The 57,671-nt window shown below is 41.4% G+C and carries 53 protein-coding genes (1 of these 53 running past the window's edge); 36 read left to right on the forward strand and 17 right to left on the reverse strand.

Annotation, left to right across the window (positions count from 1 at the left end):
- The 8 genes from EYR97_RS15730 to rmf form a co-directional block, all read left to right on the forward strand.
- The coding region (locus EYR97_RS15730) for an RND family transporter (RefSeq protein ID WP_131094619.1) at positions 1-2,111 on the forward strand (2,111 nt) is incomplete at its 5' end.
- A 175-nt stretch (positions 2,112-2,286) separates the two neighbouring features.
- Positions 2,287-7,125 carry an NAD-glutamate dehydrogenase gene (locus EYR97_RS15735; RefSeq protein WP_131094620.1) on the forward strand — a complete coding sequence of 1,613 codons (4,839 nt, stop codon included), beginning with the start codon at positions 2,287-2,289 and terminating at the stop codon, positions 7,123-7,125.
- Positions 7,126-7,197: 72 nt separating this feature from the next.
- Positions 7,198-8,205, forward strand: a complete 1,008-nt coding sequence (pyrD, locus tag EYR97_RS15740; protein WP_131094621.1) for a quinone-dependent dihydroorotate dehydrogenase — start codon at positions 7,198-7,200, stop codon at positions 8,203-8,205.
- Positions 8,206-8,268: 63 nt separating this feature from the next.
- Positions 8,269-10,365, forward strand: a complete 2,097-nt coding sequence (gene rlmKL / locus EYR97_RS15745; RefSeq protein WP_131094622.1) for a bifunctional 23S rRNA (guanine(2069)-N(7))-methyltransferase RlmK/23S rRNA (guanine(2445)-N(2))-methyltransferase RlmL — start codon at positions 8,269-8,271, stop codon at positions 10,363-10,365.
- Positions 10,362-10,595: a glutaredoxin family protein gene (locus EYR97_RS15750; RefSeq protein WP_131094623.1), complete on the forward strand. Its 234-nt coding sequence runs from the start codon at positions 10,362-10,364 to the stop codon at positions 10,593-10,595. Before rlmKL ends, EYR97_RS15750 begins: the two co-directional genes overlap by 4 nt.
- Positions 10,592-12,532, forward strand: a complete 1,941-nt coding sequence (locus EYR97_RS15755) for an ABC transporter ATP-binding protein (RefSeq protein WP_131094624.1) — start codon at positions 10,592-10,594, stop codon at positions 12,530-12,532. The genes EYR97_RS15750 and EYR97_RS15755 overlap by 4 nt, the downstream gene beginning before the upstream one ends.
- Positions 12,533-12,544: 12 nt before the next feature.
- Positions 12,545-14,302 (forward strand): DUF3466 family protein, encoded by a 1,758-nt coding sequence (locus tag EYR97_RS15760; protein WP_131094625.1) that lies wholly within the window; start codon positions 12,545-12,547, stop codon positions 14,300-14,302.
- A gap of 301 nt (positions 14,303-14,603) precedes the next feature.
- Positions 14,604-14,780, forward strand: coding sequence for a ribosome modulation factor (gene rmf, locus EYR97_RS15765; protein ID WP_131094626.1), 177 nt, complete (start codon positions 14,604-14,606; stop codon positions 14,778-14,780).
- A gap of 88 nt (positions 14,781-14,868) precedes the next feature.
- On the opposite strand, the gene fabA is transcribed toward rmf, so the two are convergent.
- The gene (gene fabA / locus EYR97_RS15770; protein ID WP_131094627.1) at positions 14,869-15,387 is read right to left on the reverse strand and encodes a bifunctional 3-hydroxydecanoyl-ACP dehydratase/trans-2-decenoyl-ACP isomerase; all 519 of its coding nucleotides are present in this window, start codon (positions 15,385-15,387) and stop codon (positions 14,869-14,871) included.
- A 133-nt stretch (positions 15,388-15,520) separates the two neighbouring features.
- Here fabA and EYR97_RS15775 point away from each other — a divergent pair, with 133 nt between their 5' ends.
- Positions 15,521-15,808, forward strand: a complete 288-nt coding sequence (locus EYR97_RS15775) for a hypothetical protein (protein WP_131094628.1) — start codon at positions 15,521-15,523, stop codon at positions 15,806-15,808.
- On the opposite strand, the gene EYR97_RS15780 is transcribed toward EYR97_RS15775, so the two are convergent.
- Entirely contained in the window at positions 15,805-17,352 is a 1,548-nt protein-coding gene (locus EYR97_RS15780) for a cryptochrome/deoxyribodipyrimidine photo-lyase family protein (RefSeq protein ID WP_131094629.1), read from the reverse strand. The genes EYR97_RS15775 and EYR97_RS15780 overlap by 4 nt on opposite strands.
- A 22-nt stretch (positions 17,353-17,374) precedes the next feature.
- Entirely contained in the window at positions 17,375-18,811 is a 1,437-nt protein-coding gene (locus tag EYR97_RS15785) for a DASH family cryptochrome (RefSeq protein WP_131094630.1), read from the reverse strand.
- A 110-nt stretch (positions 18,812-18,921) separates the two neighbouring features.
- Between EYR97_RS15785 and EYR97_RS15790 the strand changes: the two genes are divergently transcribed.
- The 7 genes from EYR97_RS15790 to EYR97_RS15820 all read left to right on the forward strand — a co-directional run bounded on the left by EYR97_RS15790 (position 18,922) and on the right by EYR97_RS15820 (position 26,876).
- Entirely contained in the window at positions 18,922-20,346 is a 1,425-nt protein-coding gene (locus tag EYR97_RS15790; RefSeq protein WP_131094631.1) for a deoxyribodipyrimidine photo-lyase, read from the forward strand.
- Between the two features lie 2 nt (positions 20,347-20,348).
- Entirely contained in the window at positions 20,349-21,887 is a 1,539-nt protein-coding gene (locus tag EYR97_RS15795) for a cryptochrome/photolyase family protein (RefSeq protein ID WP_131094632.1), read from the forward strand.
- Entirely contained in the window at positions 21,874-22,023 is a 150-nt protein-coding gene (locus tag EYR97_RS15800) for a DUF2256 domain-containing protein (RefSeq protein WP_131094633.1), read from the forward strand. Before EYR97_RS15795 ends, EYR97_RS15800 begins: the two co-directional genes overlap by 14 nt.
- Positions 22,024-22,367: 344 nt before the next feature.
- Entirely contained in the window at positions 22,368-23,342 is a 975-nt protein-coding gene (locus tag EYR97_RS15805; protein ID WP_131094634.1) for a DUF1852 domain-containing protein, read from the forward strand.
- A gap of 24 nt (positions 23,343-23,366) precedes the next feature.
- Complete coding sequence (locus tag EYR97_RS15810; RefSeq protein ID WP_131094635.1) at positions 23,367-24,461, forward strand: methionine synthase; 1,095 nt, start codon at positions 23,367-23,369, stop codon at positions 24,459-24,461.
- Between the two features lie 274 nt (positions 24,462-24,735).
- A complete protein-coding gene (locus tag EYR97_RS15815; protein WP_131094636.1) occupies positions 24,736-26,034 on the forward strand; it encodes a DUF2254 domain-containing protein in 1,299 nt (432 codons plus the stop codon).
- An 80-nt stretch (positions 26,035-26,114) separates the two neighbouring features.
- Positions 26,115-26,876 (forward strand): sporulation protein, encoded by a 762-nt coding sequence (locus EYR97_RS15820; protein WP_131094637.1) that lies wholly within the window; start codon positions 26,115-26,117, stop codon positions 26,874-26,876.
- On the opposite strand, the gene EYR97_RS15825 is transcribed toward EYR97_RS15820, so the two are convergent.
- Together EYR97_RS15825 and EYR97_RS15830 are read right to left on the reverse strand one after the other, a co-directional pair.
- Positions 26,859-27,491 carry a hypothetical protein gene (locus tag EYR97_RS15825; RefSeq protein WP_131094638.1) on the reverse strand — a complete coding sequence of 211 codons (633 nt, stop codon included), beginning with the start codon at positions 27,489-27,491 and terminating at the stop codon, positions 26,859-26,861. The genes EYR97_RS15820 and EYR97_RS15825 overlap by 18 nt on opposite strands.
- A 367-nt stretch (positions 27,492-27,858) precedes the next feature.
- The gene (locus EYR97_RS15830) at positions 27,859-28,788 is read right to left on the reverse strand and encodes a LysR family transcriptional regulator (RefSeq protein WP_242635061.1); all 930 of its coding nucleotides are present in this window, start codon (positions 28,786-28,788) and stop codon (positions 27,859-27,861) included.
- Between the two features lie 103 nt (positions 28,789-28,891).
- Here EYR97_RS15830 and EYR97_RS15835 point away from each other — a divergent pair, with 103 nt between their 5' ends.
- From EYR97_RS15835 to EYR97_RS15845, 3 genes are all read left to right on the forward strand, one after another.
- Entirely contained in the window at positions 28,892-29,803 is a 912-nt protein-coding gene (locus EYR97_RS15835; RefSeq protein WP_131094639.1) for a DMT family transporter, read from the forward strand.
- 9 nt (positions 29,804-29,812) lie between these two features.
- Positions 29,813-30,136 (forward strand): gamma-glutamylcyclotransferase, encoded by a 324-nt coding sequence (locus EYR97_RS15840; RefSeq protein ID WP_131094640.1) that lies wholly within the window; start codon positions 29,813-29,815, stop codon positions 30,134-30,136.
- Positions 30,137-31,648: 1,512 nt separating this feature from the next.
- Positions 31,649-32,728 (forward strand): tyrosine-type recombinase/integrase, encoded by a 1,080-nt coding sequence (locus tag EYR97_RS15845; protein ID WP_131094641.1) that lies wholly within the window; start codon positions 31,649-31,651, stop codon positions 32,726-32,728.
- 68 nt (positions 32,729-32,796) lie between these two features.
- On the opposite strand, the gene EYR97_RS15850 is transcribed toward EYR97_RS15845, so the two are convergent.
- Both EYR97_RS15850 and EYR97_RS15855 read right to left on the reverse strand, forming a co-directional pair.
- Entirely contained in the window at positions 32,797-33,318 is a 522-nt protein-coding gene (locus EYR97_RS15850; RefSeq protein ID WP_131094642.1) for a hypothetical protein, read from the reverse strand.
- A gap of 122 nt (positions 33,319-33,440) precedes the next feature.
- Positions 33,441-33,863: a universal stress protein gene (locus EYR97_RS15855; RefSeq protein WP_131094643.1), complete on the reverse strand. Its 423-nt coding sequence runs from the start codon at positions 33,861-33,863 to the stop codon at positions 33,441-33,443.
- Between the two features lie 211 nt (positions 33,864-34,074).
- On the opposite strand from EYR97_RS15855, the gene EYR97_RS15860 reads away from it, so the two are divergent.
- Positions 34,075-34,557: a c-type cytochrome gene (locus EYR97_RS15860; protein WP_131094644.1), complete on the forward strand. Its 483-nt coding sequence runs from the start codon at positions 34,075-34,077 to the stop codon at positions 34,555-34,557.
- 29 nt (positions 34,558-34,586) lie between these two features.
- Here the strand turns inward: EYR97_RS15860 and EYR97_RS15865 are convergent, their stop codons facing one another.
- Positions 34,587-36,215, reverse strand: a complete 1,629-nt coding sequence (locus tag EYR97_RS15865; protein ID WP_131094645.1) for an FMN-binding glutamate synthase family protein — start codon at positions 36,213-36,215, stop codon at positions 34,587-34,589.
- 336 nt (positions 36,216-36,551) lie between these two features.
- Between EYR97_RS15865 and EYR97_RS15870 the strand changes: the two genes are divergently transcribed.
- The 3 genes from EYR97_RS15870 to bfr (EYR97_RS15880) all read left to right on the forward strand — a co-directional run bounded on the left by EYR97_RS15870 (position 36,552) and on the right by bfr (EYR97_RS15880) (position 39,200).
- On the forward strand, positions 36,552-38,123 hold the full coding sequence (locus EYR97_RS15870; protein ID WP_131094646.1) for a cation:proton antiporter family protein: 1,572 nt from the start codon (positions 36,552-36,554) through the stop codon (positions 38,121-38,123).
- A gap of 133 nt (positions 38,124-38,256) precedes the next feature.
- Positions 38,257-38,733: a bacterioferritin gene (gene bfr / locus EYR97_RS15875; protein ID WP_131094647.1), complete on the forward strand. Its 477-nt coding sequence runs from the start codon at positions 38,257-38,259 to the stop codon at positions 38,731-38,733.
- Positions 38,733-39,200: a bacterioferritin gene (gene bfr / locus EYR97_RS15880; protein WP_131094648.1), complete on the forward strand. Its 468-nt coding sequence runs from the start codon at positions 38,733-38,735 to the stop codon at positions 39,198-39,200. Before bfr (EYR97_RS15875) ends, bfr (EYR97_RS15880) begins: the two co-directional genes overlap by 1 nt.
- A gap of 86 nt (positions 39,201-39,286) precedes the next feature.
- Here the strand turns inward: bfr (EYR97_RS15880) and EYR97_RS15885 are convergent, their stop codons facing one another.
- Positions 39,287-39,763, reverse strand: a complete 477-nt coding sequence (locus EYR97_RS15885) for a hypothetical protein (RefSeq protein WP_131094649.1) — start codon at positions 39,761-39,763, stop codon at positions 39,287-39,289.
- A gap of 229 nt (positions 39,764-39,992) precedes the next feature.
- Here EYR97_RS15885 and ccoN point away from each other — a divergent pair, with 229 nt between their 5' ends.
- The 12 genes from ccoN to EYR97_RS15945 all read left to right on the forward strand — a co-directional run bounded on the left by ccoN (position 39,993) and on the right by EYR97_RS15945 (position 51,434).
- Entirely contained in the window at positions 39,993-41,426 is a 1,434-nt protein-coding gene (gene ccoN / locus EYR97_RS15890) for a cytochrome-c oxidase, cbb3-type subunit I (protein ID WP_131094650.1), read from the forward strand.
- 15 nt (positions 41,427-41,441) lie between these two features.
- Positions 41,442-42,047 carry a cytochrome-c oxidase, cbb3-type subunit II gene (gene ccoO / locus EYR97_RS15895; RefSeq protein ID WP_131094651.1) on the forward strand — a complete coding sequence of 202 codons (606 nt, stop codon included), beginning with the start codon at positions 41,442-41,444 and terminating at the stop codon, positions 42,045-42,047.
- A 1-nt stretch (position 42,048) separates the two neighbouring features.
- Complete coding sequence (locus EYR97_RS15900) at positions 42,049-42,210, forward strand: CcoQ/FixQ family Cbb3-type cytochrome c oxidase assembly chaperone (protein ID WP_131094652.1); 162 nt, start codon at positions 42,049-42,051, stop codon at positions 42,208-42,210.
- A 16-nt stretch (positions 42,211-42,226) separates the two neighbouring features.
- The gene (gene ccoP, locus EYR97_RS15905; RefSeq protein ID WP_131094653.1) at positions 42,227-43,180 is read left to right on the forward strand and encodes a cytochrome-c oxidase, cbb3-type subunit III; all 954 of its coding nucleotides are present in this window, start codon (positions 42,227-42,229) and stop codon (positions 43,178-43,180) included.
- Positions 43,181-43,697: 517 nt separating this feature from the next.
- Positions 43,698-44,177 carry a FixH family protein gene (locus EYR97_RS15910; RefSeq protein WP_131094654.1) on the forward strand — a complete coding sequence of 160 codons (480 nt, stop codon included), beginning with the start codon at positions 43,698-43,700 and terminating at the stop codon, positions 44,175-44,177.
- Positions 44,177-46,573 (forward strand): heavy metal translocating P-type ATPase, encoded by a 2,397-nt coding sequence (locus EYR97_RS15915; protein ID WP_131094655.1) that lies wholly within the window; start codon positions 44,177-44,179, stop codon positions 46,571-46,573. Before EYR97_RS15910 ends, EYR97_RS15915 begins: the two co-directional genes overlap by 1 nt.
- A gap of 1 nt (position 46,574) precedes the next feature.
- The gene (ccoS, locus tag EYR97_RS15920; protein WP_131094656.1) at positions 46,575-46,847 is read left to right on the forward strand and encodes a cbb3-type cytochrome oxidase assembly protein CcoS; all 273 of its coding nucleotides are present in this window, start codon (positions 46,575-46,577) and stop codon (positions 46,845-46,847) included.
- Positions 46,834-47,493 carry a sulfite exporter TauE/SafE family protein gene (locus EYR97_RS15925; protein ID WP_131094750.1) on the forward strand — a complete coding sequence of 220 codons (660 nt, stop codon included), beginning with the start codon at positions 46,834-46,836 and terminating at the stop codon, positions 47,491-47,493. The genes ccoS and EYR97_RS15925 overlap by 14 nt, the downstream gene beginning before the upstream one ends.
- Before the next feature lie 47 nt (positions 47,494-47,540).
- Positions 47,541-48,281 (forward strand): fumarate/nitrate reduction transcriptional regulator Fnr, encoded by a 741-nt coding sequence (fnr, locus tag EYR97_RS15930; RefSeq protein ID WP_131094657.1) that lies wholly within the window; start codon positions 47,541-47,543, stop codon positions 48,279-48,281.
- Positions 48,282-48,451: 170 nt separating this feature from the next.
- The gene (uspE, locus tag EYR97_RS15935) at positions 48,452-49,372 is read left to right on the forward strand and encodes a universal stress protein UspE (protein WP_131094658.1); all 921 of its coding nucleotides are present in this window, start codon (positions 48,452-48,454) and stop codon (positions 49,370-49,372) included.
- A gap of 73 nt (positions 49,373-49,445) precedes the next feature.
- The gene (gene ttcA, locus EYR97_RS15940) at positions 49,446-50,396 is read left to right on the forward strand and encodes a tRNA 2-thiocytidine(32) synthetase TtcA (protein ID WP_131094659.1); all 951 of its coding nucleotides are present in this window, start codon (positions 49,446-49,448) and stop codon (positions 50,394-50,396) included.
- On the forward strand, positions 50,397-51,434 hold the full coding sequence (locus EYR97_RS15945) for a patatin-like phospholipase family protein (protein WP_131094660.1): 1,038 nt from the start codon (positions 50,397-50,399) through the stop codon (positions 51,432-51,434).
- On the opposite strand, the gene EYR97_RS15950 is transcribed toward EYR97_RS15945, so the two are convergent.
- The 8 genes from EYR97_RS15950 to EYR97_RS15985 form a co-directional block, all read right to left on the reverse strand.
- Positions 51,426-52,061 carry a DUF2987 domain-containing protein gene (locus tag EYR97_RS15950; protein WP_131094661.1) on the reverse strand — a complete coding sequence of 212 codons (636 nt, stop codon included), beginning with the start codon at positions 52,059-52,061 and terminating at the stop codon, positions 51,426-51,428. The genes EYR97_RS15945 and EYR97_RS15950 overlap by 9 nt on opposite strands.
- Positions 52,058-52,849, reverse strand: coding sequence for a glucosaminidase domain-containing protein (locus tag EYR97_RS15955; protein WP_131094662.1), 792 nt, complete (start codon positions 52,847-52,849; stop codon positions 52,058-52,060). Before EYR97_RS15955 ends, EYR97_RS15950 begins: the two co-directional genes overlap by 4 nt.
- Positions 52,842-53,573 carry a stress protein gene (locus EYR97_RS15960; protein WP_131094663.1) on the reverse strand — a complete coding sequence of 244 codons (732 nt, stop codon included), beginning with the start codon at positions 53,571-53,573 and terminating at the stop codon, positions 52,842-52,844. The genes EYR97_RS15955 and EYR97_RS15960 overlap by 8 nt, the downstream gene beginning before the upstream one ends.
- Positions 53,574-53,667: 94 nt before the next feature.
- Positions 53,668-54,294, reverse strand: a complete 627-nt coding sequence (locus EYR97_RS15965) for a LysE family translocator (protein ID WP_131094664.1) — start codon at positions 54,292-54,294, stop codon at positions 53,668-53,670.
- A gap of 12 nt (positions 54,295-54,306) precedes the next feature.
- Positions 54,307-55,023, reverse strand: a complete 717-nt coding sequence (gene cobB / locus EYR97_RS15970) for a Sir2 family NAD+-dependent deacetylase (protein WP_131094665.1) — start codon at positions 55,021-55,023, stop codon at positions 54,307-54,309.
- A gap of 23 nt (positions 55,024-55,046) precedes the next feature.
- The gene (locus EYR97_RS15975) at positions 55,047-55,874 is read right to left on the reverse strand and encodes a sulfurtransferase (protein ID WP_131094666.1); all 828 of its coding nucleotides are present in this window, start codon (positions 55,872-55,874) and stop codon (positions 55,047-55,049) included.
- 71 nt (positions 55,875-55,945) lie between these two features.
- A complete protein-coding gene (gene tpx, locus EYR97_RS15980) occupies positions 55,946-56,440 on the reverse strand; it encodes a thiol peroxidase (protein WP_131094667.1) in 495 nt (164 codons plus the stop codon).
- 98 nt (positions 56,441-56,538) lie between these two features.
- Positions 56,539-57,228 carry a tRNA-uridine aminocarboxypropyltransferase gene (locus EYR97_RS15985; protein WP_131094668.1) on the reverse strand — a complete coding sequence of 230 codons (690 nt, stop codon included), beginning with the start codon at positions 57,226-57,228 and terminating at the stop codon, positions 56,539-56,541.
- Between the two features lie 189 nt (positions 57,229-57,417).
- On the opposite strand from EYR97_RS15985, the gene EYR97_RS15990 reads away from it, so the two are divergent.
- A protein-coding gene (locus tag EYR97_RS15990) for a cytochrome C (protein ID WP_181409153.1) crosses the window boundary here: on the forward strand, positions 57,418-57,671 show its start. Its footprint extends 1,174 nt past the window's final position; the window shows 254 of its 1,428 coding nt (coding positions 1-254); it begins with the start codon at positions 57,418-57,420; its stop codon lies beyond the right edge, outside the window.

Below are 57,671 nucleotides of genomic sequence, written 5' to 3' on the forward strand. Positions count from 1 at the left end.
CGGTATGTGACAAAAACGGAAATATTTATAATCAGAATTTCTTCGATACACTTAAAAACGTACACGACCAGTTATTTTTCATCAATGGTGTAAACCGTTCATTGGTCGTGTCTTTGTTTTCGCCTTCGACCCGTTTCACTGAAATAGTGGAAGGTGGCTTTGCTGGCGGCCCTGTTATTCCAGCCGACTTTAATTCAGCGAACCCGGAAGCGTTAGATTTAGTAGCTGCTAATGTAGAAAAAGCGAACATTGTAGGTCGTCAAGTAGCAAGTGATTACAGTTGTGCAATGGTGACGGCCCAGTTACTTGATATTGACCCGCAAACCGGTGAACCGCTTAATACACTTGCACTTGCTGCTGAGCTAGAGAGTCAGTTGCGCGGTCAGTATGAAAATGACCAAACATCTATACACATTATTGGTTTTGCCAAAATGATTGGTGATGTTGCAGATGGTGCAAAAGATGTGCTTCTGTTTTTTGCGATAGCCATCGCGATAACTGCAGTAATGGTGTACTTCTTCTCGCGTAGCATTATGTTAACGCTACTACCTTTGGTGTGCTCAATTATTGCGGTTATATGGCAACTAGGTTTATTGACGTCTATCGGCTTTGGTATGGACCCTATGTCTATCTTAGTACCGTTCTTGGTCTTCGCTATAGGCGTAAGCCATGGTGTTCAAATGATCAATGCGGTAGAAAAGCAAGCGGTAACCGGTGTTGGTGCTAAACGCGCGTCAATGGCAGCCTTTAGAAACCTTTTGGTACCAGGCGGTATTGCACTGTTATCTGATACCGTTGGGTTTATGACCTTACTCGTTATCGATATCGGTATTATTCGTGAGCTTGCCATCACAGCAAGTATGGGTGTTGCAGTTATTATTTTAACTAACCTGCTGTTATTACCAGTACTAATGAGCTTCTTGAAGCTTGATGAAAAGTACGTTGAAAAGTTCGCAGGTAAAGAAAACGCCAATTCCAAGTTTTGGGAAGTTATTTCATCATGTTCACATAAAAAACCTGCTGCCATTATTTTAATTGTTACAGCAGTATTATTTGTGTTCGGTCACTTCCAAGCACAAAACATGAAGATAGGGGACTTACATGCGGGAGCACCAGCACTTCACGAAACTTCACGCTACAACGAAGACACGTTTCTTATAACCGATAAGTATGAAGTTACTGTAGATTATATTTCTATCTTAGTTGAGACCACGCCAGAAGCTTGTACATCTCATAGTGTGATGAAGGCTATGGATGATTTTCAATGGAAGATGGAAAATGTACAAGGAGTACAGTCAGCAGTCTCGCTAGCTTCTGTCGCAAAAATAGTAAATGCAGGTTATAACGAAGGAAATGTGAAATGGCAGGTATTACCTCGTAACCAGCAAACCTTGGTTCAGGCCATCTCACGCGTACCAACATCATCAGGTTTGTTAAACGGTGATTGCTCAGTAATGCCAATCATTCTGTTTATGGAAGATCACAAAGCGGAAACCATATCGCGCGTTGTAGATGCGGTTAAAGAATATCGTAGTGAATATCAAACTGATGATATGACCTTTAGCTTAGCCTCTGGTCCTGTTGGTGTTATGGCTGCGACAAATGAAGCAGTAAGTGCCGCTCAAGATCCAATGATGATATACGTATTTGGTGCCGTAATTGCACTTTGCTTAATAAGTTTCCGCTCTTTACGCGCAACACTTGTAGTGGTTATTCCACTGTATGTTGTATCGGTATTAGCACAAGCCTTAATGACTTACTTGCAAATAGGATTGACCGTTTCTACATTGCCAGTTATCGCACTTGGTGTGGGTATTGGTGTAGATTATGGTATTTATATCTTATCGACTAAGAGTCTTATGCTAAAACAAGGTTGTACGGTTCAAGAAGCCTACTTTGCGGCGCTTAAAGAACGCGGAAGTGCAGTATTGTTTACGGGCATAACGTTAGCTATTGGTGTAAGTACCTGGGTGTTCTCATCGCTTAAATTCCAGATGGATATGGGTATTTTGCTTACGTTTATGTTTGTGGTAAACATGCTTGGTGCAATTATTGTACTACCAGCATTGGCAAGATTCCTTTGGTGGAACAAGAATGACCCTAATGCATAAAATATTTTTGCATAGCTAAGCATTAAAAAGGGCCTTTTGGCCCTTTTTTTTGGGTGTTTTTTGCATAGTTATCTATGCTGTTAATATAAGGTTAAAAATAGGCTTTCATTAGTGTCATTTATTAGAGAAAATAGTTAGGTACTCGGCACTTACGACATTCAAAAAAGGTTAACAAATGACAGTCACCTCACAGCGACACTCTGTACTGCTAGACAACGTATTTGCACTTATCGAAAAGAAAGTAGATACCAAGCAGAAGTCTCTTGTGCAGCAATTTGGACGTCTGTTGTATAAAAATATCTCAAGCGATGATTTAGAAAATCGCAACGACAGCGACCTCTATGGTGCAACATTGAGTTTATGGAACGGCTTGGCTAAGTTCGATAATACATCTCCCTACATTCGCGTCTTCAACCCTGAAATAGCAAAACACGGTTGGCACTCTAGTCATACTATTGTGGAAATCATCGTTTCTGACATGCCGTTTTTGGTAGATTCAGTACGCATGCTACTCAATAGACTAAATATCACTTCGCACTTATTTCTTCACAGTCCCATCGGCATAAAACGCGACGAAAGCAATAAAGTACAAGCGTTTGCAGAGCCTGGGCAGCCTATTGACGGTGCGAAAAAAGAAACAGTTATATTCATCGAAATAGACACGCAGACATCTAAGAAAGATATTGAAGGCCTTACTAAAGAGCTTCACTCTGTGGTGGACGAGGTGTCTCTTGCAGTAGCAGATTGGCAAGGTATGACAGACACCCTGCAAGCCGTTATCAAAGACAGTGCGTCTTATAACTGGCCGGTTTCAGGTGACGATCAAAGTCAAACGAAAGCTTACCTCGAGTGGTTGGGCGATCATAACTTCACCATGATGGGTTATCGTTATTACGAAGTGAAAGCCATTGAGGGGGATCACCGTTGGATCCCACAAAATGATACAAGTTTGGGGCTTTTAAAGAATTCAGTTAACGATAGAGAACGTTTATTGTCTAAACTTCCAGCATCTGCACGTGCGGAAGCGCTAAGTAAAAATCCGTTAATACTTACCAAAACAAACTCGCGCGCTCGAGTTCATCGTCCTGCATATATGGACTACGTTGGCGTCAAAGTATTCAATAAAGATGGGCAAGTTGTCGGTGAGCACCGTTTTCTGGGTTTATATTCCGCATCTTTCTACAATAATAGCGTCACGCAACTTCCAATTTTGCGTGAAAAGATTAAGCGCATTTGCGCATTATCTGGCTATGAGCCAGGCACACATGCGTTTAAAGCGTTCACCAATATTATTGAAACTTATCCACGCGACGAGCTTTTACAAACACCTGCTGAAGAATTGGCGCAAATCGTCATGGGCATTTTTCAAATGCAAGAGCGCGGTATTTCACGTTTGTTTATTCGCAAAGATGTTTTTGGACGTTTCTTCTCATGCATGGTGTTTGTGCCAAGAGAGCGCTACAACACCCAATTGCGTAAAGAGACCCAAGCGCTATTAAAGGCGTCTTTAGGTGCAACAGAAGAAGTAGAGTTTACTACTTTCTTCTCTGAGTCTGTGTATGCACGCACGCATTACATCGCCCGAGTCAACGACAACAACGCGGAATTTGACGTGAAGGAAATAGAACAAAATATTATTGAGTTGACCAAAACCTGGAATGACAGACTTGCTTCTGCTATTTCAGCTGCCCATGGTGAAGCTTCAGGAAAAGCACTAGAGCGCAAATATAACAACGCATTCTCGCGCAGTTATATGGAACACAACCTGCCATCTGCTGCATTGGTAGATATTGGTAAGTTGGAAACGCTTGATGATGATCACACCCTCGACATGTTGTTCTATCGTCCTCAAGAAGAAGATGCAGATAGCCAGATCGTTAAGTTAAAGCTTTTCCACCGCGCCGAGCCAATTCACTTATCTGATGTTCTTCCGATGTTAGAAAACTTCGGCTTGCGCGTGATTGACGAAAGTCCGTACAAAATTACCTGTGCAGAGGGCGAGCGCAATTGGGTAATGGATTTCACCATGTTGCATAAGAGTGGGCAACATTTTGACATGGAAAACGCCCAAGTGCTTTTCCAAGATGCCTTTGCCAAAGTGTGGTACAAAACACTAGAAGACGATGCATTTAACCGCCTTATCTTAGGTGCGAATATGACAGGGCGTAAAGTGACTATTTTACGCGCTTATGCCAAGTACATGCGTCAGACTGGTAGTTCATTTAGCCGCGATTACATCGCTAATACGCTAGCCAATTATCCAGACATTGCACGCCTATTAGTCGACTTCTTCGATCAGCGTTTTAACCCTAAGAAAAAGCGCAACGAGAAAAAAGAAGAAACTATTCTTGAGACGATTAAGGCGCAGTTAGATAACGTGAGTAACCTTGATGACGACCGTATTATTCGTCGTTACCTAGACATGATGTCAGCTACGTTGCGTACTAACTTCTACCAAGCTGATGACGCGGGTAATGAGAAGTCATACGTGTCATTTAAAATGATGCCCGAACTCATTCCTGAAATGCCACTTCCTCTGCCGAAGTTTGAAATTTTCGTATACAGCCCTCGCGTAGAAGGTGTGCATTTACGCGGTGGTAAAGTAGCGCGTGGTGGATTGCGTTGGTCTGACCGACAAGAAGACTTCCGCACAGAAGTACTTGGTCTAGTGAAAGCACAGCAGGTTAAAAATACCGTTATCGTTCCTGTGGGAGCAAAAGGTGGCTTCGTTTGTAAGAACCTGCCTGTTGGTCAAGGTCGCGACGCCATTCAAGCTGAAGGTCAAGCTTGTTACCGCATCTTTATAACCAGTTTGCTCGACATTACTGATAATATCGTAAACGGTGAAATCGTGCCGCCTAAAGACGTGGTACGCCTTGACGATGATGACCCTTACTTAGTGGTTGCAGCAGATAAAGGCACAGCGACCTTCTCTGACATTGCAAACGGTATTGCTGAGGAATTCGGTTTCTGGTTAGGCGACGCGTTTGCCTCTGGTGGCAGTATCGGTTACGACCACAAGAAAATGGGTATTACTGCCCGTGGTGGTTGGGAGTCAGTTAAACGCCATTTCCGTGAAATCGGTATTGATTGTCAAACCACAGACTTCACCTGTGTGGGTGTGGGCGATATGGCAGGTGATGTGTTTGGTAACGGTATGTTGCTGTCTAAACACACGCGCTTAATTGCTGCGTTTAACCATTTACATATATTTTTCGATCCAAACCCAGATGCGGCATCTAGCTATGAAGAACGCAAGCGTTTATTCGAAAACCCAAGCCTAAGTTGGGAAGATTACGACAGCAAGCTGATATCGAAAGGCGGTGGTATTTTCAATCGCTCGTCGAAGTCAATTAAGCTTACGCCTGAAATGAAAAAGTGGTTAGGTACCCGTCAGTTAACCATGACGCCTAATGAGCTTATTCACAATATATTGAAAATGCCGGTAGACCTATTATGGAACGGCGGTATAGGGACATATATTAAGAGCAAGAAAGAATCACACTCTGAAGTTGGCGATCGCGCCAATGACGATTTACGTGTGAATGGTCGCGATGTTCAAGCAAAAATTGTGGGCGAGGGTGGTAACTTAGGTTTAACGCAACTCGGTCGTATTGAATACGCGTCAAGCGGTGGCCGCGTTAATACTGACTTCATTGATAATGTAGGCGGCGTAGATTGTTCAGATAACGAAGTGAACATCAAGATCCTTCTAAACACGCTAGTGAATGACGGCGAACTGACGCTTAAACAGCGAAATAAATTGCTGTACGACATGACTGATGATGTTTCGCGCATTGTTATCAAAGATTGTTATCGCCAAACTCAGTCAATCTCAATTACTGAACTTGCGGGTGTTAAGCAATTAAAAGAGCAATTGCGTTTTATTCACGGCTTAGAGCGTGAAGGACAACTAAACCGCGAACTTGAATTTATCCCAAGTGACGATGAAATATCAGACCGTGTTGCTACCGATCAAGGTTTTACACGTCCTGAACTGAGCGTACTCATCGCTTATGGAAAAATGGTATTAAAGGATGCGTTAAACATTCCTGAAATTACCGATAATCCGTATCATGGTAAGTTACTTGTTGAAGCCTTCCCAGAGGTATTGCGTAAAAAGTTTGCAACACACATGCAGCAACATCCACTACGCAGTGAGATCATTGCCACTAAATTAACCAATAACATGGTTAATGACATGGGCCTTAACTTTGTATTTAGAATGCAAGAAGAGACAGGCGCGAGTGTTAGTGAAATAGCTGATGCGTATGCAATTGTGCATGGCATTTTCAATATGAAAACATTGTGGGAACGCATTGAAGAACTCGACAATGTCATTCCTGCAAAGCTACAGCTTAGAATGCTTGATGAAGCAAGACGTATTATGCGCCGCGCATCACGTTGGTATATTCGCCATGGTAATAAAACGCAGTCTATTGAAGAGGCTATCGCTAGTTATCGCGGTACGTTCGACATCTTGTCGAAGAACCTTCAACATTATCTTGTTGAAAGTGAATATGCACAACTTGAAAAAGCGACACAAAAATATATTTCTGAAGGCGTACCACAAGATATTGCTTATCAAGTGGCCAGTTTCTCAAATATGTTCTCAAGCTTCGATTTAGCGCAGGTTGTGGAAGCAGATAAACACGATACCGATGTTGTTGCTAAGCTTTATTATCAACTTGGTTCGAAACTAGAGCTTCACTGGTTCTTGGATCAAATTAATAATCAGACTGTGTCTAACCATTGGCAAGCGCTAGCACGCGCGTCATATCGCGAAGAGTTAGATTGGCAGCAACGCTCAATTGCCGCTAATTTGTTAGCTTCTCGTGAAGACGTAAACGATCCAGACCAAATTTTGAATGAATGGATTGAAAGTAATCAGGTGTTATTGAAGCGTTGGTACCACATGATGTCCGAATTTAAGACCAGCAATACACACGAATTTGCGAAGTTTTCTGTCGCTTTACGTGAATTGATGCTTTTAAGCGTGAAGTCTAACCATTAGAATACACGCACCTTAATGATTTAAGCCCTGTTAATCAGGGCTTTTTTATATTAGCGAGCGTTTAAACTACCCATGCAATCTCTAGTGCAAAAAATCTTGCTTCAGTGCGAACCTGAAAAAAGTCACGATTTCACCATCAACTGGTTAAATAAGACCCAACATACACCGCTGAAATGGATGTACAGCACTCCGACAATTAAAAAACCGGTAAAAGTTGCTGGTTTGACCTTTGATAACCCCGTGGGTTTAGCCGCAGGTTTAGATAAGAATGGCGATTGTATTGACGCGTTTGCAAGCATGGGCTTTGGTTTTGTAGAAATTGGTACCGTAACGCCTCGTCCTCAAGCCGGTAACCCAAAACCTCGCTTATTTAGGCTTCCAGAGAAACATGCCATTATTAACCGCATGGGTTTTAATAACAAAGGTGTTGATCATCTTGTTGAGCAAGTAAAGCAAGCGCAATTTAATGGGCCAATTGGTATCAACATTGGCAAGAACAAAGACACAGAAGAAGCAAACGCGTTAGACGACTATCTTATTTGTTTAAATAAGGTGTATCCCTATGCCAGTTACGTTACGATCAATATCTCTTCACCCAACACGCCGGGGTTGAGAAATTTACAGTACGGTGAAGCGCTAGATAGCCTTCTAGCGGGTTTGAAAGCGGCTCAAGAAACGCTCACGCAAACACATGGCAAATATGTACCCCTATTTATCAAAATTGCACCAGATTTGAGCGATGTTGAAATTGAAAGTATTGCAAAATCTCTGATCAATTCAAAAATGGATGGCGTTATTGCGACAAACACCACGCTATCAAGAGACGCAGTGCAAGGGCTTAACCATGCAGACGAGATGGGAGGCTTAAGCGGCTCTGTTATGACCGAAATGAGCTTAGAGGTTACGCGCAAACTCGCTAAAGCACTAGATAGATCAATACCAATAATTGGGGTTGGCGGTATAGACTCCCCCGAGGCTGCACAAGCTCGGTTAGATGCAGGCGCATCCTTGGTACAAGTTTACTCTGCTTTCATTTACCAAGGCCCATCTCTCGTAAAACGTATTGTTAAGGCTTTATAAGTTAGCGCAATTTTATTGATGTGTGCTCATGCATACACGCACACACAAACTACAGGTATATGAATGAATACAATTCTGGTTACGACCAGTCGCGGTCTCGACGAACTATTAAAACAAGAAGTGTTAAACCTTTGCCCACAAGCTCAAATAAAGCAGGGCCCAGGTACACTACAGTTTGAAGGTACAAAAGAAGATGCTTATAAAATCTGTCTTTGGTCGCGACTTGCAAACCGTGTTATCTGGGTTCTTGCGACAGGTAAAGCAAATGATGCAGATGCACTCTACAACACAGCAATGGGTATAGATTGGCAAATGCAAATGGACTCACGGCATACACTGTCAGTGCAGTTTATAGGAACTAACTTTGCCATTAAAAACACCCAATTTGGCGCCGTTCGTGTCAAAGATGCTATTGTTGATTCATTCGTTGAACAAGGCCTTGCGAGACCGTCTGTAGAGCGCAAAATACCTGACATTTCAGTTTATGCTCGGCTACATCGTGACAATGTCATTATAGGTATCGATTTAGCTGGTGCTAGTCTTCATCAACGCGCCTACCGCCAACAAACAGGGGACGCGCCACTTAAAGAGCACATTGCAAGTGCTATGCTAATGCGAAGTGGTTGGACGGAAAATACCGACGCGCCACTTGTTGATTTAATGTGTGGTTCAGGAACCATTGCTATTGAGGCTGCATACATTGCAAGGAATATTGCACCTGGTATTAAGCGTAGTTACTGGGGATTTAACAAATGGTTCGGTCATGAACCTAGCATTTGGGAAGAATTGCTCGATAATGCCATTGCGCAGCAAAAACCGTCTTGTGGCGGGATCTATGCCGGTGACTTCAGCCGTAAAATGGTAGCAATTGCAAAAGCTAACGCCGATTTCGCTGGTGTTTTCAATGACATCGCTTTTAGTCAGCAAGACGCAACAAAGTCTTCACCGCCTGTTGCAATACCGGGTTACGTTGTTTCGAATCCACCTTACGGGGAACGCTTAGGTGAATTGACTTCACTTATTCCTTTGTTTAGTGATTGGGGTAAGCGTTTTAAAGAAGCCTGGAAGGGATGGCATGTCTCATTGCTAAGCAGTAACCGCGACTTGCTTCGCGTACTAAAACTGCGTGCCACAAAAGACTACGCAATGAACAATGGTAAGTTGGAGTGTCGACTAGCAAACTACGTACTAGACGAACAAAATACCGTGCAGTTTAGCGAAGATGCAAGTAATCACGAATTTGCCAATCGCTTAAAGAAGAACCTAAAGCGCATGAAAGGCTGGATCAAAAGCGCAAATACCAACTGCTATAGAATTTACGATGCTGACTTACCTGATTACAACGTGGCGGTAGACCGTTACGGTGAGTGGTTAGTTGTACAGGAATACGCGCCACCTAAAACAGTTTCTGAAGAAAAGGCGCGTAAGCGACTACAAGAAGTGTTACTACATCTACCTGCAGTTACCGGTGTGTCACCGAAGCACATTGCACTTAAAGTGCGTAGCCAGCAAAAAGGGACAAAGCAGTACGAAAAGATTAATCAGTCTGGTGAAATGATGGAAGTGTTCGAAAACGGCGCTCGTTTCTTGGTCAACTTAACCGACTACCTCGATACAGGTTTGTTTTTAGATCATCGCAATACCCGTCAAAAGGTAATGCAGCTATCAAAAGATAAAGATGTGCTCAATTTATTTTCGTACACCGGAAGCGTTTCGGTGTTTGCGGCTAAAGGTGGCGCAAAGTCGGTAACAACCGTAGATATGTCCAATACCTATCTAGAATGGGCGAAGAAAAACGTAGCACTCAATAAATTAACCGGTCCACATGCATTCATTCAGGCAGACTGTACAACCTGGTTAAGTGAGCACAAAGGGCAGTATGATTTAATCTTTATTGATCCGCCTTCATTTTCAAACTCAAAGCGCATGCAGAATACGTGGGACGTACAACGTGACCACGTAAAAATGCTCACTGATGCCAGTAAATGCCTGAAACCAAACGGTATGATTGTATTTTCAAATAACAAACGCGGCTTTAAGCTTGATGAAGCCGCGGTCTCTGCATTAGGTTTCTCTATTGAAAATATTACTAAAGAGACCATTCCAGAAGATTTCGCCCGTAAAGGCAACATTCATCAATGTTGGGTTTTAACATCGTGAAAATTTTCTTTTATACCGGTCCTCAGTGCAGTTTGTGTGACCTTGCAGATGTAGAGCTCGGTAATACGTCGATGTTCGCATCGCTTGAGATTGAAAAAGTGAATATTAGAACGAGTACCGATTTATATCATCTTTATGGTGCTCGCATTCCCGTGCTTAAGCGCGAAGACAATAACAAAGAAATAGGTTGGCCATTTTCAACGGCCGACTTAGAGGAGTTTCTTCAGTGAGTATTTTGCAGTTAAAAAACATCACTGTTATCTACGGAAACCCACCATTGCTTGATGGCATTGAATTGGTGGTGCAACCCAAAGAGCGGGTTTGTTTAGTTGGTCGAAATGGCAGTGGTAAATCAACCCTTATGAAGGTGATTGCCGGTGACATAATTGCTGATGATGGTCAGCGCATTATAGAAAATAACACGGTAGTGGCGCGCCTAGAGCAAGATCCACCGCAAACTACTGATGTTTCATTATTTGATTACGTCGCCGAAGGTTTGTCGGATGTGGGTGAAACCCTGAAAGCATATTTCCATCAAACCCGATTAGTGGGTGAAGATCCGAGCGAAGCAAATTTGAATAAACTTCAGCGTTTACAAGAAACGTTAGAAGCGCGAGATGCGTGGCAGTTTGAGCAACAAATAGAACAAACGTTAACTATGCTTAAGCTCGACCCCGATATTTCACTTTCAACTCTTTCAGGTGGATGGCGTAGAAAAGCCGCATTGGCTAGAGCCCTTGTTCGTTCACCTGATTTGCTGCTTTTAGACGAACCCACTAACCACCTTGATATTGAGATGATCCGTTGGCTAGAGTCTAGTTTAAGTAATTACAAAGGCGCTATTGTGTTTGTAAGCCACGACAGGGCGTTTATTCGCTCTATGGCTACACGTATCGTTGACTTAGACAGAGGCACGGTAACCAGTTATCCAGGCAACTACGAAACTTATCTAGAGAAGAAACAACACGATTTAGAGGTTGAATCGTCTCAAAACGCTGAGTTTGATAAAAAGTTAGCGCAAGAAGAAGTATGGATACGACAAGGAATTAAGGCCCGTCGCACGCGTAACGAAGGTCGTGTTCGCGCCCTTAAGAAACTGCGGGAAGAGAGAAAAGCCCGTCGTGCTGTACAAGGCAGCGCTGTAGTAAACCAACACCAAGCTGCTCGTTCTGGCAAAATGGTGTTTGAAGTTAAAGATTTAAGTTACAGCATAGAAGGCAAACCTATCGTTAAAGGGTTAAACCTTAATGTACTTCGCGGTGATAAGCTTGCGCTAATTGGCCCCAATGGTAGCGGCAAGAGTACCTTGATTAAACTCCTCTTAGGCGAACTGCAACCCGACAGCGGTAACTGCAAACAAGGTACAAATTTAGAAGTCGCGTACTTTGATCAACACCGTCACGGCTTAGACCTTGAGAAGACCGTGATTGACGCGGTTGGCGACGGTAAGCGTGACCTTATGGTTAACGGTCATCCTCGCCATGTGATCAGCTATCTCCAAGATTATTTATTTACACCCGAACGTGTTAATGCGCCAGTGAAGTCATTGTCTGGAGGTGAGAAAAATCGCCTCATGCTGGCTAAACTTATGCTTAAACCAAGTAACGTATTGGTACTGGATGAACCCACAAACGACCTGGATGTTGAAACGCTAGAAATGCTTGAAACCCTGTTAAATGAATACACGGGCACAGTATTATTGGTGAGTCACGATAGGGAATTTGTCGACAACGTAGCAAATAGCAGTGTGGTTTTTGAAGGAAATGGACAATTACGGGAATTCATTGGGGGTTTCACTGACGTTGAAAGCTGGTATAAAGAGCAAGATGAAAAACGTCAGGTCATTGAAAAAGAAGAAAAGGCCAAGGTAAAGAATGAAACTAATTCAGCTTCTAATAGTCCTAGTGCTAAGTCTTCTCCCCGTAAGACGAAAAAGCTATCATACAAAGATCAGCGTGAGCTTGAATCTTTGCCTCAGGAGCTAGAGAAACTCGAAGAAGAGCTTGAGGCGATGCAAGAACAAGTCAACAGCCCTGACTTTTTCAAACAAGACAGTGATATAACGGCCAAAGCGCTATCCGATTTGGCCGAAAAAGAAGAATTACTATCCCAGAAATATGCGCGCTGGGACGAATTAGAAAGTATGCTGGAAGACAATCAGCAGTAAATAGGATTTTAAATGAAACGAACTCAGCTTGCCGCCGCCGTACTGTTAGCAACAAGTAGTGTGTCGGCTTTTGCCGCAACTTATTCAGTTACACCGCTGCCTTTACAAGAAACTGCTAGAAATAACTTTGGCCGCTCTATTGATGAAGCGGGTAAAATGCTATCTGTCGTGCAGTTAGAATACAATCCGCCTGTTGACGTAGAACAACTAGAAAACGACACCGTGTTTTTCGACGAATTTGGTGAAGATCTCGATAGTGAAGAAGACGCCAAACAGGGTATTTTCTCTGACAGTGATTACTCGACGATTGTGAACTTCTTGATAGAAACTTCAGGTGCTAGTCAGGGCCAGAAACTTGCACAATACCGCACCTACCTCACTGATACACAAGATATTAGTCTTGTACCAGGTCTTGATCAAATTACAGACAAGTTCAATGATTATACCCGCTCTGTTGTTTCTGTGGGTCGTGATAGCCTTAATGGCGACTTCATTGTTGGCGATTCTACAGGGTTAGTTGTTCTAGAACCATATGAAAACGAAGACGGCGATACCTTCAATTTCACCTATGCAGAATCGGCAGAACAGGCCTTTATTCAGGTATCAGGTCAAACCAAAATATTACCCCCCGTTGACGACACCATTGGCGGTTTCGGCTCAGCGCGTGCAATAAACACCAATTTAGAAGTTGCTGGGTTTAGCACGGTATCGTTTAACGAAACCGTTCACGAGGCTGTTGAAGCATGTGGGGACGATGAAGAGCGCGGTGATCTGCCAGAAGGGCGCTGCCTGCAATCTATATACGCTGGTAGCTTTTCTGTTCCACGTATTTCAAGTGTTTTCTTAAATACATCGTCTAGTTTCCTGTCGGCTTATTTGAGATTTTCTGAAATTAACGCAACCATTTGGCAAGTAGATGTTAATGGTGACGTGGTAAGTCAGGAAACCTATCCATTATTAGTAGAGCCTGAAGAAGATGATACTCAACATTTCTACACTCTCGCCTATGATATAAATGACCAAGGAATTGCAGTTGGTGAAGCTTTAACTGGTGAATATGTTCGATTTACGCGTCCTAATTCGTCTGGCCAAACTGAAAGTGAGCGCGTTGCGACCGTGTTTAGAGACGGTGAAACTATTGAATTACTCCCTCGTGATGAAAATATTTTGAGTCAGGCAGTTGGAATTAATGATAACAACTGGGTTACGGGGGCGGTTTTGCGCACTAGCAGTGATATAGCTCGTTCACGACTTTTTGTTTATAACCTCGATACGCAAGAGCAGCAGTATCCGTCGGGCTTTTTCACAAGTGCTGGTGTAACAGCTAACGCTATAAATAACAATAATATCGTTGTTGGTAGTACGGATGTATCAGCAACAAGTGACACCCTTCGAGAAACTGCTGCATTCATGTACAACATTGATACTGAAGAATTTACTAATTTAAATGATTTAGTGTCTTGTGAAAATACGTACGAGCTGATCGAAGCCGTTGACATTAACGACAATAACGAAATCATTGCCAACGCGCGCATTAAAACAACCTCTAAGTATGTTTCTGGTGTTGATATAATAACCTCCACTGGAGAGACCCTTGAGGTTGATTCAGTCGTCGCGGTAAAACTCTCTCCTATTGCCAATGGCAGTGTAGAGGAGTGTGAAGTTCCTGACGATGAAAAACCTTATGAACGAAAAGCTGCATCAAGCACTTGGTTCGGTCTGTTGGGGTTATTTACAGCATTAATGCTAAGAAGACGCATCAGAAAGTAGTACGAGAGAGTACATATTTTACTCACTTTTAAAAGCCACATTCACTGTGGCTTTTTTTATGCCTAAATATGATAAAAATTGAAATAAATATGAATAAAAAATTTCATAATTAATTCATTTAAAGTTCATTTATTTAATGTTTGTCAAGCAATTTTATTGATAAAAAACCTTGAACCAATTGGTCAATTGCACTATCTAATAGTTGTACGCAAAGCGTTTTCCAGCAGTTTCGGCATTATTGATATTGACCGCTAGAGAAAACGAATTGGTGTACATCCAAATAAACAAAAGAGGCTTATCAATGAAAAGACAAAAAAGAGATAAACTGACTCGCGCACATGCTAAAGGCTATCAAGCTGGTATCAGCGGTCGTTCGAAAGAAAATTGTCCATTTCAGCAATTCGATGCACGCTCACAGTGGCTAGGTGGCTGGCGTGAAGCAGTGGAAGACAGACACTTAGGGCTAGCTATTAAGTAGTTCTTTCTCTTTTATGAACTGATTAAGCAAAAGGAAAAGCCCCTGAAAAGGGGCTTTTTTCGTACTGGTAAATGTGAATGAGTGCCAATTAGAAATTTGACGTATCTTGGAATAAGCCAACTTTTAAGTCTTTAGCAGAGTAGATTTCGCGCCCATCTACTTCAACAACACCATCAGCCATGCCCATAAACAATTTACGCTTGATAACACGCTTCATTGTAATTTTATAGGTTACTTTCTTCGCGGTAGGCAATATTTGACCTGTGAATTTAACCTCACCAACACCCAATGCGCGACCTTTACCTGGTCCACCACTCCAACCTAAGAAAAAGCCCACTAGTTGCCACATGGCGTCTAAACCAAGGCAACCAGGCATAACTGGGTCGCCTGGGAAGTGGCAGTCAAAAAACCAAAGATCCGGCGTAATATCGAGCTCTGCAATTATTTCACCCTTACCATGCTCACCACCGTCTTCAGTGATAGATGCGATTCGATCCATCATTAGCATATTGGGCGCAGGGAGTTGACTATTTCCTTCACCGAACATTTCCCCACGGCTACATGCAAGTAAATCTTCTTTATTGAAGCTGTTTTTCTTATCTGACATTACTGACTCGTTGTTGTTTTCAAAAATTGAAGGTAATTTAGCGAACAGTTGTAAGCTAAACAACTCTGAACAGTGTTTTTTATGTGTAAAAACGCGTGTTAGACTAAATACAACTCAAATATGTGTAATTACTATGACAGATAAGACAAAAAATGAGCAAGTGAAAAAAGGCGCTGTAAATAAAGCAAAAGCGAATGCTGAAAAACAGCGGCGTTTCAGAGAAAGACAAAAAGATGCGGGAAAAAAGCTGGTCCGGGGTTACGTTACGCCTGAAGCTAAGCTTTGTTATGACGAAATTAGAGATAAAACAGGATGGACCGACAGTGAGGCCATGTCTAATGCCATGCGCCTTATGTATGCAGCGTATAAATGCGGACAAATCAAACTACTTAATGAATGGTTGCGCAAAAACGAGCGTTAATTCTTGTGCTGCTTTTGTTTTAGCCACTGTCGACTGGGGCTATTAGTCATAGTATGTCGCCGAATAATTCTTTTAGCTTCTTGCAACACATCACAGCGTTCTCGGTAGTCCCATAATCGCTTTGCAGTTTGTTTATTGTGCGCGTTAATGTCGATAATGGGGTGATAGTAATCACGCTCCACATCAAAATTAAGCATTTGTGACTCTAAGGGAGGCAGCAGATGTGGTGCATGTACAGCTTGGTTGGGTAGGTGCCGTACCTCAGGTACCCAGCGCTTAATAAACACACCGTTTGGGTCTAGTTTTGCTGACTGTGTCATAGGATTATACAGCCTTACAGTGTGAATTCCGGTAATACTGGCTTGCATCTGAATTTGTGGGTAATGAATACCGGGCTCAAAATCTAAAAATTGCGTAGCGAGATAATGTGCAGCCTTAAGCCAGTGCACATTTAAATGGTGACACAAAAAACTGGTAACCATCGCCCGCATGCGAAAATTCAAATACCCTGTTTCTTTTAAAGCTCGCATACAAGCATCCACCAATGGATAGCCGGTTTGACCGACACTCCAAAGGTAAAAACGCCGCTCTGCTTCTGGGCCGTCGATATAGGGAAAATCATTATACGCATGGTTCATTGGTTGCCATTCCATGCTGTGTTCACTTTCAAATTTTTGAATAAAGTGGCAATGCCAGTGAAGCCTCGACGTTAACGCTGACAATGCATTTCTCCAAAGCTTTCGTTGCGCTAAAGGTAGTTGTTTCTTTTCTTTGCGCTGGATATTCACATACGAATATACCTGCTTAATGGATAAGTTGCCCCATGCAAGATAAGGACTTAAGCGGCTGCATGCATGCCTTGCCGCATGAGGTTGGGAAATGTGTTTATGGTAATACATACCCCGTTGCTCAAAAAAATGTTTTAACACTTGCCAGCCACGGCGTTCGCCACCGGGCTGCATAGTCGAGCAGGGTGCTACACTTGGATTTATTTTAACGTAAGAGGTTGCTTGCCGTTCCATATCCTTTATGGCACCCCAATTCACCCAGTGAGTGCTATAGATATCAAAATCGAAGGTTGGTTCGGAAAAATGCGCCTCCCAATTAGCCTGCCAATGTTTGCGATGTGGCAGCCCCCGAATCACTGCACCGAACGAGGCTTCTTTAAAACTAATTCCATTATAAGTCAGCCACTTAAAAACAGAGGTGTCGCGGTTATGCGTAACCTTTAGCCCTACTTCTTGGTAACTCCTAACCTGTTTAATAGTAAAGAATTGCCCTATGAACCTAAACGCATCTATTATTTCCATATGTAGTTGCAATACATTTATATGTTCAGGAAGTTGGCTATTAATATCATCAAGGCTCTGTGCCACAAAATGCCAATGACGAGCACTCATGTGAGGGTCAGCTAATAAAGAAGGCTCCCAACAATAGAGCAACAGCACATTCTCACCGTTACCATACGCTTCAAACAATGGCTTATGGTCGCGAATTCGTAAATCACGTTTTAACCAAATAACAGTAATGTCTTGCTTTGTCATCAACTCGAAGCGCAATTTTAACTTACGGGAGCCACTTATTTCTAAATGTGCTGTCTGGGTCGTAGGTTTCGGTTTGTTTTTGAAGATTGAATTGGCGATGACCTCTTGGGTCGCTACCCACTCCAGCTAAATACAGCCAATTACCCCAGTTGCTACCCACGTCATAGTCGATAAGTTGTTGCTCGAACCACGCTGCACCATGTCGCCAATCTTGGCGAAGTTCATGTACAAAGCAACTTGCTACAAGCTGTCTTCCACGATTTGACATATATCCCGTTGATAATAATTGGCGCATGCAAGCATCGACAATGGGATACCCTGTATTACCGTTACACCAATCGTTAAATACATCAGAATTATGTGTAGTGTCAGGGCTAACGCCGTTTATTCCACTAAATCTAAACCAGTTCGACCCATGGCATTTTTGAAGCCAGTAAAAAAACTCACGCCACAAAAGTTCAAAATAGATCCAATAAGTCGACTCATTTTTCTCTATTGTTTCTTCATAGTGCCTCACTCGTTGCATAACGTATCTTGCAGACAAAGCGCCATTGGCAAGCCAAGCGCTTAATTTAGTACTATCAGGCCAAACATCTAATGTATTTCGGGTTTCTTTATAAGTAGACGCAGCGTTCCAATCGAACAAATAGGTCTCTAAATGCCGTAGGCCAGCTGATTCACCGCCAATAAATTCACCCTCAACATATTTCCCTTCAATAAATTCGCCTTCGTCACATTTTGGAGCGTAGCAACTAATGTCGAATAAGCTTATATGCGCGGGTAAGTTATCAAATTGGGGCAAAAAGGAGGTTGGTAGTGACTCAATTTTGGAGAGCGGTGGCCGAACGGTGAGCACCTTTTCAACCTTGCGTCTAAAAGGACTAAATACCTGAGGCATATCATTGACGGTAAACGGTAAATCACATTCGTTAAACAAACCAAATGATTCACGTTCTATCAATTCAACGTTGACAAAGCGCTTTTGAATATCATTCAGCGCCTTAATTTCATTAAATCCATTGTGTTGACTTACACCCAAGTGAGTGTAGCCGTTTTGCATAAGTAAAAGTTCTAAACAAGACAGCGTATTACCGTTAAGAACAATAAGTGAGTGCCCAAGCACACGAAGTTGATGGCTAAGATCGGCCAAAGTTTCTATCAAAAATCGATATCTATGCTTTCCTATATTCGGAAAATTGCTTTCTAATTGTGAAGCTTCACCTTTATTACTTCTATTTCCACTATCAACAGCGGCTTGGTGGTAATTAGATTGCCCAGAATCAGTGGGTAAAACCTTGACATGGTCGGTGTCAAAAATATAGACAAAGCTGATTTCATCAACCTGCTCAGTTAACGCATCTAGTGCAGGTTGGTCATGCAAACGTAAATCGTGTCGAAACCAAAATAGCCCTTTTTTTGGGGTTTCCACACTGTCGCTAGTAAGTCTTTGGTTTGGCATAATTAATTACACATCATTTTTATGTATAAAACGGATCCTGAATCCGTATTTTGTCGTAATCACGCTAATACGTTCTTAATTTAGAATAAGTGCAACTCAAAGGAAAAAAAGTGACAGTTCCAACTAGCATTATGTGGTTTCGCCAAGACTTGCGCGTTAAAGACAATCCTGCACTTAATGCTGCCTGCGATATGGGCAAGATTGTTCCCGTTTTTATATACGATGATACAGCCCCAAATGGTCGAGACTTAGGCGGTGCAAGTAAATGGTGGTTACATCATGCATTAGCGTCTTTAGATAAGTGCTTACAAAGCCACTTACAAATTTTCAAAGGCGATCCTCGTGAAATATTACCTGCATTAATGAAGCAATATGATGCTAAGGCCATTTTCTGGAATCGCTGCTACGAACCTTGGCAAATAAACCGCGACAAGGAAATTAAACGACACATTGTTGAAGCGGGTTACGAAGCTTACAGTACTAATGGAAGTTTATTGTGGGAGCCGATGAAAGTTCTGAAAAAGGATGGTACGCCATATCGCGTATTCACACCTTACTACCGCAAAGGGTGTTTGAACTTAGCACCGCCCCGTTACCCTAAGGCGCCGCCAGCGCGTATCACCTATAGTGATGTCAACAAAGAAGATGATGGTTTAGATGCGCTGAACCTGCTGCCCAACATACCATGGGATTCAACCATTACCTCAATGTGGAAGCCAGGAGAAGAGGGCGCTGCAGACAATCTGTCTCATTTTATTCAACACGCTGCGCGCAGCTATAAAGACGGCAGGGATATTCCGTCCCTAAATGGCACCTCTCGTTTGTCACCGTATTTGCATTTCGGCGAGATATCACCAAACCAAGTGTGGTATGCCGTAAAAGATCAATTTGGTGATACAGAAGATAAGAGTATCGATACGTATTTGAGTGAACTAGGATGGAGAGAGTTCAGCTACTATTTGCTGTATCACTTTCCTACGCTTCCAAATAAAAACTTTAATGAAAAATTCGACAAGTTCCCATGGCGTGACGACACCAAAGCGTTGAAAGCGTGGCAAACCGGGCAAACAGGAATCCCAATTGTTGATGCTGGTATGCGTGAATTATGGCAAACAGGTTACATGCACAATCGCGTTAGGATGATTGTAGGTTCGTTTCTGGTAAAAAATTTACTATTAAGTTGGCATGAAGGCGAACGCTGGTTTTGGGATACACTGCTTGACGCCGATTTAGCCAGTAACAGCGCAAGTTGGCAGTGGGTAGCGGGTTCAGGTGCAGATGCTGCACCTTACTTCAGAATATTTAATCCCATACTACAAGGAGAAAAGTTTGACAAAAAAGGGGTTTATGTCCGCAAATATTGCCCAGAACTTAAAAACTTGCCTGATAAATACATTCATAAGCCTTGGGAAGCACCCAGCATTATTGCTAAAGATGCAGATGTGGAACTTGGCAAGAGCTACCCAAAACCTATTGTCGATTTGAAAGCGTCTAGACAACGGGCACTTGATGCATTTCAACAAATTAAAGGGTAATTATGGCAGCTTTAATTCTTGTTTTAGGCGATCAATTAACCGAGTCTCTCTCTGCCATCCGTAATGCCAATAAAGGCGAAGATCTCATTTTAATGGCAGAGGTACAGGAAGAAGCGACTTACGTTAAACATCACAAGAAGAAAATTGCTTTTTTGTTTAGTGCTATGCGTCACTTCGCCGCCCATTTGTCAGCGCTAGATCACAATGTAAATTACATAAAACTAAATGATGAAAGCAATCAAGGTAGTCTTCTTGAGCAAGTCAAATATACATTAACACAACGCAGCTATGACAAAGTGATATGCACCATGCCAGGTGAGCATCGACTACTAAAAAGTATGCAGCAATGGGAAAACGTGCTTGGTGTGCCAGTAACAATTTTGCCTGATACACGGTTTCTTTCTACACCTGAAGAATTTAGCGAGTGGGCAGAGGGCAAGAAACAGCTGCGTATGGAGTTTTTCTACCGCGAGATGCGTCGTAAGCACAACGTACTAATGGATGGTCGCAACCCCATTGGAGGTAAGTGGAATTATGATGCTGAAAACCGTGAATCAATGCCAGCAACACATCAAGTACCTTCACATTCAGTATTTAAACCTGACGACATCACCAACGAAGTATTAACTTTGGTTGAAAATGAATTTTCTGACCATTTTGGTGAACTCGACAATTTTTATTTTGCCGTTACCCGAGAACAAGCATTATCTGTTCTTGAAACCTTTTTAGATGAGCGCCTAGAAAACTTCGGAAAATTCCAAGATGCAATGGTTGAGGGCAAACCTTGGATGTATCACTCACATATTGCGTTTTACTTAAATTGCGGCTTATTGCTTCCAAAGGAAGTGATTGGTGCGGCTGAACGTGCATACCATGCAGGGCAGGTACCGCTTAATTCCGCTGAAGGCTTCATTCGGCAGATACTTGGCTGGCGCGAGTATGTCAGAGGGTTCTACTGGCATTTCATGCCTAATTTAAAAACTGACAACTACTTTGATAACAAACGCTCACTGCCAACTTTCTACTGGAATGCACAAACCAATATGAATTGTATGCGCCAGTGCATTAAGGAAACACAACAAAACGCCTACGCACATCATATCCAGCGTCTTATGGTACTGGGTAACTTCAGTCTATTAACCGAGTTGAGTCCTGAAGAAGTACAAGCGTGGTATCTGTTAGTTTACGCCGATGCGTATGAATGGGTGGAGCTTCCTAATGTGGCTGGCATGATCTTATACAGCGATGGCGGAAACCTTGCGAGTAAGCCCTACGTAGCCAGTGGAAGTTACATTAATAAAATGTCCAACTACTGCAAAAATTGCGGGTATCAAGTATCTAAGAAAACCGGCCCCAAAGCGTGCCCATTTAACTATTTGTATTGGCATTTTATAGACAAACACAAAGAGACGCTTTCTAACAACCCTCGGATGGCCATGATATATAAAACCTATGGCCGCATGAAAAGTGAAAACATAGACGCAATGAAAGAGAGCGCGTTGATATTTCTTACCAAGCTAGAAAATAATGAAGAAGTCTGAATTACCCACCAAGGTGTGTGTTGTGTGCAATAGGCCTTTTACTTGGCGTAAAAAATGGGAGCGGGATTGGGAAAATGTTAAGTATTGCTCTAAGCGATGCGCTTCGAAAAAAGCCAATATTAGAGCCGTTAATTGACTGATAGTAGTAGGTTTCATACCTACTACCATTATTAATGGGTATCACTTGAACTAGATATAACTCCATCGAGTTATTATACCATCACCGATGTTGCTAAAGCACAAAAAATGCAAAACAGAAACACGCAAAGTATTGCACATCGTTTTGTTGCCACGCTTTATAGATGGCAATTCTAAATCCAACAAATCATGAGTAATATTCATGCAGTAATGAATTAATACCATTTTTATTCATATTTAATCATCGGTATAACGTAATCACCGAAGAGCAAATGCTCTTGGCTAGTTAAAAACCTTGGTACGTTAAAACCGACGCAAGAAACATGGAATTTTGGATTAGATATGAACGCTGACTTTACCTTCTCAATCAACAGCATTCGCTTTGATGAGAACTACCACCCTTCGGAAAATACTCGTATTACGACTAACTTTGCCAATTTAGCTCGCGGCGAAAAGCGTAAAGATAATTTGCGTAACGCGCTTAAGATGATTAACAACCGATTCAATGCATTAGCGCATTGGGATAACCCACAAGCAGATCGCTACACTGTTGATTTGGACATAGTTTCGGTAGATATTGAAGTTAATGGTGATGGAAAACGCTTTCCAACTATCGAGATACTACAAACTCATATATTCGATAATGTAACCCAAAACCATATACAAGGCATTGTTGGTAATAACTTTTCCTCTTATGTACGCGACTATGACTTCAGTGTACTGCTTCTAGAGCACAATAGAGATCAAGATGGATTCAGCGTACCAGATAACTTTGGCGCACTACACGGCAACTTGTTTAAACACTTTGTAAAATCAAGTGTTTATAGCGAAAAATTTCAAAAGCGCCCTGTGATATGTTTAAGTGTTTCAGACAACAAAGAATACCATCGCACGGAAAACCGACACCCTGTTTTGGGCGTGGAATATACACCAGATAGTACATCGCTTACAGAGCAGTATTTTAGAAAAATGGGCCTAGATGTGCGCTACTTCATGCCCCCAAACAGTGTTGCACCGCTTGCATTCTACTTCTTTGGTGACTTACTCAACGATTACACAAATCTTGAACTAGCTAGCACCATAAGCACAATGGAAACCTTCCAAAAGATTTATCGACCTGAAATCTATAATGCGAATTCAGTAGCTGGTACACGTTACAAGCCAAATTTAAAACACCTCGATCACTCACTTACTCAGATTGTGTATGACCGAGAAGAACGCAGCCAATTAGCGGTGAAGCAGGGTAGGTATGTGGAAGAGCATTTTATAAAGCCTTATCAAAACGTGTTGGCGCAACTCACTACTCAATTTGCCTAAGCTAAACAAAGAAGAATTCGTATTATGAAAACATTACTGCCCACATCTATTGCAGGAAGCTTACCTAAACCTGCATGGCTTGCCCAAACTGAAACACTTTGGTCTCCGTGGAAATTGCCGGACGATATATTGCAAGAAGGAAAGCACGATGCATTACTTGTATCACTGCACGCGCAAGAGCATGCAGGTATCAATATTGTTTGTGATGGAGAGCAATCACGCCAACATTTTGTAACGACCTTTATCGAGAACTTACGAGGTGTCGACTTTGAGAAACGAAAAACCGTAAGAATACGCAATCGCTACGACGCAGACGTGCCTGTTATTGTAAGTGAAGTATCAAGAGATAAACCTGTATTTGTTGAAGATGCTAAGTTTCTAAGAAAGCAAACAAAACAGCCTATTAAATGGGCACTGCCTGGCCCAATGACCATGATAGATACACTTTATGATGACTACTATAAGAGTAGAGAAGCATTGGCATGGGAATTTGCAAAAATTCTAAACGAAGAAGCTAAAGAATTAGAAGCAGCGGGCGTAGATATTATTCAGTTTGATGAGCCGGCATTCAATGTGTTTTTCGACGATGTAAACGACTGGGGCATTGCCGCGTTAGAGCGCGCAACACAAGGTCTTAAATGCGAAACTGCAGTACATATATGCTATGGCTATGGCATTAAAGCAAACACTGACTGGAAAAAATCGCTAGGCAGTGAATGGCGTCAATACGAAGCCATTTTCCCCAAACTGCAACAGTCATCAATTGATATCATTTCTCTTGAATGTCATAACTCTAGAGTTCCTATTGAGTTACTAGCATTGATAAAGGGTAAAAAAATAATGGTAGGTGCCATTGATGTCGCCACCCACGAAATAGAGACACCTCAAGAAGTCGCTGCAACGCTTAGAAACGCGTTGAAATATGTAGATGCTAATAAACTTATCCCATGTACTAATTGCGGAATGGCACCATTACCGAGAAGAGTCGCCAATGCCAAATTAGAAGCGCTAGTGGCTGGTACAGAAATTGTGAGAAAAGAGCTGACAGGTGGTTTAAATACTGAAGCGTATGCGAATCAACGTAGAACAACAGACAACGAAAGCTTATCTATTACCTGATACTTTACCGTAGTGGATTTTCTTAGCTACCGCTAAGATGCCAATTCAGCTGTCACCTTCACCCATTTGATGTCTCGCAACCCCATCTATGCGAGGCTTCAGGGCCATGACATACTTAATGTCGTGGCTTTTTTTTAATTGCTCTAATTCTAGAGCCTGAGGCAACTAATCGTTTATTCCCCTTCTAACGTATCTAAAATTATTGATCAAAAATAGTTAATATGCGCGTTGGCGCGTTTATAGTGTACAAATAACAACAAGGTGAGAAACGCGAATGGAATCTCCGATAACCGTTGATAAATTACGATTTGTTTTATATCGGTTCAAAGAAAAGCTATGGATAAAACCTGCTGGCTTTTGTGTGATTTCAATTTTAGCCGTGTTTATTGCCAAGTTAGCAGACACAACAGAATTGGCACCTCATTTACCTGAAGTAGATGCTGAATCTGTAAAAACACTTCTGTCTATTATGGCATCAAGCATGATGGTTATCGCTACGTTTTCGGCAGGCACCATGGTGAATGCATATGCGTCAGCCAGTCAATCATCTACACCTCGAAGTTTAAGTTTAATTATTTCTGACGACGTCTCTCAAAACGCACTTTCTGTTTTTATTGGCGCTTTTATATATAGTGCAGTGGCATTAACCGCTATGAGCAACGCATTTTTCGAGCAAGCCGGTGTATTTACATTGTTTGTTCTTACGTGCATTGCGTTCGTTATTGTTATATTAACCTTTATTCGATGGGTAGACAGTGTGGCTCGCTTAGGGCGCGTAGGCTCTACTGTGCTAAAGGTGGAAAAAGCGACACAACGAGCAATCGAAAACCGAATTAAAGCGCCTTGTTTAGGGGCAGTTCCTTCAAGAGCGATACTACAAAGTAAAATAAAAGAGCAGGGGACTCAGGCCGTTTTTAGCCAGCGAGTAGGGTATATACAACTCATTGATATAGCCCGAATCCAGCAGTGGGCCTGTGAAAACGACGCTTTTGTCGATGTAACTATGCTTCCAGGAGAATTTGTTACTCCCGACCAAGTACTCGCTTACGTAAATAAGAATGATGATTTAACAAAAATCGAACACGCATTCACTATATCTGAGGAACGTTCTTTTGAAGCAGACCCACGCTTTGGTTTTGTAGTATTAGCGGAAATTGCCTCGCGAGCACTTTCACCGGCTATCAATGACCACGGTACAGCCATTAGCATTATTAGTAGTGTGACTAGATTATTGTTGTTGTGGAAAACATCTGAATGTAGTTCAACGCTCAAACAAGAGCAAAACAGCGAGGATTATCAATATGATCGCGTGTCGGTGCCAGAATTGAATGTTCACGACTTGTTTGATGATGCCTACACCAGTATTAGTCGTGACGGTGCTAGCAATATAGAAGTTGCCATTCATATCCAAAAATCTCTCAAATCTATCAGTAATTGTTTTGGCAAAAATAGTGAGTTTAAAAATTCAGCTACAAACTTTGCAAAACAAAGTTTTAAAAGAAGTCAGCAGGCTTTAGAGTTTTCTGATGATGTTGAGAGGCTTAGAAAATGTTCTTCCGAAAACCAAGAATAATGAATGCTTACAAAGCGATGGTTGTGAGTTATGCGCACTGTTGGTATGTTTAAACGTTAATAAAACTCAAGGAGAGTCATATGCTTAAGCAATTTTTAGCCAGTGTAGGCATTGGTAAGGCAAAAGTCGATACGCTGTTGCTTGCTGATAAGTTACAGGCCGGACAAACATTTGATATCGAAGTTGTTATTCAAGGCGGAGACGTTGAGCAACAGCTGCAGGGATTAGAGTTTGCTATTATGGCGATCGCAAAAACTGAGGCTGACATAGGCGATAATGAGGTTGAATACAATAAGAGTGTTGTACTGCAAAGCTGGCAACAAGAGTTCAATTTATTGATACAACCAGGTGAAACTGTCACTAAACAGTTCACGTTAGATTTACATCCTGAGGTGCCCGCTACCTATTTATTTGGTCATCAAATTGGCAAGGTATGGTTGCAAACTGGGTTAGATATTAAGTCAGGATTAGATGCCAGCGATAAGGATAGTCTGACTATAGTACCGTCTGAAACACAATTAGCGGTTTTACAACTTATATCAGACAGTGGGTATCGATTGTTTAAATCGGACATTGAATCTGGGCGAGTTCGTGCACGTGAATTCGTATCACATCTACCTTGCTATCAAGAGTATGAGTTCAAACCTCAATCGCGTAGCTTATTTGGCGCCCGAGAACTAGAAGTGACATTTGTCGATAATGGCACAGAAACTGGTGTATTAATTGAAGTCGATCGTGCCTTTTTAGGCGATGGCTATAAGAGCACCTCTATACCCAATAGCTGTAATACAACAGAATCAGTTCGTCGTTATATCGAACCACTTCTAAATAATATCTCTTAAAGACCAGCTCATTAATTGTGAATTGTAAAAGCCGCGCCTTAATAATTTAGCTATGAGAAACCACATTATGATTAGCGCTACCACACCAAATACCGAAGGTTCTGAAACTTGAGCTAGGTTAAATCGGGCAAAAACTCGATTGTTAATGCTTTGAAGTGAATCAGTGGGACGAATGCGAACCAATCCAGTGTTATCAACGCTTGTACCGCTCAAATTATTTGCGAAGGCGGTATTGAGAAGTCCAGATTGAACAAGAAACGGAATTAAAACTTGGCATGATATAGTGCTATCACAGCCAAAGATATCATGCGGGTTTGTATCAAACAAATGCGAGGATGTATTCACTAACACTTGAGCTAGAAGTTCATTAGCAGCATATAAGGCGTCAGATTGCGTTTGAAACGAAAACTCGGCACCCGAGCAACTAGGGTAGTTCTGAGTGCACGGTGTATCTATGAACTCTACATCATATAGTTGACCTTTAATGTTGACACCTATTGCTCCAATTAATTTGTCGTTGTCGATAAGCAAAATAGGCGTAGAGCCAGCAAAATTAGAAAAAATCATTGAGTAGAAAAAGCTCATGCTAATAAGAATAGTTTTTGCTGTATTCATATTCATAAGTCGCCTGTTGCAGTAATTATTAAATTGCCACTAACCATGTAAAACCAATTATTGGACCCTGAATACCACTACAACAGAGGATCTATGAAACTAATTTAGCTTATGCAGAAAAAATTTTTCTGTTGGAACAATACTTACATGTGAGGTCAAGCAAAAATGATTCCTAATATATAAATCTACACAATATCAATGTGATAAGTTTTAGGCCAAGTAATACCCGAAAGATGATGTATAAATTACTGACAACAGTAGTTAATCATCCTTTACAATATGTTTATACCGTTGGGAAATAAAATACCAGCAGACTATCGAATTATCTATGCAAAGTATCTTTATGGTTATTAGCGCTCTACGCTAATTAAATTAGGAGCATGCCGTCTGTTTCAGGTGTCTTCTGTTCAAAGTAACGATTAGTTAGATGATTCAGTAATTGCGTAGCAAGGCTTCCTAATTCCTTATGCTTGTTGATGCAAATCATCAAGTCTCTTTTGGACCAGGTTTCATCAATTTCAATGATGCTAAGGTCTAATTCATTAAGTTGGCAAACTGAATCATACGGAACCATCGCAACACCAACATTAGAGCTAACCATTCTGCATACCGCATCAAAGCTTTTAACCTGAGCCCTGATATTAAGAGGTTTGTTGATAACGGCGGCTTTATTCATGGTAAAGGTGTGGATTGCGGAGCCTTCATTTAAAATCACAAAAGGAAAATCAACAACTTGAATAAATTTAATACTGGCTGAGCCAGCCAGAACGTGCTTTGATTGCACCACCAGAACCAAACGGTCTCGTTTATACGGGTACAGTATCACTTCACTATTGAGATCCTGTTCTGCGACGATCCCAATTTCAATATCGCCTTTTGCAACCGCCTCGGCAATTTCTTCACTACCGTGTTCTTCCAAAATCAGTTTAACGTGAGAGTGAAGCTCCAAGAATCGGCCAAGATCATCGGGAAGATAGGTGTGAATTGCATTGGTATTAGCCCACAATTTAACATGAGTCTGCATGCTATCAGTGAAGGGATAAAGTTCTGATTGCATTTGCTCAAGTGTCGCTAAGGCTCTCTTAGCGTGACGTAAAACAATTTCTCCGGCTTTCGTTAACGAGACGCCTCTGGGTTCCCTAACCAGAAGTTGTGTTTCCAAGTGGCTTTCAAGTTGTTTTATTCTGTGACTCGCTGATGAAGGTGCAAGAAACACGATTTCAGCACCTTTAGTCAGGTTTTTCTGCTCTGCAACGGCAACAAATAAACGTAAATCAATCAGGTTATAGTTCATCATCACTCTAGTGTTCGTTTTTTACGAACGCTTGTTAGTTAATTAGCAATTCTTTACGACTATCGATGTATGGCATTATAGCGATGTTTTCTAAAGTGAGGTAGCAATGTTACAGGTGCGTTTATGTCAGGACAAGGCAAGTATTGGAGTAGTGTTAGCCATTCTTGCTGCTACTGGTTTTTCTCTTAAAGCCATCTTTGTAAAGCAAGCGTATTTGATTGCAAATGTGGAACCTGTAACCCTTTTGAGTTTACGAATGCTTTTTTCATTGCCCTTTTTTATGCTGATTAGTTTTCCCGCGTTAAAACAAATACAAAAGTTAACATTTCGCGAGTCAGTGCTTCTGATTTGCTTAGGTCTGGCAGGGTATTATGGCGCATCAATATTAGACTTTATGGGACTTGAATACATATCGGCAGGTCTTGAAAGAATCATTTTGTTTTCATATCCGGTACTAACTATAGCTATAGGGATTTGTTGCCTTGGGGCTCGGTTTGATAAACGCTTAGTCGTGCCGGTAAGTATGTGTACTTTGGGTGTAATATGCGCCTGTTTGAGTGACCTACAAATACATGAAGGTGCAAAACATATTTGGCTAGGTATTTTATTGGTGGCAGGTTCTGCACTTTGTTATGCCTTTTATCAGGCTTTATCAGAACCCATGATTATCCGACTTGGGGCTAAAACCTTCTCTGTATTAGCGATGTTGGTGTCAATCATTGCGGTTGAATTACATTTTATTATTCAGTTACCTTTATCGGAATTAAAACAACCTAGAGATGTCTATTTTCTGTGTGCAATGATGGCCGTTTTCTCAACCGTGCTTCCAGTATTTTTTCAATCTGCTGCGACTAAATACATCGGGGCTGCAAGGTCCGTTCTAATCAGTACTATAGGGCCGGCCCTGACTCTGATATTCGGATGGCTGATTCTGGGTGAGGCCATTACAGGCTTGCAGATAATCGGAATGTTACTGGTATTAGTCGGTGTTTTAACCATGAAAGGTACGCGAGAGTAAGGAAAATTGATGAATTCGTTATTTGTATATGGCACCTTGCGTCAAGGGTATCCCAATGAGCATATCCTGAAAAAAATTGGAGGCACTTTTCAAAATGCCAGCGTCAGAGGGCATTACGTAAATGCAGGGTGGGGTATCGAAATGGGCTGTCCCGCTTTAATCCTCAACGCCACAGGAAAACAGATAACGGGCCAGGTATTTACTTCCACTAAATTAAACAATCACTTATCGCAGCTCGATGAATTTGAAGGTGACGAATATCGCCGAGTGATATCGCTGGTTAAACTTGAATGTGGCAAAGAAATTGAAGCATATATTTATGTCGCTTCATAAACGTAATACCGTTTTAGTTTACTTATTATGACATGAAAATGATACGTCAAAAATGGACCACTCAGCACTCATTTGAAATATTCAATTTCCTAAAATACGAAAAAATCTAGGGCTGTTAAAGCACAGCAATTATTTAATATTGATACCACTACATGTTCATAAAATAGCAATTACCAAAGTTGGCTTTATATAAACTTAATAAAGTAACTTTCGTCCTAAAGGATGATTAACAACTTCAGGGTAAAAACTATTAAAACAGGTAAATCACTGTTCGAGTGCTACGTAAATAAAAATTAAAAGTTACGACTATTATCCTACAGATTTTACGTAGCATCACGATACTTAGTTTTAGTAAAAACAAGCATCACGCATACATCTCATTTTAAAAATGCGCGTGCGGAAGCAGTAGACGCGCAGAAGCGCACCAGATTTTAATCTCGTTCACGTTACAGCAAAAACAACATTCCTTAGCCACGCATAAAAGTATGTAAGCCATCACAGTCAACAAACTAACCAACAGCACTGACATCAACCACCCCAAACGCCCGTATTATTAATTACGCATAATGTATATTATGTTAAATAAGATATAGAATTATGAAGGAGGAACACCGTTGAGTTACTTCAAACAAAGAACTAGGTGCACCATTACACTTTAAGGTCAAACAGATATGTCAGTAGACTAAAAAGTAGCTAAAATTTATATTTAGAATATCGTTATCCAAATTAATAAATTAAAATACGAGCGTTATTAAAATAATCAATTAACTAGCCTAAACTTATCGTCATATTTAAATAACTAGCCTTTGTAAAATTTGAATTTATGATTAGAAATCTTATTAAACAGTCTTTATCTTGTTATGTTTGTTTCTACCGAGTTTGGTTTTGCTAACGGTTAGAAAAATAGAAATTCTTCTATATATGTAAAGCATTTAAATACCAAATAGTATTTATACATAGCGCTTATTTAAAAAAATTCATTTAATTGTGTATGTGAAAATATTTACCTTAGGTGTTGTAAAATAGATACTAGAAACAAGTTTATTAGACTATGTATCTGAGGTTTCAGCTTTGCCTACATTGCTATCTCATGCTGTTTTTAAGCTGTGCTAATACCACACTACTCAATTAAGGAGCCGTTTAGATCAGTCCCAAAAAGCTAGAACGATGTGTATAAAAATCAGGCGTCGCTACGTAAAATCTGAGGCGAAATTAAGGGTGTTATCCTGTAGATTTTACGTAGCGCTCGCACATAAAGCGCTCAAAGAATACTCGTTTTTATAGTAAAAGGGATAAATCAGGCTTTTCATCGAAAATAACTGTTTATAAATACAGTTATTTGTTGAATGGAGTAACGATATTTGTTCTACTTAGCGCTCGTAAGTGTTAGAGCGTACAGTCAGTATGTCCACATAATGGAGTAATAGACTGTGTGTTTTTATTACTGTTTATAAGAATAAGTTCACGCATGATAACTGTAATTATCATGCGTGAAAGTGAAAAACGAAAGTAATGAATAACCGCCAGAAACCACCGCATTCAATACCTTCAAATGCTCAGTTAGCCGTATCGGCTTCAACAGATGCAAGCGTAACTCGTTATTATCGTGATATTTTCTCTCGTTTACCACATAACACACAAAGAGCCTATATCAGTGATTACAATGAATTTTCTGTGTTTTGTAGTCAGAAAAATTTGCCAGGTTTGTCTCAAAATTTCGACGAGAATGAAGTTTGTATTAAAGAGTATGTCTCAGAGTTATGCTTATCCCCACTCGCTTATAGAACCATAAAGCGTCGTCTATCTGCATTAAGTAAATTTTTAGGTATAGCAAATTTACCAAACCCAATTATTCGGTCTGCTTATTTAAGAGACTTTATTCGCCTTTCGTTAATAGAAAATAGAAAGCTGCGTTTGTCACAAAAACAAGCCGTGCCACTAACCATTGAAATGTTGGACCAAATAAACAATGCAATCATACCTGACTCATTGCTTGAACTTCGAGATTTAGCAATGATTAACCTCATGTTCGATGCGCTTTTACGTGCAGATGAGGTTGTACGTGTATGTCTTGAGGATTTATCACCTAAAAATAATACTTTACTTGTGGCTTCTTCTAAAAATGATCAAAGTGGTAATGGGCAATTTCGGTTTGTATCATCAAGTACTTTTAGTATGATTCAAGAGTACAAGCAAGAAGCTAATACCGATCCAAACACCAAGCTTTTACGAGAGCAAAATGATCCGCGAGCACTTACGCAAGGAATTTTGTTTCGCCGGCTTACAAGCCATAGAACTGCCCTACTCCCGCTTTATCAACGGCAAGGAGTCGGTTTATCTGGTGTGCTTAATTACTCAAGTGTATATCGTATTTGGAAACGTATAGCATTACGCGCAGGTATAACTGAAAATATTACTCCACATAGTGGGCGGGTTGGTGGCGCGGTTTCTTTGGTGGAAGACGGTGCCTCTCTGCCAGAACTTCAATTAGCTGGAGGCTGGAAATCACCCGATATGCCGGGTCACTATACACGACAAGCCAGTGTAAAAAGGGGTGGTATGGCGAAGCTTTCTTTGAAGCATAAACGCTGATCAGATTTCAACAGATAGAGTACCCTTAAAACATTAAATTTCACTACATAGCAACGTAATTGGAACTGTTATTCCTTTACTAATTCATTAAGATGCAAAACCATCCAACCATTAATATAAATATTTCGTGGCCGTCTGGCATCGTAAATAGCTCCTGATTTAACTAATTCATTTATTTTATTTCTGTTAAGAACGAGATTATCAACACGGTAGTAGTTGCGAAGTAAAAGTGCCTTATCAAACTTCGCATGCTGACTTGGTGATACGGGTGTTGTATGAGCGATATTCCCTACTTTAAATGTAAGCGTATTACTATCAGCACTGAGGACTTTCATAGGAACATATCGAAATCGCGCATCCGAAGTTGGATCAATAGCTCTATAATCAATATAGAAAAAATCATTCTTTTGAGGATTTGCCAATACTCGTTCTTTATCACTATTTTCTATTAAAGCGTTGCTAATAAAAAAGAGTGCAATAAAAAGAAAGCAAACAAGTTCGGCATGCTGCTTTAAAAGCACGCTGATTGCGTCAATCTGAAAATTGCCCCGCAAGTAAACGGGGCTATTATTAAATGGTAACGATGACATACTAACTTCCTGATTGTAGGTTCCACCAATACCTTAACGTTTATTTTGTAGCTTGTCGCCCAATCCTATAATTTCATATCAAAGAAGCATGTTTAATTTTTTAGAACTTAGCTCTATTTTTTTTACACCTTTACAGCTAATACGTCAGTTTTAACACCATGCAGTACAGCATTTGCTGTAGAGCCAAGTAGGAGTTTAAGACCACTTTGACCATGTGTACCAACCACAATGAGATCAGCGCCAATTTTTTCAGCCATATGATGAATTTCATCTGCAGGTGAACCAATTTCAACGTTAACATGCGAATAAGGAATATCATGCCGAGCAGCTACATTCTTAAGAAGTCTAAGTGCTTGTTCACGTACTTCTTCAGAAAAGTCTTTTTCTAAAAACAGGCCATAGGGCTCCATGTTCGTCTGTGGGTAAGCCACATAAAGAAGGTGAATTTTGTGGTGGTTACCTGATATCGCAACCGCTTTTTCAACCACTAACTCGTAATCTGAATAAACGTCTATAGGAACTAATATGGTTTCATAGCCTTGCATAGGTTATCTCCTAGGATTTAATTAATCACGCGTGCTTATTTATTTTTTTAAAACGGGACCGATGTTCCAGTTCATTTGTAGCAATACAATCATGACCTGCTTTATATAAATGTAGCGCATGTTCTTTAAAAATTTTTTGCGTTAAATCAATTGTTATAATCCATTCTAGTCCATACTTTGAATTGACCATCACTTTAGTAGGGACATGACTATGAAATATTTTTTCTTATGCTTAATGTTAATCTTACTTTTTGGCTGTGAATCAGATGCTCAATCTCCTCGAGGTTTCAGTCTTCCCGAAGGAAACGCCGAACGAGGACAAGTAGTTTTTGAAAAGTACCAATGTAATGATTGCCACAAAATCATTGGTGAAACTAAAAACGAGAATAGCCAGTATTTAGTAGTTAAACCTATTCCACTAGGAGGAAGCACTGGTCGTGTAAAAACCTATGCAGAGCTAGTAACAAGTATTATAAACCCTTCACACAAATTAACCCCTCGTCAGCCAGCTAGCTTTACTAGCGAAGACGGTGTTTCGTTTATGCGGGTAATCAATGATGAACTCACTGTTAGTGAACTTATTGATCTTGTTGCTTATTTGCAGCCGAAGTACAAAGTGTTACCCTACAGAACAAGTGACTACCGCCTTTACCAATTACGTATCCCTGGTGAAACTGAAGAAAGGAATAATTAAAAAGGAATATTTGAAATAAAAAGCGGTGGTCACACCGCTTTGGTTTCCTTTTCTATTTCGGCTAACTGGCTACATGGCATAAAGCTATTTGAGTTAGCCTCTTGAATATGGAGTTTGAAACGGTCAGGAATATCATCTGTCATGAAGCTTCCCGTTTTAACCAGTGGAAAAATTTCATCATAACGTGCAATACTGCACTGATTAATTCTTCTAAATATATGTGTTCTATTTAATTCACTGGTTTTAACGTGGCCCGTTGAGGAAAGAATGTCCATTAACGCTAGTACAGTTTTCTTGTGAAAGCGGTACACACGCTCGTATTTATCCTCAACATTAAGCCCTTTTGCTAACCTCTGATCTTGAGTTGCAACCCCAGTTGGGCACTTATTTGTGTTACAAGATAACGACTGAACACACCCCAGCGCAAGCATCATACCTCTCGCACTATTGCAAATATCTGCGCCTAAACTAATATTTTTAGCCAACTGAAACGCCGTGATAATTTTGCCTGAGGCGATAATCTTCACTTTATCCCTCAATGCGTACCCTGTAAGACAATCGTCTACAAAGGCCAACGCTTCACGCAAAGGAAAGCCTATCGAATTTGTATATTCTAACGGTGCCGCTCCCGTTCCGCCCTCGCCGCCATCAACTGTTATAAAGTCTGGCGTTATTTGCTTTTCTACCATCGCTTTACACATAGCAACAAATTCACTTTTGCGACCTAGTGCCAACTTTATTCCTACCGGCTTATAACCACTTAACTCTCTTAATTCCTGAATAAAGTCTAACATTTCAAGTGGTGTTGAAAACGCCTTATGCCTTGGCGGTGAATCTACTTGAGTACCTGCTTCAACACCTCGGATTGCTGCAATCTCAGGGGTGTTTTTATATGCTGGTAAAATACCACCATGGCCGGGTTTAGCCCCTTGGCTCAACTTAATTTCAATCATTTTAACGCTGTCTAACGTTGCTTTTTCCTGAAATTGCTTTTGGTCAAAACCACCGTCGTTACTTCTGCACCCAAAATAGCCCGTACCAATTTGCCAAACAATATCGCCACCGTTTTCCAAATGATAAGGTGTCAAACCGCCCTCTCCAGTGTTGTGGAAAAAGCCGCCTTTAGCGGCCCCCCTGTTTAAAGCAAGAATGGCATTTTTTGACAAGCTACCAAAACTCATCGCACTTATATTTAACACGCTTGCGCTGTAAGGCTTTTTACAATCTGGTCCCCCAATAACAACGCGAGGATCTTCATCCATATCGTCTACTTCACGCGCTGATAGCGAATGACCAATCCATTCGTAGCCATCTTTGTAGGTGTCGAGTTGTGTCCCAAAAGGTACAGTTTCTCTACTGTCTTTTGCGCGCTGATAAACGATGGCACGAAACATCCGCGATATGGGTGCTCCGCTGGTTTCCGTTTCAATAATGTATTGTTGAATATAAGGACGGAGTGATTCTATTGACCACCGCGCGCGCCCAATCAATGGAAAATTACGCAATATAGCATGCTTTGTTTGAAAGGCATCGTGCACCGCCAACCCCAGTAGCAACAAAGAAAGAACTAGTACCCACCAAACAGGTGACCACATCGATGCAACAGCCACATTGGTTAATGCAAACAAGCTAACACACAATAAAATAGTTGCTCTCATCAAATGTCCTTCTTGAAAGTGATAAAACGCGCTAATAATAATGCTTAATATCAATGTACCTTTACGTGCTAATAAAGTCATTAATACTGAGAGGTTCATCGATAATTGATAGATTTTCTGAGTTTGAATACGTCCGCGTTAAGCGCAATGGTTACGCATAACCAAAAGAGGTCAATGATTTAATCAAATAAATCAATGCTATAGACTTTTATCCGCCATTTGACGTCTAAGTTAAATATACGCTAAAAAAATATCATCATCGTATAATTCAATGTGGTATTCGATTATGATGATGGCAAATGGAGCTTATCCAAAAATAATATCGAAGGGTAATTCATGGAGTACGTATTTCTTCTTTTCGCATTCGCATGTGGTTTAACGGTTAAACTTATAGGTATTCCACCACTTGTTGGGTATCTGGTTGCCGGGTTTTTACTTAATTTCGCAGGGTATTCTCTTACCGATGAACTAACTCAAATTGCAAATTTGGGAATAACTATCATGTTGTTTACCATTGGTCTTAAATTAAATCTAAGAGACCTAAGCCGCAGAGAAGTTTGGGCTGGTAGTATTTCTCATACGCTCATTTGGGTTGGTGTTATAAGTGTCGTTGTTTATGGAATAAGTTCATTAGCTGCAAGCTATGTTGATGGGTTGTCTATGCAAAGTGCCATGTTAATTGCGTTTGCACTTAGCTTCAGCAGCACGGTATGCGTGGTTAAAGTATTAGAAGAAAGTGGTGAAAGTAAAACACGCCACGGTCGATTAGCCATTGGTATTCTTGTAATGCAAGATGTCTTTGCTGTTGTGTTCTTAGTTGCTGCAACAGGAAAGTTACCCTCTATTTGGGCTTTAGCTTTATTAGCCCTATTCCCTGCTATGCCGTTAATTAGAAAGATGATAAGTAAATCTGGCCATGGTGAGCTTCTGCCATTAACAGGCTTTATTTTAGCGCTAGGCGGTTATCACTTATTTGAGTTAGTTAATATTAAAGGTGACTTGGGTGCACTGGTCTTCGGAATTTTGATAGCTCAACATGAAAAAGCCTCTGAGCTGGCAAAGTCGTTATTGAGTTTTAAAGATCTCTTCTTAATTGGATTCTTTCTTTCAATAGGACTCACTGCCCTGCCCGACATAACCATGGTCATATTAGCTTTGGTATTTTGTTTATTTATACCACTAAAAGCGGCGCTATTTTTCAAACTCTTTACCTCGTTGCGACTTCGCGGTCGTACCTCATATTTAAGTAGTTTGGTGTTATCTAATTACAGCGAATTTGGCTTGATTGTGGGGGCACTTGCCGTATCACTAGGTTTATTAGGTAGTAGTTGGTTAGTTGTTATCGCACTCGCCGTTTCGCTTTCGTTTGTATTTACCAGCATTTTATATAAGAGCTCTCATTCTCAGTACAACCGTTATAAAAATAAAATAAAACGCTATGAAAAAAGTCGTCGATTGAAGGAAGATATCTACCCGACTTTACACAACGCTCAGTTTTTAGTGCTGGGTTTAGGTCGAGTCGGTCGTGGTGCGTTTAATGCATTAGCTAAGCTCACTGAAGTAAATGTTTGGGGTATGGATGCTGACAGCGTGAAAATTAAGGAATTGCAAAACGAAGGACTGAATGTAATTTGCGGTGACGGAGAAGATATCGATTTGTGGGACAACCTAGACATCCACGATGTTCAATTGGTGCTGCTTGCACTGCCTTCTATACAAGATGCTATCAATATCTCAAAACAGCTAAAGAATGCTGGTTACCTCGGCAAAATAGCGGCCATTGCACGGTATGAAGATGAAGTTGATTCTTTGTTGGAAAATGGCGTAGACAAGGTCTTTAACTTCTTCACTGAAGCTGGGCTTGGTTTCGCGGAAGAAAGTATGGCGTATGCACAATCACAGGCGTAATTCAGATCTAAATGCGAACAATGGCTGTATTGAGAAACGTTATCGTTTGTAAGTGCATGTTATATAAAGAATTTTTGACAAGTGCATGCTTTCAAACTACACTTATCTTAAATACGTAAATAGGGTTTTCACAATGCAAGGTGACAAACAAGTAGTAGCAAAGTTAAACGAAGTGCTTACAAGTGAACTTACTTCGATAAATCAATACTTTCTGCACGCTAGAATGTTCAAAAACTGGGGTTTTTCAGAGCTAAACGAGAAGAACTATAAAAAGTCTATCAAGGATATGAAGCAAGCTGATGCGCTTATTGAACGCATTTTGTTCCTTGAAGGCTTACCCAACTTACAAGCACTTGGCAAACTATATATCGGTGAAGATACTGTAGAAATGCTTTCTTGCGACAGTCGTTTTCAGAAAGAGCAGTTACCTGTTCTACGCGATGCAATCGCGCTTTGTGAAGAGAAACAAGATTATGTTTCCCGTGATCTTCTAGAAGATATTTTAGAGTATGAAGAAGAGCACTTAGATTGGATTGAAACACAAGAATATCAAATTGATGCAATGGGTATTGAGAACTACCTTCAAGCACAAGTAATGGGAGACGACTAATGAAAGGCAACCAAGCTATTATCGAAGGGCTAAACGAATTGCTCTCTTACGAGTTAGCCGCTATGGATCAGTACTTCATTCATTCCCAAATGTATTTGGATTGGGGTTTAAATAAACTATATGAACGCATTAATCACGAGTTTGATGATGAGCGCGGACACGCAACCAAGTTAATTGAGCGCATGCTGTTTTTAGAGGGCACGCCAGACATGACCAAGCGCACGGGCTTTATTGTTGGTAAAGATGTGCCAGAAATGCTGGAAAGTGATTTACGCGTAGAATATGAAGTTGACGCGAAATTGCGTGAAGTGATTGCACTTTGTGAAACTGAAAAAGACTACGTCACGCGCGATATGCTGATTGTGTTATTGGATGACACAGAAATGGATCACGCCCATTGGTTAGAGCAGCAGTTAGGTTTAATCAAACGTATCGGTTTGCAAAACTACTTACAATCTCAAATGTAGAACACGCTTTTGCAGTAGTTGATTTAAATGAAACGGCCGGTTTGTTTTTACCGGCCGTTTTTATATAACTTCTGCCTAGTTTTTTATTACTGTGTTACAAAATACAAATAATGAGGCTGTTCTACCCCTTCAATATTAAGGCGCAATTGCCAACGCATCACTGGCTCGCTGCAACTGCCAAGCATAAACCATCCCGACCACTTCCCATTGGCTTGCGCTTCTAGCAACACAGGGATTTTTCCCATATACATATTCATTCCCTCAATCCACGCACTTTCAATAACAATTCCCTGAGGTAAAGAAAGTGAAACGGTGATGGATTCTTCTGGAACTGGTGGTGTTGAAAAATGCGCAATAGCGATGTCTTCTCTTATTAAGAATTCACAGGTTTCATTGACAAATGTACAACTATTTCCTATTCCATTTACTACACTGTTTTGAGTAAACGCTGAGGATTGAAATTTGTGAGCGAAATAAACGCAACCCGCTACAACTAATATTGCAAGTAGAGGTAGGTTGTTATGTAAAATTTTTGTTTGTTTTTTGTTGACGTTTTTTAGCATTTCTTAAATTTTATGTATTTCTTCATTGACGGAGATCAAGCTTAGGTAGTTTATGGTATCTTTTTGTAATTAAAAACCTTATCATCCGCGTACCAACTGGCTTGGAGACAATAATTATTACTTTTTCCGAGCTCGGTGTGAAGCGTTATTCGTTAGCTGATACACGTCTCGACCGCACTATTCCGGCAGTTGGAAACCATAGTTCATTTGAAGTGGAAGATTCATTAAAATGAGTGAAATAAGCCAAGCACAACCTAATTACAACTATAAAGTAGTTAGGCAATTTACCATCATGACCATAGTCTGGGGTATCATTGGTATGGGCCTAGGGGTATTCATTGCAGCGCAATTGTTTGCACCTATGCTTAACTTTGACACACCATGGCTAACATTCTCACGTTTGCGTCCGTTGCACACTAATGCCGTTATTTTTGCCTTTGGCGGCTGTGCGCTATTTGCAACGTCGTACTACATCGTTCAGCGTACCTGCCAGGTAAGACTGTTCAGTGACAAACTTGCCGCATTTACCTTTTGGGGTTGGCAAGCTGTTATCGTTTTAGCTGTTATAACCCTTCCATTGGGTTTAACCAGTTCGAAGGAATACGCTGAACTAGAGTGGCCAATCGATATTCTTTTGACACTGGTCTGGGTCGCTTATATCATCAACTTCTTCGGAACCCTTGTAATCCGTAAAGTGTCGCACATTTACGTTGCAAACTGGTTCTTGGGAGCCTTTATGTTAACGGTTGCAGTTCTGCATATCGGTAACAGCATGGCAATTCCGGTGTCTTTCACTAAATCGTATTCATTGTACGCGGGCGCTGTAGACGCTATGATGCAATGGTGGTACGGCCACAACGCAGTAGGTTTCTTCCTTACTGCTGGCTTCCTAGGTATGATGTATTATTTTGTTCCTAAGCAAGCTGGTCGCCCGGTTTATTCGTACAGACTGTCAATTGTTCACTTTTGGGCATTGATTTCTTTGTACATCTGGGCTGGTCCTCACCACCTTCACTATACTGCCCTGCCTGACTGGACTCAGTCTTTGGGTATGGTGATGTCAGTTATCTTATTTGTTCCATCTTGGGGTGGTATGATTAACGGTATCATGACACTTTCAGGCGCGTGGCATAAACTACGCACAGACCCAGTATTGCGCTTCCTTATTGTTTCATTGTCTTTCTACGGAATGTCTACTTTTGAAGGTCCAATGATGGCAATTAAAACCGTTAACGCACTCTCTCACTACACAGACTGGACAATAGGTCACGTACACTCTGGTGCGCTAGGTTGGGTTGCGATGGTATCAATTGGTTCTATCTATCACTTAATCCCAGTGCTATTCGGTCAGCGCGCTATGTATAGTACAAAGCTGGTTAACGTACACTTCTGGTTCGCTACTATCGGTGTTGTTTTATACATTGTTGCAATGTGGATGTCAGGTGTACTTCAAGGTCTAATGTGGCGTGCAGTAAATGCTGACGGTACATTAACTTATAGCTTTGTAGAGTCACTTGAGGCTTCAAAACCTTTCTATGTGGTTCGCTTCATCGGTGGTGTTTTCGTGGTTGCGGGTATGCTGGTAATGGCATACAACACATGGAAAACTGTTCGTGCCCCTAAAGGTAGTATCGCTGCTGATCCAGCGACTCAACCGGCGTAATCAAGGAGACGAATTATGAAGAATCCACATGAGTTAATTGAAAAGAACGTTGGCCTGCTAACCGTTTTAATCTTAATAGCGATTAGTTTTGGTGCCATGGTGCAAATCACGCCGTTGATGTTTCAACAGCAAACTATGGAACCAGTAACGGGTTTGCGTCCATACACTGCGCTTGAACTTGAAGGCCGTGACATTTACATCCGTGAAGGGTGTGTAGGTTGTCACAGTCAGATGATTCGTCCATTCCGCGCTGAAACTGAACGTTATGGCCACTACAGTGTTGCTGGTGAATCAGTATGGGAACACCCTTTCCTTTGGGGTTCTAAGCGTACTGGTCCCGACCTAGCACGTGTTGGGGGTCGTTATAGTGACGAGTGGCATCGAGTTCACCTGCTTAATCCTCGTAACGTTGTGCCTGAGTCGAATATGCCAGGGTTCCCTTGGCTTGCGGAAAACACGCTTGATGGCGAGTTAACAGCTGAAAAAATGGAAGTATTCCGTGGATTTGGTGTTCCGTATACCGATGAAGATATTGCGGGTGCGAAAGCGGCAGTACAGGGTAAAACAGAAATGCAAGCCCTTATTGCTTATCTACAATCTCTTGGCACACATTTGAAATAATATGGACCAAGGTATTGTAGGCAGCATTTTTACTGTCATCGTCTTTGTATGCTTCATCGGTATTGTGTGGTGGGCGTTTAGCAGCCACAACAAGAAAAAATTCGATGAAGCTGCGAATCTAGTATTTGCAGACGAAGAAAAAGAAAAATCAAAAGAAGATTAGCAGGAGTCTCGAACTCATGAGTATGTTTTGGACAATTTGGATTTCAGTAATAACCCTTGGGTTAATTGCTGGTTGCTACTTCCTTCTACGCTGGTGTCTTGCTAACAAGACAGGCGTTCCTGAAGGCGAGTCAATGGGGCACGAATTTGACGGTATCATAGAACTTAACAACCAACTTCCGCGTTGGTGGACAATCATGTTCTATGTAACTATTGTTTGGGGCTTCCTATACCTTGCGCTTTTCCCAGGTCTTGGGGCGTATGAAGGGATTCTAGGTTGGAGAAGTTCAAACCAAGATATCCGTTCATTGGAAGAATCTGCTCAAGCGCGAATAGACGCTAAAGAGCAAGGTTATTTAGTTAAATATGACCGTGAATTGGACGTAGCTGCGGAGAAGTTTGACCCGATCTTCGAAGCGTACGCACAAATTCCCGTAGAAGAGCTTGCGAAAGATCCTGAAGCAAATAAAGTAGGTCAACGTCTGTTCCTGCAGAACTGCTCTCAGTGTCACGGCTCTGATGCTCGTGGTCAAAATGGTGGCTTCCCTAACCTAACGGATGACGATTGGTTATACGGTGGTTCTGGTGCGAAGATCGTTGAAACGCTTACACTTGGTCGTAAAGCAGCAATGCCTGCTTGGCTAGATGCAATGGGTGAAGACGGTATCGAAGAAGTGGTTAACTATGTACTTAGTCTAAGTGGTCGTGATGTTGAACCACAACTTGCAGAAGCCGGTAAAGCGCGCTTTGCAGTCTGTGCAGCATGTCACGGTATGGACGGTAAAGGTAACCAAATGCTTGGTGCACCTAACCTAACTGACAACATTTGGTTGTACGGCGGTAGCCACAGAGCAGTCACTGAAACGCTAACTTATGGTCGAAACGGTGTAATGCCTTCATTCAAGAAAACCTTGGGTGATGACAAAATACACGTAGTTGCGGCATACGTTTACAGCCTTTCAAATGATTAATGATTTAAATCATTAAATATCACCAAAAGCCTCGTTATCACGGGGCTTTTTTTATGAGAAAATACAGCCATATAGTTTTATAATACCAGTCCGCACAGATAATTACCCATTCAGCGAGAGTTAAAATGTTCGTAATCGCGGCGTGTTACCGCAGGTATAGTGGTTCTACATCAAGGTGACACAACAAAGAGTACGGACATTTTAAACTCGCCCTTCGGGAAGGTCTGGCAAGCTTCCCAGCTTCATTCTGGGAATTTGAAAGGGAACAGCCATTCCTGCATTCCCAAGCTTCGCTAGGAAACTTGCCAGCGCCTTCTGAGTGGGCAATTATCTATGCGGATTGGTATAAGACACAAAAATATTAGAGTTTATTCAAGGTTACTTTTGCTTAATTCAATTCGATATGTTCATTCACTTTAATGTGGAAATGAACGTCACCAAATCGTGTAGTTAAAAGTAATAAACCTAAAGTCACCTTGAATATGTTGTTTTATATTTACTATGAGAATACGCACCAATGAATAACCCTTGGTATAAAGAATTTTGGCCCTGGTTTCTTATCGCAGTCCCTATCATCACGTTTACAATGGGCGGGGTTCTACTCAAATTGGCAGTTTCAACGGAAGACAGCTTGGTAGTCGACGACTATTACAAAGAAGGCAAAGCCATTAATGCCCGTTTAGACAAAGAAGCTATAGCTAAGAAAATGAACATCACCACCGATCTCACTATTAATGATGGAAGCATTGCCCTTCAGTTTCATTCTGGTATTCCCAAAGAAGGTAACGCCGTAAAACTAAGCTTTTATCATGTTACCTTAGAAGATCGTGATGTCAGTGTTTTATTAAGCCGTGATGCCAATGGTATATATCGCGGTTTTGTTGAAGAGAGTTTAGACGGTAAATGGCGTGTTTCTTTAACACCGTTTGACGACAGCTGGAAAATTCAAAATACGCTTCATCTTCCCTATTCTGGCACCATCAAGTTTAACCCATAATGTCAGAAAATAATTGTTACCACTGCGGCTTGGAAATAGACAGTCGCGATAAGGACCAGTTCCACACCGTAATTTTAGGGCAACAGCGCGACATGTGCTGCCCTGGTTGCTTAGCGGTTGCCAATGCCATTGTTCAAAACGGCTTAGAGGACTACTACCAATTTCGTACAGAGCCAGCACAAAAATCTGATGACGGTATACTAAGCACATTAGATAAACTAAAAGTCTATGACGAGCCGTCATTACAAGAAGAGTTTGTTTTCGACGAAGGTAAGCACAAACAAATTCAATTAACCCTTGAAGGTATTACCTGTGCGGCATGTGGTTGGTTGATTGAAAAGCAACTATCGAAAGTTGAGGGAATTAGGCAGGTGGCGGTAAACGTACAAGAACGGCGTGCGTTAATCACATGGTCTCCTCTTGATATAAAACTAAGCCAAATTTTAGCTACATTAAAACGCATAGGTTATGTGGGTTCCCCTTTCCATCCTGACGAACACGAAGCAAGTTTTAAGCGTGAACAAAAGACGTTTTTAAAGAAGCTTGGACTAGCAGGTATAATGACAATGCAAGTCATGATGTTAATGACCGGTTTGTACTTTGACTGGTTTGGTGCAATCGAGCTTGAAACCAGACAATATTTCTATTGGGTGGCATTAACCCTTACCACACCTGTTGTACTGTACTCAGGAAGTACGTTTTATATCGGTGCGGCAAAGGCGTTGTCAGCAAAAACGGTCAACATGGATGTGCCAGTTACCATCGCGGTATTTGGTACCTATTTAGCCGGTATTCGCTCAACAGTACTCGAGCAAGGTGACGTCTATTTCGAGTCTATCTGCATGTTTATCTTCTTGCTTTTACTAAGTCGATTTTTAGAACATAGAAGCCGACACCGTGCAGCACAAATATCCGCAAATATGATGCAGTATGTGCCTGTATCTGCAACCAAACTAAATACCGACGGCACTATTAGTGATTGTCTCGCAAAGCAGCTTGAAGTAGATGATGTGGTGTTAGTTAAGCCAGGTGAAACCATTCCCATTGACGGTGTGGTACAAGAGGGAAATGCCTCAGTAGACGAATCTATGTTAACAGGCGAATTTAACCCTGTTGCGAAACACGCTAAAAGTGTGGTGTATGGCGGTACGGTATGTCAAGACGGTGCACTAACAATTACCGTTACCCAAACCCTTAAACACGCGTTGGTAAATCAAATTGTGCGCTTACAAGCAAGTGCCATGGCAACTAAACCCAAAGCGGCACAAGTTGCAGATAACTTCTCTCGTTACTTTGTTATCGCAGTACTGCTTATCGCTGGTTTTACTTATGGCTATTGGCGGTTGCAAGGCAGTGAAGAGGCGTTTTGGATCACAATCGCTGTATTAGTTGCAACCTGTCCGTGTGCATTGGGTTTAGCGACGCCATCTGCGCTTACCTGTGCCATGGCAAAATTAAATCGACAAGGCATTTTGTTAAAACGCGCCGATGCACTCGAGCAAATTACATCTATCAATACTATTGCTCTTGATAAAACAGGCACTTTAACCCAAGGTAAATTTTCACTTATTGAAAAGTGGTTTGAGCCAAGTGTAGAGCCCGACAGTGTTATGAGCATTGCTATTGCGCTTGAAGCACGTTCAGAGCACCCAATAGCACGCGCGTTTACAGATGATCAAGCACAAAAAGCTAATCATCAAGTAACGCATTACACAGTGACACCCGGCGGTGGTATTAGCGGTGAAATTAACGGCTCGCTATTCAAAATGGGTTCAGCGGCTTTTTGCGAGATTGAAGCCAACACAGCCACAATTAATGCAAATGTTTTCTTAGCAGTTAACGGAAAATTACTTGCCGCTTTTGAAGTCAGTGATAGTTTGCGTGAAGACACCAAAGAGACATTAAACAGGTTAGCTAAAGACTATGAACTGGCCGTTTTAAGTGGCGATACACAGCAAAATGTCGATAAAATTACGAATTCGTTACCCATAGAAACCGCTAAAGGTGGTTTAACACCCGATTTAAAGTATGCTGAAGTGCAAGCACTACAAAACGCAGGGCGAAAAGTAATGATGATGGGTGATGGCATAAACGATGCGCCTGTCCTCGCCAGTGCTGATGTTGCAATTGCTGTAGGAAATGCCACTGATGTGGCTAAAACGGCAGCTGATGTGATCCTACTAGGCGACCAACTTCTTGCCGTTCCGGCACTCATTGATACCGCACACCAGGTGAAAAGAAAGATTCGTCAGAACATAGGTTGGTCTATTGGCTATAACGTACTTATATTGCCTTTTGCCGTGTCTGGTGTGTTGTCACCTTGGATGGCTGTGGTAGGAATGTCACTGAGTAGTATTATTGTAGTGACCAATTCAACACGACTACTGAGCAAATAGTATGAGTATTATTTATGTACTGATTCCCATCGCCATCATTATTGTAGCAATAGCCATTGCTATCTTCTTTTGGGCGGTAAAATCAAATCAATTCGAAGATTTAGACCGTCAAGGCTACAGTATTTTGTTTGACGATGACTTACCACCGGAAGAGAAGAAGCTAGCAGAACAGCGCAAAGAAGTGCAAGAAAACCAAGAGAAAAGCCAGTTAGCCAGAAACGTCGCCTCGAAACAAAATGTCGATAACGCCCACAATACCCATGAACGGCATTGATTATTTTTCCGCCTTTTTAATTGGGCTTGCAGGCGGCGTACACTGCGTCGGTATGTGCGGTGGGATTGTGGCAGCCCTGCGCATGGCCTCACCAAAACATCAATCTGCTTTTCCTTATGCTTTATCGTATAACTTAGGGCGAATTGTGAGTTACACACTTGCTGGTATGCTTGCTGGTGCGTTAGGTGTATTCGCATCAGATATTTTACCCGTTGCAAAATACCTACTTTCCTTACTTAGCGGTGTAATGCTTCTTCTATTGGCCTGCTATCTGGGGAGATGGTGGACAGGATTAACGAATATAGAACGCCTTGGCTCTGAACTTTTTAAGTATGTGCAACCCTTGTCAAAGCGATTTATTCCGTTTAAGTCACCACTAAGTGCCCTACCTTATGGTTTTATTTGGGGTTGGCTTCCATGTGGTTTAGTCTATTCTACGTTAACCTGGTCGCTTGCATCCGGCTCAGCTACGAAAGGAGGCATGATCATGCTTTTCTTCGGATTAGGCACCTTGCCTACGCTATTAGCAGCCAGTGCAAGTGCTCAATGGTTAATTACAGGTTTTCAAAACCGTTATGTACGTCAGTTAATCGCAATAATAATGGCTATATACGCAATTAGTCTTATTTACCGCGCAATTATTTAGAACTTTCGTTACTATATGCACAGCCTATTTTATTTGTGAGTAGTGTAATGAGCAAAGGAAGCCAATTTTCAATACATTGTCAGAATTGCAGTTTTAGTCATTTGTGTTTGCCAGTGGCCCTTAATAAAACTGAAATTGAATCTCTTGACGACATAATCGAGCGTAAAAAGCCGCTTCACAAAGGTGATACGCTAATTCAAACTGGCGACACTTTTCGTTCGCTTTTTGCAGTACGTACAGGTTCATTTAAGTCGTTTGTAACAAATAAAGAAGGTGAAGAACAGATCACTGGGTTTCATTTCCCAGGTGATATTATTGGCTTTGATGCTTTACGAGAAAGCAAACACCAAAGTTATACGCAAGCGCTAGAAACAGCTATGGTTTGTGAGTTACCTTATGAAACGCTTGATGAAATGTCGGTGCAATTCCCCAAATTACGCCATCAAATCATGAGCTTTATGAGTGCTGAAATTAAGCAAGATCACGACATGATCATGCTGCTAAATAAACGCACGGCTGAAGAAAGATTGTTGTATTTTATTTCTCATCTGTCCCAACGTTTTGAAGAACGCGGCTTTTCACATCGTGAATTTCACCTAACGATGACGAGAAATGAAATAGGTAATTATCTTGGTCTAACAATTGAAACCATCAGCCGTTTGCTAAGCCGCTTCCAAAAAGAAGAGATCATTAAAGTAGACGGTAAGCTTATTACCGTTTTAGATTTTGACCGCTTAAACAGCAAGCTTGAAGCACTTAACGGGCCAAGCATCGTTTGCAATAGCTAATCAGCACACTCAATTCACGCTAAGAGGGCGTTTCTTCGCCCTCTTATCTTTAATATCTTCCGTCGATTTCCTCTTTCATAAATAAACGCTTAATTGACCTAGAACAACTTACGTTTTCGCTAATGTCTATTACACTTAGTACATAAGGTATCGCTTTTAAGGGAAACTATATGATTGAGTGTAAACATATTCTAGCCGTAGTAGACGCAGAGCGGGACAATCAACCAGCATTAAGTCGAGCCTATGAGCTTGCCGAAAAAACGGGTGCTTCTGTTACTGCTATGATGGTTGTTTATGACTTGTCTTATGATATGACCACCATGTTAAACCCTGATGAACGAGAAGCGATGCGCGATGTGGTAACCAACGATCATGCTCAGTGGCTCGCGGAAAGTTTAAGTAAACTCGGCTTCCCGAATACGGATATTGTGGTTGAGTGGAATAACCGTGCTTATGAAGCCATTATTCACTACGCCATTCACAATAAAATAGACATGCTAGTAAAGGCAACTAAAAAGCATGACGATTTATCTTCTGTGATATTTACCCCAACCGATTGGCATTTAATGCGGAAGTGCCCCTGTCCAGTTCTATTAGTTAAAGATCACGACTGGCCAGAAGATGGTGAAATTGTTGCTGCTGTCAATGTAGGAAGCGAAGACGATGAACACGCGGCATTGAACGACAAGATAACTACAATAGCCAATGACTATGCTAGTTTGTTAAAAGGCAGTGTTAACCTCGTCAATAGTTTTCCCTCTACACCTTTAAATATTGCGATTGAAGTCCCAGAATTTGACCCAGACACTTATTACAATGCGGTAAAAAATCATCACGAAAAAGAAATGAAAGCCCATGCACTGAAGTACGGTGTTCCTGACAATAAGTGTTTTGTTAAGGAAGGACTCCCCGAAAAGGTCATTCCCCAAGTCGCTAAAGACTTAGATGCAGAGCTTGTCATCATTGGTACGGTGGGCCGTGTGGGCATTTCGGCTGCGCTAATTGGTAACACTGCAGAACACGTGATTGACGAGCTTAATTGTGATGTACTTGCACTAAAACCAGAGGGGTTTGTGTCGCCAATAAATTAACCCCACAAGCATGGTTTAAAAAAGGGGCTTTATTGTATAATGTTGGTTTTAGAATAAACCAAGCAAGTTAATTATGAGTTTAAGCACAAACAGTGCTAATACCGCGCCATTGACCGCGTCGGAAAGTAAGCAAAAATACAACTTTAATAAGCTCCAAAAGCGCCTGCGCCGCAATGTTGGTAAAGCCATAGGCGATTTTGGGATGATCGAAAACAATGACAAAGTCATGGTGTGCTTGTCTGGCGGTAAAGACAGTTACACCATGCTTGATATTTTATTGTTTTTAAAAAAGATAGCCCCTATTCACTTTGATATCGTTGCTGTTAACTTAGACCAAAAACAGCCTGGTTTTCCAGAGCACATTTTGCCAGAGTACCTAGACAGCATTGGTGTCGATTATAAAATCGTCGAAGAAGATACCTACTCAATCGTAAAAGATAAAATCCCCGAAGGTAAAACCACGTGCTCTTTATGTTCACGCCTTCGTCGCGGGATTTTGTATCGTACAGCAAAAGAATTGGGTGCGACCAAAATTGCCCTTGGCCATCACAGAGACGATATGCTGGAAACCTTCTTTTTGAATATGTTTCACGGCGGTAAACTTAAATCGATGCCACCAAAACTGGTAAGTGACAACGGTGAACACATCGTCATTCGACCACTGGCTTACTGCACGGAAAAAGACATAGAAAAATACTCTCAGGCAGCTGAGTTCCCCATCATTCCTTGTAACCTTTGTGGTTCACAAGAGAACTTACAACGCCAAAACATTAAAGCCATGTTACAAGACTGGAACCGTCGATTTCCTGGTCGTATCGAGTCAATGTTTCGCGCGTTGCAAAACGTTGCACCATCACACCTTGTCGATAGTAATCTATATGATTTCAAATCAATTACCACCCATGATGGCCCAGTAGAAGACGGTGATATAGGGTTTGATCAACCTACCTTCTCAACTAATGTAGAAAACGCAATTGGTGCTGATGATACAATTGAAATAGTTAATATAATGGAACCCAAATAAATGAAGATAGGACTTGCGTTAGGTGCAGGAGCAGCGAGAGGCTGGACTCATATTGGTATTATTGAAGCGCTGGAAAAGCTTGGAATAAAAATTGATGTGGTTGCAGGTTGCTCCATTGGTGCATATGTTGGTGCTGCCTACGCAAGTGGAAAACTAGAAGGGTTAAAAGAGTGGGCTTGTTCATTAAGTGACTGGCAAGTACTTGCACTTATGGGTGTTGGATTACGCCGTGGCGGTATTGCCAGCGGTCAAAAGGTATTTGATAAACTGGCAAGCGAGTTTTGTGTGGAGCACTACGAAGACATGCTCAAGCCTTTTGCTTCTGTGGCTACCGATTTATATACCGGTCGTGAGGTCGTTTTCAATTCAGGCCCCATTGCAGATACTATTCAAGCTTCTTGCGCTATACCGGCGCTCTTCGCCCCTGTTGCTCATGGTGATAGATGGTTGGTGGATGGTGCTGTAGTTAACCCAGTTCCCGTTAATCTGTGTCGTCAATTAGGCGCCGACTTTGTTATTGCCGTCAACTTAAATGCCGATTTCAGACCGCTAAGATTAGAAAAACTTCGCCAAGATCACGAAGAAAATCAGCGTAAAACCGAAGACTTTTTCACGAAGAGCCAAAATGTGCTTCGCCAATGGTTTTCACCTGACAACAAGCAAGACGACGGTAAACAGGAAGAGAAAAAGTTAGAAGACAAAGACATTCAAAAAGAACAATCTTCGAGTACTGAAGATAATAACTCCGTTGCTTCCACACTTATTGAGACAGCCGAAGAACGAGTTACTGAAGTTCCCGCAAAGGTGAACAAGCGCAATCCGCCAGGCATTATGAGTGTGATGAGTAGTTCGCTTGAAATTCTACAGGCTCGCGTTACGCGTTCTAGATTGGCTGGTGATCCGCCAGATATTCTAATCGAGCCCCAGCTAACTGATGTGGGAATAATGGAATTTCACCGCGCTAAAGAATTGTGCGAGAAAGGTGAAGAAACTATCACCCGCCTCGCAGAACAAATACGCTATCAGTTATTAACTTGATGCAATAGCCGTGATACGCAATGGCGCTTTGGGAAGGGTAATGCCTTTAGAAGCGCTAATTGCATCTTGTTCAATTCGCAGAACACCATTAGTGATTTCATATCCCTGTGGAGTAATAAAGTCGAGCTCTTTATCATCGAAATGGATCATCAAGCCTGTAACCGTGGGCATTAAAAATGATAGGAAACTTCCCATTTCATTAAAGAAAGCTTCGTATTGTCCATACAAAAAATTAAGATCGTCCTTGCTGTAGTATTGCTTTAAATATTCGGATTTTGTTTCCAATTGTACTGACATATCACAGACATTAGCAGGCTCATCAAGCGCAATACTGACCAATGCATTGGCGAGTTTCAGCGCTTTTTCATTTGGCACAGCAAAACGTCCTTCGTCGCTAACGGTAAGAGGTAAGGTTTTTTTGTCTGTAACTATTGCAGCCTCTTTAATACCACACAGTCTACCCTCGCCTACGCGTATAAAACCAAATGCAAACTGAAGTGCTTGGGTATCTTCGTTATCAAGCTTCTTTACATGACTATAGAAGCGGCTGTATTCCACACCTATGGTTTCGGCGTAAGAAACTGCACTGGTAACAAGTAACGCCATAAATAAAGTGGCACGTATCATTCTGATAAAAACTCCTCGTTAAAACGGATCATATCTTGAAGCTCTTCAACATAAGCGGCTCCACGCTCTGAATAATTCATTAAACCTTCTGCCAACGCGACACCTGTAATTGGAATTTGATTAGCTCTTAGACGACTGCGTATTTCGCGTAAATCAGCATAGGCATCATGACGATTTAAGTTACGCATATAAGTATAAGTGGCGCGGGACAAACTATTAAATTTAGCCACTTCATGAGAAGCCCCATCATTGCGTTGACTGGGTACAAATCCACACCCTTTAGAAAAGCACCAAAGGCCAAAGAAATTATACCCCTGTCGAGCAAATCGACTGGTGCCCCATGCTGACTCATTGGCAGCCTGAACCAAAACCAGTTCTGCGGGTAGAATATCTATTTTTTGCAATAGTGCAAGTAAACGCCCCTGAAGTGATTTTGACTGTTTTACACGGTATTCTTCTTCTAACCAAGCAATGCGACTTAAGTCCTCTTCAGACAGTGACTCTTCAGCCAAAATCTTTCTATACAAGGTTTGAACGTAGTGACGTAGCGTCAGCAAATAAGCATTTTGCTTGTCAACTTCCGGTTTCAAATAAGCAAAAAAAGCAGCTTTCTTTTCTTTTACATCAGTATATTTAGAAAAATCAGGGACAGGCTTTTTAGCCTCTACAGTTTGAGGGACATCTAAAATGTCAGGCGCTTCTTCGGTAAAAATAATGGCATTAATAACAATAACGGCCAATACCGCTAATGTTATTAATACAATTTTTAACGTTTCGCGTTTATGCATCAAAACTCGACTCGTTTACACCGTTATTTAATGTTGAAACACCTTCACTGCTATCGCCTGCTAACTCTTGATAGAGCAACCCAGTAATACTAAAGTAAAACGGCAACACCCAGATAAGCGAGAAACCCAAAGTAAATGGTACGGTTATAAACAACAGAATAATAACCGCATAAATACTCACTAGTTGTTTCCAATAGGCGTTAAAAAGTCTGCATGAAAGTATAATAGCGCTAATAGGTGTTAGCTTTTTATCCGCGACAAGCATTAGCGAAAAAGTACTAGCCAGATAGAAATAAATACCTGGTATTAGCAGTAACATCATACCCAATTGAACAAGTATGCTATTGATAAGTTGCGTAAGCGCTAATAAAAAAATCAGTGGAAAATACTGAAAAGTCGAAAACACCGTTATTTTATGCCCTCTTGCTTGACTTACGCCCATCATATAAAGCCCAGAGAGCAGCGGTGCTACTACACAAATTGCTACTATTTCAATTATCGATTGATGTTCAAATGTATAGGTGCCATCGTCGTGAATGGTGATAAATGGCTGGACAATAATACCTAACACAACAAAGGTGAGAAAAAGTACAACACAGCCTTGCAATAATGAACCAAAATTCATTTTAGTAAGAGACGCGGCTTTTCTGAGCAATCCTTTAACATCAAATTGGTATTGTTTTGCAAGCGTCTGATTTATACGCCCAGTATTTACTTCTTTCACAAAACTCTCTTATTAATTCAATAAACCTTGAGGATTATATCAACTTACTTAAAAAACTTGCTGCGACACAGATGTAAACTATTGATTTGTTGACCTAACCAATAACTAGTTTTGCCGCGAGCCCAACTAAAAGTACTCCCATGGCTCTGTCTAACCAATATCCTTTTTTACCGATAAAATCTGCTACTTTACTAGTGCTTAACATATAAGATAGGAAGCAAAACCACAGACCCGTAGCAATGGCTAAGTAAATACCATACATCAGCTTTACCGTGAAGGGCGTTTCAATATTGATAATGGCGGTGAACAAAGACAAGAAAAACAACGTTGCCTTAGGGTTTAATCCATTTGTTAAAAAGCCCATCCAAAGTGCTTTTTTGGCTGATATTAATGGCTTCTTTTCGTTTTGGATAGTGGATTCTCCATCCTTAGGCGGTCCACTTCGTAGTGCTCCAAAAGCTAAAAACAGTAAATATGCTGCCGCCAAATAGCTAAAGGCTTGATACAACCATGGTGTAGTAGCAATGACCACACTCAAGCCAACTAACGAATAGGCTACGTGAAGCAATATGGCCAAACCAACGCCAATGCTTGTGTAAATAGCAATGCGTCGACCATAGGCCACACTGTTTCTGACAACCACCGCAAAGTCGGGGCCGGGACTCGCCACCGCAACAAGGTGTACCAAAGCGATAGTTAAAAATTCATTCATGTACTGCATGTAGTGCGCCTCCTAAAGCGCATAGTGAGAAATTAGCGAATCGACTAATTCAGGGATGACAACAGATGCAGCCCCCGTTAGTGACTCGTCGAACAACGCATTGGTTGCGCTGGGGGCTAGATTTGCTTCAATAGTATGAGCCCCCACTTCTTTAGCAACTTGTACAAAGCCGGCAGCAGGATAAACATTACCTGAAGTACCAATTGCTATAAAAATATCACATTGCGCAAGTGCATCGTAAATGGCATCCATGTGAATTGGCATTTCCCCAAACCACACAATATCGGGGCGTAATGTGGGGCGCGTACAACAAGGGCAACGGGTGGTGTGATCAAATGACGATGACCATGGAAAACACTTACCGGTTATTGCGCAGCGCGCAGATAACAACTCGCCATGCATATGAAAAACCGTTTTACTCCCCCCACGTTCATGCAAATTATCAACATTCTGAGTAACCAACATTAGGTTACCTTGAAAGGTTTCTTCTAGGCGAGCCAACGCGCTGTGTGCACTATTTGGCTTTACTGATTCCGCCTGCAGTTGGGCTCGTCTTGCATTGTAAAAGCGATAGACTAAACTGGGGTTGCGCTCAAATGCTTCAGGGGTGGCAACATCTTCTATGCGATGATCTTCCCACAAACCATCGTTATCTCTGAATGTTCTTATGCCTGACTCGGCTGAAATGCCAGCCCCCGTAAGTATTACAATACGAGGTAATTTATTCATTTTTTTCAATGCAATCACTCGTTTTAGTCAATAACTACAGGATATTGATTATTTGCCCCCCATTGTGACCAAGAACCATCGTAAACCGCCACGTCAGTTGCACCACACAGCAGTGCTGCATAGCCAATGATACAAGCAGTGATCCCTGAACCACAGGTACATATAATGGGTTTTGAGAGGTCTATATTTGCCTTATCAAACACGTCTTTTAATTCAGTAACAGGTAAAAAGTGGTTGTTCTTTAACAGTTCAGTAAATGGAATATTGAAAGCCCCGGGCATGTGCCCAGAACGCAAACCTTCTCTGGGCTCAGGAATTTCTCCGTGAAATCGAGGTTTGCTTCTGGCATCGATTATTTGAACATCACTATTTAATGACTCTACAACGGTGTTTGCATCAACAAACCAGTTCGATTGAGGATTTGCTTGGTATGTATTTTGACTTGCTTGGCTAGTCTCTGATACGGGCAGTCCTGCCGTCTTCCATGCGGGTTGACCACCGTCTAACAGGTAGGCTTCGTTATGTCCCACCGACTTTAGCATCCACCATACACGCGGTGCACTGTATATGCCGCGAGTGTCGTAGACGACAACCGGAGTATTTTGTGTGATCCCTTTTTTACCCAAATAGTCAGCAAAAGCAGTGGCTGATGGCATAGTATGGGGAAGTGCTATTGCATGATCACTTCCCTCTTTATCAAGATCTACATCAACCGAACTTGGTAACACAAACGCATCTCTAGCATCTGGCGCGCTTGTGACTGGGTCGTCCATAACGGCACGAACTAAGGTTATAGGCTTGTCTTGCATTAATGCAGCAAGTTCACCCACTTGCAACAACGACGACGTCATAATACTTACCTGTGTTAACTGCCTAGCTATTCGGGCTGAATGAAATTAAAAATGGGAACAAACAGCAATACTTACAGTACTGCTAATGCTGCCTCGTAATTCGGCTCTTCAGTGGTTTCTGCAACCTGTTCGGTATAAGTCACGTTACCATCACTGTTAATCACTACCACACTGCGTGACAGCAACCCAGTTAACGGTGCAGAAGTAAATGTTACACCATAATCACTGCCAAATGTTGAACGAAAGGTAGAGCCAGTAATGACATTCTCAATGCCTTCTGCACCACAAAAGCGGCCAGCAGCAAACGGCAAATCAGCAGACACACATATTACAATTGTGTTGTCTAAGTCAGCCGCTTTTTCATTAAACTTTCGTACTGATGTAGCGCAAGTACCTGTGTCAATAGATGGGAAAATATTAAGCACGACGTTTTTCCCTGCCAACGACGAAAGCGATACTTCGCTTAGGTCTGCTTTCACAAGCGCAAAATCTGGGGCCTTTTCACCAACTTTTGGTAATTCGCCAGTGGTAGAAACGGTATTTCCTTGAAATGTAACTGATGCCATGGATATTCTCCTTAGTTTTGACTTGTTGATAGTGGCTATAATTCCATAGTTTCGCAACTAAATGACTCAATTAATCGCACCACTGTTGCACTTATCTTTCATTCATCCTTCACTTGCTGTGAAGCAAACGCGAGTTTATGTTGTAAATGGGGCTTCCCTTTCAGATATTCTCGCCTAAAAATATTAAAATAATGTGCCAATGTTTGCGCCCCTTTCTGTTCATTGGCCAATTCCAGCACGCTAATACCCACTTCAGCCGTGCAATGTTGAAATGCATGGGTAGATTCACGCAACAAGTAGTCAGAGGCCACATCTTGCGTTACCCCGAGCACAGGTAAGTCTTTTAAATATGGGCTTTTTACAAACATTTTCTTTGCTTCACGCCATGTCCCATCAAGAAAAATAAACAACAATTTCTTATCCGTATCTAGTGGCGGTGTGGAAATACAACGGGATGGCTGGGCATATTCATGGGGGAATACAACGATAGGGAAATACGCATCATTTTTGAGCAAGGAAAGTAGCGCTGAGTCAGGCTCAGTTCTATTCCATAAAAACGCATGATTGTCTTTTACAACATCCGCAATAAGACGCCCTGTATTGGTTGGCTTGTAATACTCCCCCTTGTACATCAGGAATAAAACTGCGACGCTGGTTTGTGGTGTGGGGCAATAGCCGCATATACAATTGCGAGTAGGCAGTAAACACGCATCGCACCGTATAACCTTGCTGCCTCTTGCGTTAAATGGGCGCGCTGCCTTTGTAAGCTCTTCAGCACGAAGCGACATTACCGAATTCAAATTAATTAACTTTGTCACAAAAAATAAGGGCGAATCTAGCATAGTTTCAGGCCACACCCTAGCACAAGCCGGAACATTTTCTACAAATAATATCCTTACATATTCTCTAAGAAATTAATGATCATACAGGTATGATTTTGATATATTTTAATAAAATACCTACATGGAATAATAAAATTGAAAAAAGTTGTAAGCTTATTTGCATCTGTTTTAATCACTTCTCAGTGTTTACTGGCATATGCAGATGCACAACAAGGCGTATTTAAAGAAGGCGCGTCTCTCTTACCCTACCCACACGTAGAAGCCGGTGATCGCACGCCTTTTGATCTGTGGCTTTATCAAGGAAAAGGAGCTTCATCTTTCGGCTCGCCCACGCTTTCGATGTCCTGGGACGAGTGGGTCAAAAAAAATCAAACGCAAAAACCGCAGCT

It is taken from the genome of Alteromonas sp. KUL42 (genome assembly GCF_006538325.1).
Lineage (GTDB): Bacteria > Pseudomonadota > Gammaproteobacteria > Enterobacterales > Alteromonadaceae > Alteromonas.

Bases quoted from the DNA above. Each gene is read 5' to 3' on its own strand.
- EYR97_RS15915 (WP_131094655.1), top strand. From the start codon at position 44,177: ATGTCAGAAAATAATTGTTACCACTGCGGCTTGGAAATAGACAGTCGC.
- EYR97_RS15845 (WP_131094641.1), top strand. From the start codon at position 31,649: ATGAATAACCGCCAGAAACCACCGCATTCAATACCTTCAAATGCTCAG.
- rmf (WP_131094626.1), top strand. From the start codon at position 14,604: ATGAAAAGACAAAAAAGAGATAAACTGACTCGCGCACATGCTAAAGGC.
- EYR97_RS15795 (WP_131094632.1), top strand. From the start codon at position 20,349: ATGGCAGCTTTAATTCTTGTTTTAGGCGATCAATTAACCGAGTCTCTC.
- EYR97_RS15965 (WP_131094664.1), bottom strand. From the start codon at position 54,294: ATGCAGTACATGAATGAATTTTTAACTATCGCTTTGGTACACCTTGTT.
- EYR97_RS15870 (WP_131094646.1), top strand. From the start codon at position 36,552: ATGGAGTACGTATTTCTTCTTTTCGCATTCGCATGTGGTTTAACGGTT.
- EYR97_RS15985 (WP_131094668.1), bottom strand. From the start codon at position 57,228: ATGTCGCTTCGTGCTGAAGAGCTTACAAAGGCAGCGCGCCCATTTAAC.
- EYR97_RS15885 (WP_131094649.1), bottom strand. From the start codon at position 39,763: ATGCTAAAAAACGTCAACAAAAAACAAACAAAAATTTTACATAACAAC.
- EYR97_RS15865 (WP_131094645.1), bottom strand. From the start codon at position 36,215: ATGAGAGCAACTATTTTATTGTGTGTTAGCTTGTTTGCATTAACCAAT.
- EYR97_RS15955 (WP_131094662.1), bottom strand. From the start codon at position 52,849: ATGCATAAACGCGAAACGTTAAAAATTGTATTAATAACATTAGCGGTA.
- EYR97_RS15945 (WP_131094660.1), top strand. From the start codon at position 50,397: ATGAAGATAGGACTTGCGTTAGGTGCAGGAGCAGCGAGAGGCTGGACT.
- EYR97_RS15815 (WP_131094636.1), top strand. From the start codon at position 24,736: ATGGAATCTCCGATAACCGTTGATAAATTACGATTTGTTTTATATCGG.
- fnr (WP_131094657.1), top strand. From the start codon at position 47,541: ATGAGCAAAGGAAGCCAATTTTCAATACATTGTCAGAATTGCAGTTTT.
- EYR97_RS15830 (WP_242635061.1), bottom strand. From the start codon at position 28,788: ATGATGAACTATAACCTGATTGATTTACGTTTATTTGTTGCCGTTGCA.
- EYR97_RS15735 (WP_131094620.1), top strand. From the start codon at position 2,287: ATGACAGTCACCTCACAGCGACACTCTGTACTGCTAGACAACGTATTT.
- EYR97_RS15850 (WP_131094642.1), bottom strand. From the start codon at position 33,318: ATGTCATCGTTACCATTTAATAATAGCCCCGTTTACTTGCGGGGCAAT.
- ccoN (WP_131094650.1), top strand. From the start codon at position 39,993: ATGAGTGAAATAAGCCAAGCACAACCTAATTACAACTATAAAGTAGTT.
- EYR97_RS15910 (WP_131094654.1), top strand. From the start codon at position 43,698: ATGAATAACCCTTGGTATAAAGAATTTTGGCCCTGGTTTCTTATCGCA.
- ccoO (WP_131094651.1), top strand. From the start codon at position 41,442: ATGAAGAATCCACATGAGTTAATTGAAAAGAACGTTGGCCTGCTAACC.
- EYR97_RS15800 (WP_131094633.1), top strand. From the start codon at position 21,874: ATGAAGAAGTCTGAATTACCCACCAAGGTGTGTGTTGTGTGCAATAGG.
- bfr (WP_131094648.1), top strand. From the start codon at position 38,733: ATGAAAGGCAACCAAGCTATTATCGAAGGGCTAAACGAATTGCTCTCT.
- EYR97_RS15820 (WP_131094637.1), top strand. From the start codon at position 26,115: ATGCTTAAGCAATTTTTAGCCAGTGTAGGCATTGGTAAGGCAAAAGTC.
- rlmKL (WP_131094622.1), top strand. From the start codon at position 8,269: ATGAATACAATTCTGGTTACGACCAGTCGCGGTCTCGACGAACTATTA.
- EYR97_RS15860 (WP_131094644.1), top strand. From the start codon at position 34,075: ATGAAATATTTTTTCTTATGCTTAATGTTAATCTTACTTTTTGGCTGT.
- EYR97_RS15760 (WP_131094625.1), top strand. From the start codon at position 12,545: ATGAAACGAACTCAGCTTGCCGCCGCCGTACTGTTAGCAACAAGTAGT.
- bfr (WP_131094647.1), top strand. From the start codon at position 38,257: ATGCAAGGTGACAAACAAGTAGTAGCAAAGTTAAACGAAGTGCTTACA.
- EYR97_RS15785 (WP_131094630.1), bottom strand. From the start codon at position 18,811: ATGCCAAACCAAAGACTTACTAGCGACAGTGTGGAAACCCCAAAAAAA.
- EYR97_RS15775 (WP_131094628.1), top strand. From the start codon at position 15,521: ATGACAGATAAGACAAAAAATGAGCAAGTGAAAAAAGGCGCTGTAAAT.
- uspE (WP_131094658.1), top strand. From the start codon at position 48,452: ATGATTGAGTGTAAACATATTCTAGCCGTAGTAGACGCAGAGCGGGAC.
- fabA (WP_131094627.1), bottom strand. From the start codon at position 15,387: ATGTCAGATAAGAAAAACAGCTTCAATAAAGAAGATTTACTTGCATGT.
- EYR97_RS15780 (WP_131094629.1), bottom strand. From the start codon at position 17,352: ATGACAAAGCAAGACATTACTGTTATTTGGTTAAAACGTGATTTACGA.
- cobB (WP_131094665.1), bottom strand. From the start codon at position 55,023: ATGAATAAATTACCTCGTATTGTAATACTTACGGGGGCTGGCATTTCA.
- ccoP (WP_131094653.1), top strand. From the start codon at position 42,227: ATGAGTATGTTTTGGACAATTTGGATTTCAGTAATAACCCTTGGGTTA.
- EYR97_RS15975 (WP_131094666.1), bottom strand. From the start codon at position 55,874: ATGACGTCGTCGTTGTTGCAAGTGGGTGAACTTGCTGCATTAATGCAA.
- tpx (WP_131094667.1), bottom strand. From the start codon at position 56,440: ATGGCATCAGTTACATTTCAAGGAAATACCGTTTCTACCACTGGCGAA.
- EYR97_RS15825 (WP_131094638.1), bottom strand. From the start codon at position 27,491: ATGAATACAGCAAAAACTATTCTTATTAGCATGAGCTTTTTCTACTCA.
- EYR97_RS15840 (WP_131094640.1), top strand. From the start codon at position 29,813: ATGAATTCGTTATTTGTATATGGCACCTTGCGTCAAGGGTATCCCAAT.
- EYR97_RS15855 (WP_131094643.1), bottom strand. From the start codon at position 33,863: ATGCAAGGCTATGAAACCATATTAGTTCCTATAGACGTTTATTCAGAT.
- EYR97_RS15835 (WP_131094639.1), top strand. From the start codon at position 28,892: ATGTTACAGGTGCGTTTATGTCAGGACAAGGCAAGTATTGGAGTAGTG.
- EYR97_RS15810 (WP_131094635.1), top strand. From the start codon at position 23,367: ATGAAAACATTACTGCCCACATCTATTGCAGGAAGCTTACCTAAACCT.
- EYR97_RS15805 (WP_131094634.1), top strand. From the start codon at position 22,368: ATGAACGCTGACTTTACCTTCTCAATCAACAGCATTCGCTTTGATGAG.
- EYR97_RS15900 (WP_131094652.1), top strand. From the start codon at position 42,049: ATGGACCAAGGTATTGTAGGCAGCATTTTTACTGTCATCGTCTTTGTA.
- ttcA (WP_131094659.1), top strand. From the start codon at position 49,446: ATGAGTTTAAGCACAAACAGTGCTAATACCGCGCCATTGACCGCGTCG.
- ccoS (WP_131094656.1), top strand. From the start codon at position 46,575: ATGAGTATTATTTATGTACTGATTCCCATCGCCATCATTATTGTAGCA.
- EYR97_RS15950 (WP_131094661.1), bottom strand. From the start codon at position 52,061: ATGATACGTGCCACTTTATTTATGGCGTTACTTGTTACCAGTGCAGTT.
- EYR97_RS15925 (WP_131094750.1), top strand. From the start codon at position 46,834: ATGAACGGCATTGATTATTTTTCCGCCTTTTTAATTGGGCTTGCAGGC.
- pyrD (WP_131094621.1), top strand. From the start codon at position 7,198: ATGCAATCTCTAGTGCAAAAAATCTTGCTTCAGTGCGAACCTGAAAAA.